This window comes from Micromonospora humida (assembly GCF_016901255.1).
GTDB classification, from domain to species: Bacteria; Actinomycetota; Actinomycetes; order Mycobacteriales; family Micromonosporaceae; genus Micromonospora; species Micromonospora wenchangensis.
The window spans coordinates 288358-340924 of record NZ_JAFEUC010000008.1; the positions used below are offsets into that span (position 1 = coordinate 288358).

The following is a 52567-nucleotide window of genomic DNA, read 5'->3' on the forward strand; positions in this document are numbered from 1 at the left end:
GCCATGGCGTACGCGGACTACGGGATGCTCTTCCCGAACGGGTGAGTTGACCCTGCCGGGTGGGTGGCGCGGCGCCACCCACCCGGAGGCCGACCGGGCCCGGGGGAGCGGACAGCCCGGTCGGCGGGCGGCCTGATTCCCACGGTCAGGCCGGGGGTGGGTCGACCGTCCGGCCGACGCAGCGGAGCGGCCGGCCCACCCCGCCATCCCCCCTTTCCGCCCCGGCGGGAAAGCGGTGAAAAAAGAGCGCGCGCGGGATAACGCGACGCCCTATGACGGAGTACCGTGTTGATCGGAGAGGCCGCTCCCCCCGTGGCGGCCTCTCCTTCAACGTCTGTGCCCCGGCGCCCCGGCGCCCCGGCGCCCCGGCGCCCCGCGCCCCGCGCCCCACGTCGGCAACGGGCGGTCCCGGCTCACCCGGGTTGCACCGGGTGCCGCAGCCCCGGATGACCGGCCGGCAGCGACCGGCGGATCACCACCCAGCTCACCGTCAGCGCCGCCGCCACCAGCGGCCAGGTCAACGCCACCCGGGCCACGGTCAACGCGACCACCTGCCCGCCCAGCCACAGCGGCAGGAACACCGCCACCCGCAGCACGTAGGTGGCCGCCCACACCCAGCTGCCCCGCCCGTAGGCCCGCAACAGCGCCGGGTCGCGCCGCCACCGCCCCCGCTGCCGCAGCGCCGCCCCGACGACCACGCCGAGCAGCGGCCGGCGTACCACGATGCTCACCATCCAGACCAGCGCGCTGGCGAGGTTCGAGAAGACCTGCACCGCGAAGAAGTCGGCCGCCCGGCCGGTGCGCAGCGCCACCACGGCGGCCAGGCACACGGCCAGCAGCCCGATCAGCACCGCCCGGGGGCGGTCCCCGCGCCGCCACCGCCACAGCGCCACCGCCGTGCCGGCCAGCACCGCCACCGCCACCCCGCCGACGACCGACCGTCCGGTCGCCAGCCAGCCGACGGTGAACGCCACCGGCGGCAGGGTCGCGTCGATCGCGCCACCGCGCCCACCGAGCAGACCGGCCAACGACTCCACCGGGTCCGGTGGCCTGGCGTCCGCGGGCTGCCCGGGCGCCGGCTGCGGGGCCGGCCCGTGCGGTGTCGGCGGGGTGCCGTCCGGCGGCTGCCGGGTCGGTCGTCCGTGTTGTGGTGTGCCGGTCACCGTCACCTCCCGTGGTCCCGTGTCAAGGTATCCGGACCGTCCCGGTGGGCCCACGCGCGACGTGCCGCGCGTGCCGCTACGGTGTGCGGGTGCGTGCGACGGCAAGGGGTTGGACCGCGGTCTGGTTGGTCGTGCTGGCATTGGCCCAGACGGCGGCCTTTCTGCTGGTGTGGCGGTTCGCCGTGCACACCGGGACCGGGCAGTGGCTCGACACCGTCGCGTTGACCGGCAACCGGATCGGCCAGGACCGCATCGACGGTCTGGTCAACCGGATCCTCAACGCCATGTCGGTGGTCTCCCTGCTGGCGGCCATGGTGGTGATCTTCTTCATCGCCCTGATCCGGGGCCGCAAGGCGCTCGCCATCTCGGCCACCCTGTTGATCGCCGGGGCGAACGTCACCACCCAGGTGCTCAAGTACGTCATCGACCGGCCCGCGCTCGGCATCGACCCGCAACGCGACGCGGTCGGCAACAGCCTGCCCAGTGGACACACAACCATCGCCGCCTCGGTGGCGCTGGCGCTGATCCTGGTGCTGCCGGCGAAGGTGCGCGTGCTCGGGGCGTTCCTCGGCGCCGCGTACGCCGCGGTCGCCGGGGTGGCCACCCTCTCCGCCGGCTGGCACCGGCCCAGCGACGCGGTCGCCGCCTTCCTGGTGGTCGGGGTGTGGGCGGCGCTGGCCGGCCTGCTGCTGCTGGTGTTCCAGCACGAGCAGGCGCAGGTCGCTCCCGACGACGCCCACAAGGTGGCCGCCAGTGTGCTCGGCATCGGTGGCCTGCTCGCCGTCCTCGGCTGCGGGTTGGCCCTGTCCGGCCTGCTCGACCAGCAGCAGACGCCGGTGGACGAGCTGACCCGCCGCACCCTGTTCATCGGGTACGCCGGCAGCGCCGCCGGGATCGCCGGCACCATGGGGGTGGTGGCGGCGCTGGTGCTGCTTTCCGTGCACCGCCTGGTACCCCGTTGGAAGGGCTGACCGGAGGCCGGGGTCGGCACCTGGTGCCCCTGGCCGGTACGGCGTTCCGTGCCGAGTGCGTCCGGCTGGCCGTGGTCCTGGCCACGCTGACCGACGCGGACCTGGACCGGCCCACCCCGTGCCCGCCCTGGGCGGTCCGGGACCTCGTCGCCCACGTCCGCACGGGTGCCGGACGCCTGGTCGACATGCTCGCCGCGCCCGCGCCGCCGCGCGCCGAGGTGGACGCCGCCGGCTACTTCGGCCCGGCGAAGTTCACCCCGCAGGTCGACGCCGACCGGATCGCCGACGCCCGACGGGCGGCCCGCGGTCCTGCCACCCCGACCGGGTCCACGGAGGCGGCGGCGACCGCGGCGGCCTTCACCGCCGCCTGGCGGGCGACCGACGCGGCGGTGCGGACGCAGCCGGCTGACCGGGTCGTCCGCACCCGCCACGGTGACCCGATGACGGTGCACGAGTTCCTGGTGACCCGCGTGGTGGAGGTCGGCGTGCACGGGCTCGACCTGGCGGTGGCGCTGCACCGCGGGCCGTGGCTCACCCCCGCCGCCGCGCGGGTCGTCGCCGACCTGTTCACCGGGGGACGTCCGGTTCCGGACGGGCTCGGCTGGGACCGCCTCACCCTGGTCCGCAAGACCACCGGCCGCGCCCCGCTCACTCCCGCCGAGCGGCGGATCATCACCGCGCACCCCTGGCCCCACCTGTCCCTCACCACCCAGCGCTGACCCCCCAACCCCACCCCCCCACCGCGCCCGGTGATCAAGAGGTTTGCGCGCGGTGATCGAGAGGTTCGCGTCAGCTTGATGATCAGACTTGACGCAAACCTCTTGATCACCGGACTCAGGCGGGCGGGCTGATCACGGGGCGGGGGGTGGGGCGGGGGTTAGAGGGGTGGGGTGGCCGGTTCCGGGGGGTGACCCCGGGCCCGGCGGGCGTCGGCTGCGGCGACCCCGCCGAGCACCAGCGCGGCCACCGTGGCGGAGACCAGCGGCACCACGTGCAGCAGCAGCGGGAAGAGCACGACCAGCAGCGCCGCCGCGAGCCACCGCGACGGCGACACGCGGCCGAAGACCTCGTACTCGAAGCGGGCGCGGGCGAGCAGGAACAGCACCGGACCGCCCACCAGCAGCACCACCCACGCCGCCTCCGGGGAGGTGAGCGGATGCTCGATGGTCAGCTCGTACCCGATCGCCGTGCCGACCAGCCCCACCACCATCGCCAGGTGGGTGTCCGCCGCCGAGCGGCCGGTGTCCGACGGGTGCCGGGACCGCACCACCGCCTCGGCGAGCACCTGCCCGGCCCGCTGCACGTAGATCCGCCACAGCAGCACCGAGGTCACCAGCGCCACCGCGAACGCGCCGGTCCGGGCCGGATCGAACGGGCCCGTGCTGTACGCCAGCCCTCCCACCAGGATCGTCTCGCCCAACGCGACCAGGAAGAACTGCTGGTACCGCTCGGCCAGGTGCTCCCCGGCGACGTCCCAGCGGCTCGCCCTCGACCGGCCCAGCCCCGGCACCGGCCACCCGAACCGGGCGGCCAGGTACTCCACGACCAGCGCCAACGCCCAGAGCAGCCCCCGGGGGGTGGGCGACAGGAACGCCCCGGTCAGCCAGAGCACCCCGGTCGCGCCGAAGGTGATCAGCATGCGCAGCTTGAGCCGCCGGTACTCGTGGCTGCCGAGGGCCAGCAGCAGCAGACCCGGGCGGGACACCTGCGTCACCACGTACGCCACCGCGAACGCCAGGCCGGTGGAGGTGAATGCGCGGGGGATCGCCACCCCCATCACCATGCTGCCGACCAGGGCGGTGATCACCACGAGCTGGAGCCAGCTGTGGTGCGGGTCGTACCGGCTGGTCGTCCACGCGGTGCCCTGCCAGACGGCCCAGAGCGCGAGCAGCAGCAGCAGCGTCTTGACGCCCCCGGTGACCGGGGACCAGCCGGTGGTGCCGCCGGGTTCCAGGGCCAGGTCCTCGAAGGCGCGGAACGAGATCCGGGTGAGCGCGAAGACGTACACCAGGTCGAAGAAGAGTTCCAGGAACGTGGCCCGCTGGGCCGTTCCGGTACGCCGCAGCGGGGCGGCCCCGTCGCCGCCCGTCATGCTCGTCGGCAGTCGCCGTCGGCCCGGCCCACCAGGGGTTCGTAACATCCCGGGCGGCACCGGCGGCGGGTATCGCCGAATCCACCCCGGTTCCGGCCTTGTTCCGGCCGGGGCGAGCGGGCACGATCGACCGGATGACGAACCGATGGGGCTTCACCGTGCCGCTGACCGGCGTCCCGCTCGCCGAGCACGCCGCCGGCTACGCGGCCCTGGCGGAGGCGGGTTTCACCGACCTGTGGTCGTCGGAGGTCAACGGCACCGACGCGTTCACCCCGCTGGCGCTGGCCGCCGCCTGGCAACCCGGGCTGCGGCTGGGCACCGCGATCACCCCCGTCTTCACCCGGGGGCCGGGCCTGCTGGCGATGAGCGCGGCGGCGCTGGCCGAGGCCGCCCCGGGCCGGTTCGCCCTCGGCATCGGCGCGTCGTCCCCGGTGGTGGTGGGGGACTGGAACGGCGTGCCGTACACCGAGCCGTTCCGGCGCACCCGCGACCTGCTGCGGTTCCTGCGGCCGGCGCTGCGGGGCGAGACGGTCGACGGGGCGTTCGACACGTTCCGGGTGCGTCGGTTCACCCTGGAACGCCCGCCGGCCAGCCCACCACCGGTGCTGCTGGCTGCCCTGCGCCCGGGGATGCTGCGGCTGGCCGCCGCCGAGGCCGACGGGGTGATCCTCAACTGGCTGGCCGCCGACGACGTCGCGCAGGCCCTCGCCGAGCTGACCGGGCGCGGCCCCGGCTTCGAGGTGGTCGCCCGGATCTTCGTCTGCCCCACCGAGGACGCCGGCTACGCCCGTACCCTCGGCCGGCGGCTGATCACCAGCTACCTCACCGTCCCCGCGTACGCCGAGTTCCACCGCTGGCTGGGGCGGGAGGACGTGCTCGGCCCGGTCTGGGCGGCCTGGGCGGCAGGTGACCGGCGGGCCGCCGCCGCGGCCGTGCCCGACGAGGTGGTCGACGCGCTGATCCTGCACGGCTCGCCCGAGCGCTGCCGCGACCAGGTCCGCCGCTACGCCGACGCGGGCGTGGACGTGCCGGTGCTGGCCCTGCTGCCCACCCCGGAGGTGGCCGCCGGTGGGGCCGCCGCGCTCGGCGAGCTGATCAGCCGGCTGGGCCCGCCGTCGGCGGTGGACGCCGGACGGCCGGCGGAACGGGGCTGAGATGAACCTGACCGACCGGGTGGTGGTGATCACCGGGGGAGCGGGTGGCATCGGCGCGGCGCTGGCCCGCCGGTTCGCCGCCGAGGGGGCCGCCGCCGTCGTCCTGGCCGATCTCGACGCCCACGCGACGGCCGCCGTCGCCGAGTCGGTCGGCCCGGTCGCCCGGGGGGTCGCCGTCGACGCCGCCGACGAGGGCCAGGTCCGCGACCTGGTCGCCGACACCGAGCGACGGTACGGCCGGATCGACCTGTTCTGCGCCAACGCGGGGGTGGCCACCGGCTCCGGCATCGACGCCCCCGACGCCGACTGGGACCGTGCCTGGCGGGTCAACGTGCTCGCCCACGTGTACGCCGCCCGCGCCGTGCTGCCCGGCATGCTGGCCCGGGGCGGCGGCCACCTGATGCACACCTGCTCGGCGGCCGGGGTGCTCACCGCGGTCGGCGACGCCCCGTACACCGCCACCAAACACGCGGCGGTCGGGCTGGCCGAGTGGCTGGCGATCACCTACCGGGACCAGGGCATCCGGGTCAGCGCGCTGTGCCCGCAGGGGGTGGACACCCCGATGCTCGCCGACGGGCTGGCCACCGGCCACCTGGCCGCCCGGGTGATCGCCGCCTCCGGCCCGGTGCTCACCGGCGACCAGGTCGCCGACGCCGCGGTCGCCGGGCTCGCCGAGGAGCGTTTCCTCATCCTGCCCCACCCCGAGGTCGCCGGGTACGCGCTGCGCCGCGCCGAGGACCCGGACGGCTGGCAGGCCGGCCTGCGCAAACTGGTCCGCCGACTACGCGCCGCCGGTCCACCCCCCGCGTAACCGGCCCCGTCCCGGCACTCCACAGTGCTCCGGTTCCGCGCCGTGGGCCGGTCAGCGGGGCCAGCGCAGCGGGCCGGGATGGACCGACCAGAGCAGCCGCCGCCAGCCGGGGCGGGCCGCCCGCAGCGCCGTCGCGTAGGCGACGGCGATGTCCCCGGCCCGGTCGGCCTGGGCGTCGGTCAGCGTGCCGGGGGCGAAGGCCGCCTGGTTGAGCAGCCCGGCCAACTCGGTCAGCCCCGGGTCCCCGGCGCGGGCGGTGTCCGGGACGGGAGGGGAACCCGCGGCGCGGGCGGTGTCCTCGGCGAGGGCGTGCCCGGCCCGGTCGGCGACCTCGGTGGCGGACAGGTCCCCGCCGACCGGCCGTCCCGACAGCCGCAGCGCGTCGGTGGTGTGCCGCCACGCGCCGCCGACCCGGGTCCCCGGGTCACCCCGGCCCAACCGGGCGCGGGTCTGCGCCCGACGACGCCAGGCCAGCACCCCGAGGGCCACCCCGGGCAGCAGCAACCCGCCGGCACCGGCACCCAGCAGTAACGGCGTCCGCCCGCCGCGCTCCCCGGTGGTGGTCCGGCCCGGTGCGGCCACCGCCGGCGGGGTGGCCGACGGGGTTGCGGTCGGCTCGGGCACCTCCGACGGCGGCGGGCTCGGCGGGGCCGGCCGGAAGTCGTCCTCCACCGGCCGGGGCGCGGTGTCCGGGCGGGGCCGGGGGTCGAACGGCACCCACCCCACCCCGGCGAAGAGCACCTCCGGCCAGGCGTACGCGTCGGCGGCCCGCACCGGCCCGTCACCCCGGGCGGTGAACCCCACCACCACCCGGGTCGGCAGGCCGGTCAACCGGCCCAGCACCGCGAAGGCGGCGGCGAACTGCTCCGAGGTGCCCCGCTGGCCGCCGCCACCGCGCGGCCCGAACAGGAAGAACTCCAGGTTCGGGTACGCGTGCCCGCTCGGCGCGTCCGCCACCAGCCGGTAGTGCTCGGCGAGGAACTGCTCCACCGCCGCCGCCCGCGCGTACGGGGCGCCGTTCTCCTCGGCCAGGTGGGTGGCGAGCCGGCGCAACCGTTCCGGCGTCCCGTCGGGTACCCGCAGTACCCGGGCCACCTGCGCCCCGGCGGGTACATCGGCGGTGGCGAGCAGGTTCGCGTCCAGCCGTTCCCGCGCCGAGGTGACCGTGTACGTCAACCCCGGGGTCAGCCCCTCCGGCCGGATCAACGTGCCGCTCTGCGGGTCGTACGCCACCCGGGCCCCGTCGACGGTGCGGGGGGTGGCCACCGCGGGCAGCAGCCGGCCGGTCAACCCGGCCACGGTGATCTCCTGCCGGACGGTGTCCGCCGCCTGCGGGTCACCGCCGGGCAGGACCCGACCGGCGGTGCGGTAGGTCGCCCCGACCCGCCAGGTCACCCCGTCGTAGTCGCTGAGCACGGCCAGCCGGATCGTGGTCGGCCCGTCGCCCGGGGCCCGCGTCGACACGTCCAGCAGCTCCTGCTGCGGCTCCAACGCCCAGCCGGAGATCCGGATCAGCGGGTTCTCGTCCAACGACTCCACCCGGGGCGGCGGCACGTAGCGGCGCGGGTCGACCGGCCGGTCGTCGATCCGGCCGGCGAGGGCCGGCCCGAGCAGCGCCGCCGACCCGACCACCACCGCCACCCCGGCGGCGGAGACCACCGTCGCCCGGACCCGCACCGGGCCGCGAACGGCCGGCGGCAGCCCGGCGACCGGGTCGTCACCCGGCGTCCGGCCGGCGGCCAGGGCGAGCGCGACCAGCCCGGCGAAGACCACCGACGCCCCGACCGCCGGTGGGGCGTTCGGGCCGACGACGTAGACGGCACCGGCGTACGACGCGGTGGCCGGGAGGAAACCGAGCAGTACCCGGCCGGCCCGCAGCGCCACCTCGGCACCGGCCAGCCCGGCCAACCAGGCGGCCACCACCGGCACCAGCACCGTGTCCGGGGCTGGTTCGACCGGGATCATCGCGGTGAGCAGCCGGGGCACCGCGTTGGCGGCGGCGTCGGCCGCCACGTCCAGGAAGCCGCCCGGCAGGTCGGCGTGTGCGGCGGCGAGCCGCACCGACCAGGCCGTCGCGCCGAGCATGGCGGCCACCGACAGCGGCGCCACCTGCCAGGACGGCAACCGGCGGGCGGCCACGCTGACCAGCACCGCCCCCAGGGCCGCGCCGCACACCAGGCGGGTCAGCAGGTCACCGGCGTACACCCGGTCGAGCGCCACGCCGGCCAGGGCGATGGCGGCGACGAGCGTCGCCGGCACCACGGCCGCCCGCAGCACCCGCACGACGGCCCGGCCCGGCCCACCGCCGGCCGGGCCACCCGCCCGCGCCCGGTCCGGTCGGGCGGCATCAGGCCTTTCGGTCACCGTCACCATCGGCCGGTCGCGTCCCACGCGGCGGCGAACGCCGCGCCGTCGACCGCGTCGAGCACCACCGGCCCGGCCGCCGTCGGCGTCGGCCCGACCGCCCCCAACACCCCCACCACCACCGACGGGTACGCCCCACGCAGCGCGCCGACCCGCCCCACGTCGTCGCGGCCACCGGGGCCGGTGAGGAAGACCAGCGTGTCGCCCGGCCGGTCGGCGCGCAGCCGGGTCAGGGTCGCGTCCAGCGCCGCACCGTCGCGGTCCCCCGTCGTCGCGCCGACGGGCTGCCGGCCCGGCAAGTCGGTCAGGGTCACCGCGGCGAGCCGGTCCAGCGGCGGGTCGGCCGTCCGGTCGTCGGCCGGACACACCAGCAGCAGCACCACCGGCAGGTCCTGCCGGAACGCGGCCACCACCAGCGACGCCGCCGCCTCGCAGGCCGCCTCGAACGACGCGGCCACCCCGCCGGACCGGTCCGGGTGGGCGGCGGCCCGGTTGTCCAGCAGTACCACGATCCGGGGCAGGCTGGTGTCCACGTTCTCCCGCACCATCAGCTCACCCACCCGGGCACTGGTCCGCCAGTGCACCCGACGCAGCTCGTCGCCGACCACGTACTCCCGCAACGCGTCGAAGGTGATCGACCCGTGCGGCACCCCGTCGACCCGCCCGTCGAGGCTGCGTCCCGCCCCGGTCGGCACCGCCGTCAACGGGTGCACCCGGGGATGCACCCGGACCACCGCCGTCGGCCCGTACGCGCGGGTCGCGGCGTACAGGCCCAGCGGGTCGCGGCGGGTCACCCGCAGCGGCCCCACCGGCAGCACCCCGCGTCGACGGGTCGGCACGTCGTAGGAGAGGCCGGTGTCCCGGCCGGGACGCAGCCGCACCACCGGCACCGGCACCGGCCGGCCCGCGCACCGGTCCTCGGCCAGCAGGCTGCCCACCCGCAGCCGCCCGGCGTTGCGGACGGTCAGCGCCATCCGGGCCGGCTCGCCCACCGCCACCCGGTCCGGGTCGGCGGTGCGGGACACCACCAGCCGGGGCGTGCGGGCCGCCACCAGCACCGCCTGCCCGACCGCCACCGCGCCCGCCGCCCCCAGCACGGCCAACTCCGGGTACGCGAACCGCAACCCCGCGCCGAGCAACGCGGTCGCGGCGACGAGCAGCCCGGTACCCCGGGCGGTGAGCCCCACGCCCGGCCCGCTCAGCCGTGCGTCGGGGTCGACTGGCCCGACGGCAGCGGCACCGGCACCGACGCCACCGCCTGCCGCAGCACGTCGGCGGCGGTCACCCCGCGCACCTGCGCGTCGGCGGTGAGCAGCAGCCGGTGGGCGAAGACCGGTTCGACGAGCGCCTTCAGGTCCTCCGGCATGATCCAACCCCGGCCGTCGATCAACGCGTACGCGCAGGCCGCCCGGGTCAACGCGATCACCCCACGGGGGCTGACCCCCACCCGGACCTGCGGATGCGCCCGGGTGGCCGTGGCCAGCCGGACGGCGTACCCGTAGAGGGGTTCGGCGATGTGCACCCGGCGGGCCATCCGGACCATCTCCCCGACGGTGGCCGTGTCGGTGACCGGTTGCAGCGAGTCGGGGGAGCGGACCGTCGCCCCGCGCAGCACCTCCACCTCGACCGCCTCGTCCGGGTACCCCACCGACAGCTTCACCAGGAACCGGTCCAGCTGCGCCTCGGGCAGCCGGTACGTGCCGTCCATCTCCACCGGGTTCTGCGTGGCGACCACCAGGAACGGCTGCGGCACCGGGTGCCGGACCCCGTCCACCGTGACCGTCCGCTCCTCCATCACCTCCAGCAGCGCCGACTGGGTCTTCGGGGAGGCCCGGTTGATCTCGTCGGCGATGACGATGTTGGCGAACACCGGCCCCGGATGGAACTCGAAGCCCCGGCTGGCCTGGTTGAAGATCGTCACCCCGGAGACGTCCGAGGGGAGCAGGTCCGGGGTGAACTGGATCCGCCGCCACTGGCCCTGCACGGTCGCCGCCACCGCCCGTGCCAGGGTGGTCTTACCCACCCCCGGCACGTCCTCCAGCAGCACGTGCCCCTGGGCGAACAGGGCGGTCAACGCCAACCGCACCACCTCCGGCTTGCCCAGCACGACCGCGTTGACGTTCCCGGCCAGCCGGGCGGCCAGGGCGGCGAAACCCTGGACCTCCGACTGGCTCAGCGGTGCGGGGGTGTCGTTCACGACGGCGGGATGCTCCTCGGCTGCGGCGGCGCTGGTCAGCAGGTGGGCAGCACGGCGATGTCGTCACCGCCGGCCAGGTTGAGCCAGGCCCAGGGGATGTAGTTGCGTCCCTCGTAGTCGACCCGGACCCACCAGGTGGACTGCTTCTGGTCGTTGTAGATCCACGAGTCGACGTTCTCGCCCTGCCGCCGACAGTACGCCCGCAGCCGGGTGCCCGGCTTCGCCCAACCGACCTGTTTGTCGTTGTCCTGCCGGGGCACCGAGAACACCTCGTTGCCGTTGCGACCGTCCACATCGCGGTCGCAGTAGGTGCGCTGGTCGCCGTCCGGCCCGTTGACGCAGGTCGCCACCCCGTACAGCGGATCGGTGCCCTGCGCCCGGGTGGCGGTGCCCCGACCGGCGGCGTTGACGGCCGTCACCGTCACCGTGTAGGCGGTGCCCGGGGTCAGACCGGTCACCCGCAGGCTGGCGCAGCTACCCGTGGCGCTCTTCCCGCCGGTGGCGGCGGTGCAGGTCGACTCCCCACCCCCGGCGTCCACGGTGAACGTCACCGTCACCGACGTCGCGTCCGCCGACGACCCGGTCAGCGTCACCCGGGGCGCGGCCACCGTCCGGGCGGTGACGCTCGCCTCCGGCCCCGACCCGGCCTCGTTGACCGCCCGCACCCGCACCAGCACGTTCTGCCCGTCGCCCAGCCCGGTGACCGTCGTCGCGGTGCCGGTCACCTCGCTGGTCCGCCCGCCCACGTCCACCTGGTAGCGGCTCACCGGGCGGCCGTTCGCCGCCGCCGCCGACCACTGCACCGCGACCGTGCCCGCCCGGTCGGCCACCGTCGCCGCCCGCAGGCCCGCCGGCTGCCCCGGAGCGGCGAACGGCACCACCGGCTCACTCAGCGGGGAGGCCACCGAGGCGGCCCCCCGGTCGCTGACCGCGACCACCGTGAACGCGTACTGGGTGCCGTAGGTCAACTCACCGGCCGGCACCACCAGCTCGGTGCGACGCGACTCGCCGACCGGGGCGTTCGCCCCGGCCGAGGTGGCGGTCACCGCGTACCGGGCGATCCGGTTGCCCTGCCCGTCGGCCGCCGGCCAGCGCACCAGCACCGTGCCGTCGGGGCGGGCCTGCGCGCTGACCCCGGCCGGTGGGGCCGGCACCGCCGAGGTCGGGGTCACCGGGTTGCTGCGCCGCGCCGGACCGTCGCCCCTGCCGTTCACCGCGTACACCGTGAACGTGTACGTCGACCCGTTGGTCAGCCCGGTGACCTCCAGCGACCGCTGGTTCGCCCCCACCTCGTGCCGACTCCCCGCGCCCTGCACCACGTACCGCAGCACGGCCGCACCGTTCGCGGCGGCCGGTCGCCAGGCGACCCGGGCCCGCGCGTCCCCGGCGGTGGCGGTGACCTGACCCGGTGCGCCGGGCTTACCCACCCGGGGCTTCGGCGGCGGAGGCGGCGGGGGCGGGTCCGGCGGCGGGTCCCCGCCCAACACGTCGTTGGCGTACTTGTCGACGGTGCGCACCCGGTGCGCGTCGTCGACCACCCGGGCGGTGGCCGAACCCGGGGCGTTGATGAACAGGTGGTTCTCCCGCACCTCCAGCTCCAGCGGGCCGGTCGTGCGGCCCGGCCGGATCGTCTCCACCAACTGCCCGGCCCCGTCGAACGCGTAGATCGTGCCGGTGACCCCGTCGGCGCAGTAGAACCGGCCGGCCCAGGCCACGGCCGGCCCGACCCGGTCGCCGCTGCCCGGCACGACGAACCGGGTGACCACCCGGCCGTCGTCGACGGCGAGCACCCGCCGTTCCCCGCCGATCGTCACCGGCACCACCGGGCCGCTGGTCCGCGCCGGCACCGCGCCACCCGCGGCGGCCTCCAGCACCGCACGCCGGGTCTGTCCGCCCCGGACCGTCACCAGCGTGCCCGTGGTGCGGTCCAGCACCGCCACCCCGTCGTCCAGGGTGGACAGCGTCAACTCGTGACTCGGCTCGGCCACCGGATGCGTCTGCACCCGTCGGGGACCCCCGACGTCGGTCGTCCCCGACGCCGGCCCGGACGGCAGCGCGGCGGCGGTGACCGCCGCGACGGTGCCCTCCGACGGCACCGCGATCCACAACCGGCCCCGACCGTCGAACGCGCCGGCCGTGATGCCCGGCGGGAACAGCACCGGGTCACCCACCGGCACCAGCGAACGGGGATCGAGCTGACGCACCACGCCGCGCACCGCGTCCACCACGAAGGCGGCGTCGTCGTGCAGCACCACGTTGACCCCGAGACCGGGCGTGGTGGGGGTGGTCGCGGTGATCTGGAGGGTCGCCAGGTCCAGCGCGCTCACCTGGCCGGTCTCCAGGTCGCGCAGGATGAGCAGCCGGTCGGTCTGGGTGACCTGCACCGGATGCTGCCGGGCCCCGGGAACCTCCTTGCGGGTGTCCACCCTGGCGGTGATCCCGTTGACCCGGGCCAACTCGCCCCGGGTGCTGCTCCACAGCCAACTGCTGGCATCGAAGCTGGCCAGCGCCTCCTCGGCGGCACCCCGACCCAGCAGGGTGAGGCCCAACGCCGCCACCAGCGCGGTCACCGTGCCGACCGTGACCAGCCCACCCCGCAACCGGGACCGTCGGCGGGACGCGCCGTCCCCGGCGCTCGCGGCATCGTCGATGCTGGCCACAGCGGGTCGACCTCCGTCCGGTGGCCTCAGACGGCGTGCCGGGTGCCGGACGCCCTCGCCTGAACCGTGGCACATCATAGGGGTCGATCCGGGACGAGGAAACCCGGACCGTTCCGCCGCGGACACCCAGCGTGCCGGTTCGGTGGGGTGTCCTGCCGTCGCGGCGCAGGCCGGAGCGCTCGGTCAGTCGTCCCGCCCGGCCGCCCCTGGCCGGCCGTCGCGCTCAGCTGCTCGGCGACGGCCGGACCCGGTCGGTGCAGACCTGGCCGGAGGTGGCGAACGAGTCCGTCGAGTAGACCGCCAGCACGGTGAAGCAGTAGTCCACCTCGGCGTTCAGCCCGTTGACCGTGAAACTCGTCTGTCCCGGGTCGACGGTCGCCATCACCCCGAGCGCCCGACCCGTGCGTCCACCCGCGACCATGAACGGCACCGAGCCGCCGCTCGGGTCGGACCAGGTGACCGTGATGGTGGCCTCGTCGTCCCGCAACTTCAGGTCGGCCGGGGGCGGACCGGCCGTCTGCCGGGGGGCGGTGCCGGTCGACCGCTGCGGCCCGTCCGCGTCCCGCCCCAGGGTCAGCGCCCCGACCGTGCCCCCGGCGACCAGCACCAGGATCACCCCCGCCACCACGGCCACCGTCCGGCCCCGGCGGCGCGCACGCCCGTCCTGCACCGGGTACGACGGCGCAAGCTCCGGATATCCCGCCCCCTCCACCACCGGCGGTACGCCCCGGTCGGTGCCACGCTCCCCGCCCCCTGGGCCGGCTGCCCCGGGGACCGGTCCGGGCCCCACCGCTGCCTGTGGCGCGGCCTCCGTGGGTGCCCGCAGCGCGGGCTCGTGGGCGGCGGTGGGTGCCCTGAACTCGTGGGTCCTGTCCGGTGCCGGTGATCCGACGCCCGGTCCCGGTGCCGGCGGGTGCCCCGCATCCGGCGGTGACCCGGGGGCCCGCCCCGGATCCGAGGGCCATCCCGGGGTCCGGCCCGCCGTCGGTGGCCATCCGGAGTCCTGCGCCACCACCGGCGGTGATCCGGCGGTCCGTCCCGGGTACGGCGGCGGGCCGGTGGTCTGTTCGGTGGCTGCCGGCGGCTCGGTCATCGGTACCAGCGGCATGATGATCGACCGACCCGGTGCGACGTCGCCCCACGTCGGGTCGTCGGCGGGAGCCTCGTCGTCCCCGCCCGCGTCGCCGACCGTTCCGGTGGGGCCGGCGGTCCACGCCGGGACGGGCGGGTTCCCGGGGTCCCCGCCAGGTGGGGCGTCGAGCGGTGCAATGGTCACCGCCAGATGCCCGGTCGGCTGGTCGACATCTCCGGAGGCTGCGGGCGTCGGTGGCGGGACGGCTGTCTGCCCTGTCGTCGGTGCTGCTGCCGCCGGGATCGTCGTAGCCGCCGGCGGTGCGGCTGCCGACGGGGCGCTCGGAGGCAGCTCCGGCGGGACGGCGGACGACGGGGGCGCCGCTGGTACCGCCTGCGGTGGTGCGGGGTACGCCTGCGACGCTGCGGAGGCCGTCGGGCGATCGGCGGGTGCGGCCAGGGCGGGCGGCGGAGCGGATTCGAAGGCGGACCCGGCCGTGGACGCGGGACCAGCGGTGTCCCCGGACGCTGGGGCGGGAACCGGGTCGGCCGTACCGCCAGGTGCCGTGGTGGGTGCCGGGTCGGCGGCGGTATCGCCGGACGTCGCCCCGGGTACCGCGTCGGCCGGGTCGGCGGAGGACGCTGCGGGTGCCGTGCCGCCGGATGCGGTAGCCGCCGGGGTTCGGGCGGGGTCCGGCTGCTGGTCCTCCAGCAGGGGGCCGATCTGCTGGACCCGTACCGTCGGCCGGTCCCAGCCCGGCGCGGGTGGGGTCGCAGCCGGGCCCGGTGCGGGCGGGACTGCGGGAATCGCCGCCGTACCGGGCACGGCCGGTGGTGCGGGAGTCGGCGCGTCGGCGGGTGCCGTGCCCGGTGCGGCACCGTCAGCGGGCGGGGCGGCGGTGGGGAGGGGGTGTACCGGACCGGCCTCACCCGGCGCGGGCGCAAGGGCGGTCGGCTGCCCGTGCCGGATGGGCGCGCCGTCCGCCGGCCCGCTCGGCTGGCCGGGACCGGCGGGCGGCACGGTGGGGATCGGCACCGGACGCCCGTGCTGGGCCGGCGGACCGGACGGCACCCCGGCCGACGGTGCGGGGTGCGGTGCGGCCGGGGGAGCAGCCGACCGGCCGGGTGCTCCCGGCGGGACGGCATCGTCCGGCGAAACCGGCGAGACAGCGGAGGGCTGCTGGAGGTGGGGCGGCGCCCAGGGCGAGGTGGGTGGTGCGCCACCGGAGACCGGAGCGGGTGACGCCGGGTGCCGCTGCGCCGGGGCGGCATCCGGTGCCGGTGCAGCGGCGGGCGGTGGGCCCGGCGATGACGCCGGCGGCCCGGAGTGCGGTGCGGTGGAGGCCGGACGGGGCCGGGGCGCGCCGGGCCGGTGGGTGGGCTGGACGCCGTACATCTGCCGGGGCAGTGGCACCCGGGGCTCGACGTCCGCAGCCGGGCCGGCCGGTGCGGGGCGGGCCGGTGCGGGGCCCGGTCGTGGTGCCGACGGGCGAACCGGCTGGCCCGGAGGGGGCGCATGGGCGGCCGGCACCGGTGGGCCGGGTGCGGCGGGGGCGGGAGGCGCGGAGACAGGGTGGGGCGACGGCGGGCCCGACCCGGGCCGGGGCGTCGGAAGGGGGCGGTGCCCCCGGTGGGGGGCCGTCGGGGCGTGGTCGGGCGGGGTCTGCGGGGGAGTCGGCAACGGGGGAGCAGTCGCGGCGCCGGGGGACGGCGACGGTGGCTGGCCGTCGGGGATCCCGAGGTACTGACGGGCGGCGCGTACGGCGGGATGCTGCTCGCCGAGCGCGGCGGGCCCGGCGGTGGCCACCCGGGTGTAGTTGCGGCGGGCCTCGTGCCGGTTGCCCAGTTCCTCGGCGACCCCGGCCAGGTCGAAGGCCAGGGCCAGCATCAACGGGTCGGCCGGGTTCCACCGCCGCTCACCGGCCGCGTACGCCTCCTCCAGCACCCGCCGGGCAGCGGCCGGATCGTCGGCCTCCCGGTGCAGCCTCGCGAGCAGGTGCGCGGTGCCCATGATCTCCGGGTGGTCCTCACCGTACGCGGGACGGGCCGAGGCGATCGTGTCGGTGAGCAACCGGCGGGCCGCCGACAGATCACCGGCGGAACGCAGGGCGAGAGCCCGATGCTGGACTGCGGCGAGGGGTGAGGGTACGGACACGCAAGCAATGCTGCCGCCTGAGCGGGTCCGGACGCTACCCGCCCGCTCCAGCCGCGTCCTGACCTGCGATGATCCGGCTCCCGCCAGTAGGGCGGGCGGCGATGTGCATGATCCATACGGGCCGTGTACAGTAATGCCCCGTGCGGCCCACCAGGGCGGCTGACCGGGGGTGAGAGCCGCCGGAGCCGACACGGTAGGCTGGACGGGCAGGTCCGGGTGGCGGAATGGCAGACGCGCTAGCTTGAGGTGCTAGTGCCCGTATAGGGCGTGGGGGTTCAAGTCCCCCCTCGGACACGAGTACGTTTCATCTGTGCACCGTATGACGTAGTGGTGGTCAAGTATGCTTGACCACCGCCGAAGCCTCTACGACACAGCCGCCGGCGCTGCCCCTCGTGGTAGGTCCCCCGGAGCGAGAGCTGCGACAACACACGCCAGCTCGGCTGTCATCCCCGCTGTGGCCCTGCCTGGTCAGCAGATCAGCGCACGTGGTGCTCCTGGTTCTCCTGTCGCAGCGATGAGGCGATCTCCGCTACCGCTTCCAACCCTCGCAGCCACTCGCAGTCGCCTGGCTGTCTACGGGCTGGTCACGCTGAACGCGCACGGCCGGATCGCCGATCGGTCGGCGATGAGGGTGCTCCAGTGGGTGCCCGGACTGCGATTGAGCATCAGAGAGCGCCACGGGTTGATTGTGGTATCCGCAGATCCGCAAGGCGTCTTCAAGGTGGCCAAGGAAGGTCATGTCCGGCTGCCGGCGGTGGTTCGCCAGTGGTGCGGCCTCGCCGCCGGTGACCGCGTGTTGATCGTGGCGGAACCGGCCAGCGGACGGCTGGTAGTTCACCCGCCGGCGAAGCTCGACGAGCTGATCGCCCATGCTCACGATGCGGTTTTCGGGGGCGGACATGAGTGACGCTGCGGCGAATCGTGCTGAGTTGGACGCGGCGCGGCTGCTGCTCGCTCGGATGGGCATCTCGCCTGCTGATCTGTTGGGTGCTGCGGTGGCTCGTCCTCCGTCGCCGACCTTTGCCGAGTATGTTCCGGTGGTGGCGGCTGCGGTCACCGCGGGTACGCGGCGTGCCTACGGGTCCTATTGGAACCGGGTGGTGAAGCACTGGGGGACGCGGAGGCTGGACGAGCCGACACCCTCGGAGGTTGAGCAGTTGGCGGAGTACGTCAAGACGCATGTGGTGGCTCGGCGGAATGCCCGTGGCGGTCGCAGCGCGGCGGAGCATCTGATTGCGGCCCTTCGGTGTCTGTACAAGAGGGCGGTCGCTGACGGCTTTATCGCGGCGTCGGACAATCCTGCGTTGAAGGTGGCGAAGCCGCGACGGTTGCCGAGCACACGGCGGGCGGTGGCGGACGCCCGGCTGGCCGAGATCAACGAGGTTGCAGGTAGCACAGGCGACGATCCGGCGCTCGACACCCTGCTCTTGCGGTTGCATACCGAGACGGCGTGCCGGCGCGGCGGGGCGCTGGCGCTTCGCCCGGCTGACCTGGATCCGGAGCAGTGTTTGATTCTGCTTCGGGAGAAGGGAGACTCGATGCGTTGGCAGCCGGTTTCTCCCACGCTGATGAGGTATCTACAGCGGCATGCGGAGGAGCGGGGTGCGACGGAGACGGGGCCGCTGCTGCGCTACCGCAACGGTCAGCCTCTCACGTATCGGCGGTATGACCATCTGTGGGTACGCATCGGCGAGCACCTGCCGTGGGTGTACGTGCAGCAGATCAGCACTCACTGGCTGCGTCACACCACCTTGACCTGGGTGGAACGGAACTTCGGCTACGCCATCGCACGCGCCTACGCCGGTCACTCGGAAGGCGGTGGTGATGCCGGTACCACAGCCACCTATGTGCGGGCGACGTTGCAAGAGATCGCCGCCGCCCTGTCGGCGCTTACCAACGAGCCACATCCTCTGAGCTAGCCGTCGGGTGGGACCTGGTCCTACGAGGCTGGGTCCCACCGATGCCACGGTTACCGTGGCCACGTCCGCGCCCAGGCAGCAGCGGAGACCGACCGGGACGGCTGGTGAAACACCCACACCGTCACGAGCGGGCCCGCCACGTGTACCGGCTGCAACGGAGACCGGTCCGAACGGCCGGTAAAACCTGCGGTCCAGGGGCACTGCCGGGGTGTTCCACGGCCAGCTGCAACGGAGACCGACCGGGGCGGCCGGTGAAACGTGCGGGTCCGCATCCAGCAGTACGGGTGGATGGACCCGCTGCAACGGAGACCGACCGGGACGGCCGGTGAAACGCTTCCTGCGCGGCTACGAGGAGCCGGGCCTGTACGAGCTACAACGGAGACCGACCGGGGCGGCCGGTGAAACATGTGCCGCCCATCCACGATGTTGCCGAGTGGATCTACACGCTGCAACGGAGACCGACCGGGACGGCCGGTGAAACCGGATCGCGAACCCTCGCGCCGAGCGGTCCGTCTACACGCTGCTGCAACGGAGACCGACCGGGACGGCCGGTGAAACGCCAGGGGGCGCACCGCCAGAGCGAACGCCGTCCGGTGGCTGCAACGGAGACCGACCGGGACGGCCGGTGAAACCGCAGGACCCGCAGCACGCCGGTGACGGATACGGACCCGCTGCAACGGAGACTGACCGGGACGGCCGGTGAAACCGTGGGCATCGGGTCCGGCTTCGCCATCGCCTGCGCCGGGCTGCAACGGAGACCGACCGGGACGGCCGGTGAAACACTTCTGCACCGACTCCATCCCGGCGCTGATCCCAGCGATGCTGCAACGGAGACCGACCGGGACGGCCGGTGAAACTCCAGACCGAGACTGCCGATCGCCACCAGCGCGGTGAGCTGCAACGGAGACCGACCGGGACAGCCGGTGAAACCGTCTCCGGCAGCTGCCACAGCGCCGCCGGATCCATCGTGCTGCAACGGAGACCGACCGGGACGGCCGGTGAAACCCACCCCAGGCCCTGCGCATGTCGTCGTGGCCGTAGCTGCAACGGAGACCGACCGGGACGGCCGGTGAAACCGTGGGCATCGGGTCCGGCTTCGCCATCGCCTGCGCCGGGCTGCAACGGAGACCGACCGGGACGGCCGGTGTAAACCAGCACCTCCAGCGCGATAAGCGTCAACGCGCCGACGGCGCTGCAACGGAGACCGACCGGGACGGCCGGTGAAACATGCTGCACTGGCGGTGACCTGCTCTTTTGCGTCCGAAAGCTGCAACGGAGACCGACCGGGACGGCCGGTGAAACTCGCAGCGCGGCCGACCGCCGTGGGCGATGACGGCGAGCTGCAACGGAGACCGACCGGGACGGCCGGTGAAACGGCATCGCCCACGCCGGCAAGAACCCCGAGAACCGGGGCTGCAACGGAGACCGACCGGGACGGCCGGTGAAACCACACCCGACGACTCGGCTTCCTTCGCCAGTCGCTTGCTGCAACGGAGACCGACCGGGACGGCCGGTGAAACACCGAGTGGACGCGGTTCGAGCGGGACGCCACCGACAAGCTGCAACGGAGACCGACCGGGACGGCCGGTGAAACAGTTCGGCCGCTTCTGGGAGCGGCACCCGCACGGGCGGCTGCAACGGAGACCGACCGGGACGGCCGGTGAAACGATCCTCCAGTTCCCCGAGGGCCTCACCGTGGTGCCGCTGCAACGGAGACCGACCGGGACGGCCGGTGAAACCAGCAGCATCCGCGGCCCGTGCCATCCGCCCCGGGCGTCGCTGTAACGGAGACCGACCGGGACGGCCGGTGAAACTGCCGTTCGGGACCTGAGCAACGCGCCGGGACAGGAGCGACCGCTGCAACGGAGACCGACCGGGACGGCCGGTGAAACTTGGGCGACAGGGTGCGGAATGCGGCCCGCTGCTCGGCGCTGCAACGGAGACCGACCGGGACGGCCGGTGAAACGCCGTTGATGTCCGAATTTCACCGCCGTCGTGCAGCGCTGCAACGGAGACCGACCGGGACGGCCGGTGAAACTCCTGCGCGTGGCGGATCATGCCCACGAGCGCGATCACGCTGCAACGGAGACCGACCGGGACGGCCGGTGAAACCTTGGCGATGTGGTCGAGGACGGTGGTGACGGAGATGCTGCAACGGAGACCGACCGGGACGGCCGGTGAAACGAAGCGAGCGATCTCGGCGGCGACGTTCCACCTCAAGCTGCAACGGAGACCGACCGGGACGGCCGGTGAAACTATCGACTGCGGCCCCACCCGAGCCGGCGGTCTCCTTGCTGCAACGGAGACCGACCGGGACGGCCGGTGAAACACGATCGGCGGCGGCGTGCTGCTGATGCCGAACGCGACGCTGCAACGGAGACCGACCGGGACGGCCGGTGAAACCCTTGTCGAGCAGCAGCTATAGGTTGATGCCGATCAGTGTCGGGTCAAGCGAGCGTCCGTTTTGTTCGTTCTGGGCAGTTGTTTGGTTGGGAACCTTGCGCTGGGGCGGTGATTGCTGGGGGTTCCGAACCAGGCTGTGTCGCAGTTGTTTGAGTTGTTAAGTTTCGGTTCCCTTTAGAGGGCGTGCTGCTCGTCGTCGGGACTGGTGCTCAGGGTGGCGGTGCTTGCGTTCGTTCCGAGTCGGCCTCGTTCTGGTGGCTGAGTCTCGCGGGATGATCGTTGCGGGTGGCTGGGGTCAGCGTAGCTGTGGATGCGCTCCTGTTCGTTGTGGGTTTGGGGTTGTTGTGAGGGTGCCTCTGCCTCGGCCCTGGCTTCGATGTGGATGTGTGAAAGCGGGGGTGTTGGAGTTTCGCCGTCTGGGTCTGGTTGCCGACAGTGTCGTACCTGGGGTGTAGGACCTGATTCGACAAGGCTGCGTCTTTGATCGCTTGGTCGTCGGTGTCGGTGGTCGGTTCGTTGAGGAGTGGTTGTGGCGTCGTTTGATGCGTTCTTCAAGGCGGCGACCGGCGAGTTTCCGTATGGGTATCAGGCACGGTTGGCCCGTGATGGGTTGCCGGCTGTGGTGCGGGCGCCGACGGGCACGGGGAAGACCGGGATCATCTTGGCGTGGTTGTGGCGGCGGTTGGAGGGGCCTGATCCTGTGGGGACGCCTCGGCGGTTGATCTTTGCGTTGCCTCAGCGCTCCTTGGTGGAGCAGGTGGCTCGGGAGGCTGTGGGGTGGTTGGAGAACCTGGGGTTGTCCGATCGGGTTGCGGTGCATGTGGTGATGGGTGGGGCGGGGGATTCTCAACGGCGGTGGCGGTTGGACATGTTTCGTCCGGCGATTGTCGTCGGGACGGTGGATTCGCTGGTGAGTAAGGCGTTGAACAGGGGATACGGGATCTCTCGGGCGATGTATCCGATTGATTTCGCGTTGGTGGGCAACGGTGCCCACTGGGTTGTCGACGAAATCCAGTTGTGTCCGGAGTCGACGACGACGCTGCGGCAGTTGGCCGGTTTCACCCGTGGTGGGGGTGCGGGGTCGTGGGTGACGGCCGAGCCGACGGGGTTGACGTGTATGTCGGCCACGGTGTCGGTTGGCCTGCTGGACACGGTGGACAATCCTGCTCCGGCTGAGGGTGATGTGGTGCGGATCGAGGCGGAGGATCGGGTCGGGAAGTTAGCTGTTCGGCTGGGTGCGCGGCGTAGGGTCGGGAGGCTCCCGGTCGAGCCGGGCGACTACCGGGCGGTGGCGTCGGAGGTGCTGCGGCGGCACCGCCCAGGCACTCTCACCCTCGTGGTGGTGAACACGGTAGCCGCAGCTCGTGGTGTTCACGCTGCTCTGCGGGCGGCACCGGTGCCGCACACGTTGCTTCATTCCCGGTTCCGGGGTGTCGAGCGTGAGAGTCTCGCGGTGCAGATCAGTGCCGTCCCTGCGGGCGCTGGTCACATCGTTGTCGCGACGCAGGTCGTCGAAGCAGGGCTTGATCTTGACGCGGCGGTGTTGTTCACCGAGGCCGCGCCGTGGCCGTCGGTCGTGCAGCGCGCCGGGCGGTGTAATCGTCGAGGGCTGCTCGATGATGCTGAGTTGTGGTGGTTACCGCCCGTTCGGCATCTGCCGTACGAGGAAGCGGATGTGCGGGCGACGGTGGCGGAGTTGACGGTTCTGGAGGGTGTGGCGGTGACGGGTGAGGACCTGCTTGATCGGGAGGTGTTCACCACCGAACCGGAGATCACTGTCCTGCGTAGGGCGGACTTTCTCGCCTTGTTCGACACCGCGCCGGACCTTACCGGTGCTGATCTGGATGTGGGGCCGTATGTGCGTGACGCCGACGACCTTGACGTTCAACTCGCCTGGGTGGACTGGACGCCGGTGGACGCCACGGGCCGGCCGGGCCCGGGAATGAAGGCGCCGGAGGCGAAGTGGCGTTGCCGGGTGCCCCTGGGGGAGTTACGGGTCTTCGCGAAACGCGCCGTGGTGTGGCGGTTCACGCAGGCGGTGGGGCAGTGGACCCGGGTGACTGATCGGCAGCCGGCCCGGCCGGGGGAGGTGCTGGTCGTCGCAGCCAGCACGGGGGGTTATGACCCCGAGACCGGGTTCGACCCGTCGGTACGGAGGCCGGTGCCAGGTTGCCCGTCGCTGGATCCGATCCCGGACCGGGTACCGGTGTTTGATCAGGCCGGTGGTGCCGAGGAGGCGTTTCGGCAGGACGACGCGAGCGTCGCGCAAGGGCAGTGGCTGAGCCTGGAGCAGCACAGTGTCGATGTGCGGGAGCATGTGGAGGCGCTCGTCGGGGCGATCGGTCCGGTGCTGCCGGTGTCGGTGCTGCGCGCGGTCGCGGTCGCCGCCTACGCCCACGACGCCGGGAAGGCGCATCCGATGTGGCAGGATGCCCTGTGCGCGTTGGCGGTGCCCGGGGACCGTGACCGGGTGGACGCGGGCCGGCCGTGGGCGAAGTCTGGTGGCAGCGGCCGACTGGTGTATCCGGACGGGACCAGTGATTTCCGGCATGAGTTGGTGTCGCTGCTGCTGCTCGATGGCCCGCTGCGGGGTCTCCTCGCCGACGTCGAGGACCCGGACCTGGTGCGGTACCTGGTTCTCGCCCATCACGGGAAGCTGCGGGTCCAGGTACGCGGGCCGGACGACACCGACGACGATCGGCTCCTCGGCCTCAAGCAGCACGAGGTGGTGCTGACCTCGGAGTTGCTGGGGCAACCGGCGGGCACGTTGACCGTCGACCTGGACCAGTTCGGGCTCGGTGGGGCCCGCTCGTGGACCCGCACCGCCCTCGGTCTGCGCGACCGGTACGGGCCGTTCGTGTTGGCGTACCTGGAGACCCTGGTCCGCATCGCGGACTGGCGGGCCAGCGCCAACCTGGAGAAAGCCTCGTGACTCGTCATCTGATGCCGGGACTGCGCCCGGTCCCGCTGAGCGCCTACCTGGCGGGTCTGGGCTTGTTCCGCGTCGTCGCGGAGCAGGCCGATCCCGAGGCGACCGCCCGGTGGACGGCGGAGGGGCTGGTCCTGGCCACGACGGTGCCGGACCTCACCGGCTGGTTGGTCGACGAGTACGTGCCGACACCGGTGCTGAGCCCGTGGAACGAGGGGAGTGGTTTCGGGGCCAAGGACAAGACCCCGAAGCAGGCCCTCGACGCCCTGGCCGCCCACCCCTCGCCTCGTCTTGCCCCGATGCGGGCGGCGTTGGTCACCGCGACGAGAGTGGGACAGCAGTCCCGGTCGTCGGGCTGGACGAAGGAACGCACGATCCGCCAGTTCCGCAACCACGCCCCCGACGCGCTGCTGCCCTGGATCGACGCCACGGTCATCCTCGTCGGGAACCAGAGCTACTTCCCGCCGCTGCTCGGCACCGGCGGCAACGACGGCCGCCTGGAGTTCTCCACCACCTTCCACCAACGGCTCCTTGAGGTGCTGCCGGTGAAGCCGGCGGACGTTGCGCGGTCTGTCGCCCATGCCCGCGATCTGATTACCGGTCAGCAGAGCGCGCCGTTGAGTCGGGCGACCGGTGGCCAGTTCGACCCGCTGTCCACCGGCGGACCGAACTCCTCACCGTTCGGTGTCGCCGATGCGATCGTGAATCCGTGGGCGTTCGTCCTGATGGTCGAGGGGGCGCTGTTCTTCGCGTCCACCGCCGTGCGTCGACACCAGCATCAGGTGGGGCGGGCTGCGATTCCTTTCACCGTCGCGTCCACCGCCGATGGCACGACCAGCGGCGCGGCGGGGGAGGAGTCCCGGGGGGAGATCTGGGCACCGTTGTGGGAGCGGCCGTTCAGCCTGCCGGAGGTGACGCAGCTCTTCGCCGACGCCCGGGCGGCGTGGCGGGGGCGACCCGCCCGCCGAGCGGTGGAGTTCTACGCCGCCACGAGAAGCCTCGGCGTCGCCCGGGGTGTTACCGCGTTCACCCGCTACGGGCTGCACCAACGCAACGGGCTGTCCTACTTCGCGGTGCCGCTGGACCGGGTCACGGTGCAGACCCGACCAGAGGTGCGGCTCGTCGCCCGACTGGAGGACTGGGTGTCCTGGGTCCGCCGCGACGCCCACACCGGCACCGTGCAGGACACGCTGCGCCGCTTCGACACCGCGCATCTCGCCTACGTCCGCGACGACGGGACGTTGCCGTTGGCCCGGCTCCTCGCCGCGGTGACCGACCTCGAACAGGCCGTCGGCCGCAGTAGCCGCACCCGCGAGAAGGTGCCCGTGCGGACGCCCCCGTCGGCGGGCGAGTTCCTGACCGTCCTCGCCCGGGCGAACTGCCCGGAGATACGGGTCGCGGTGGGTGTCGCCTCTACCGCCACCCTCGGAGGCCGAGGCGAGGCGCGGAGCATGCGTCACCTCCTGCTGCCGGTCGACCCCGACCTGCGCTGGCGCGACGCACCCCTCGTCGCCGGGTTCGGACTGCGGCCCCTGCGGCACGTTCTCGCCGACGTGCTGTCGTGGCGCTGCCGCACCGCCCCCGATGAGCAGGACACCACGACTTTCCGCGGATCGCCGACCTTCCGACGGGGGATACGGGTTCCGGATCGCGACCTGCACGCCTTCGCCGTCCTCGGGCAGCTCGACGAGAAAGCCCTGGACCTGTGGCTGCGCGCCTGTCTCGCCCTGCGGTGGGACGGCGTCGACCATGAGTGGACCGACCCCGATGAGGCGTTCACCCCCATCCCCACCCTCGGGCTCCTGCACCCGCTCGCCAACGGCCTCGCACCGGGGCGCCGGGTCGACAAGGACGTGCCTCGCTGGGCGTTGGGCCCGGACTGGGCAGCACGGCTCGCCGCCGGCCACACCGTGGCCGTGCACGCCGACGCCGCTCGCCGCCTGCGCCAGGCCGGCTGGCTGGCCGTGCCCGCACCAGCGCGAATCCTCGTTGACGGGCATGCCCTCGCGGCGGCGTTGGTCCCTCGGTGCCGCAACCCCCAACGCCTCCTCAAACGGTATCTCGGCATCCCGACCCGCCCCGACGAACCCACCGTCGCCCCGCATGCCCCAGACCTGATCAAGGAGATGTCGTGACCACCTACCGCACCGTGCTCAAGGCCACGCTGCAACCGGTCATCGGATCCCGCTTCCAACCGACCGGTTTCCCCGACCTCGGCGCCGCGGAGTTCGACTCCGCGCAGGGACGGGCACTGCTCGTGGAGTCCACCCAGTCGATGGCAAACCGGCTGGAGTCGACCACGTGGGACGAGGCGAACGCCGACCAACACGGCGACCTCGCCGGCCTGCCCTACGTGCGGGTGGTCGACGCCGAGGGCACCTTCCTGTCCTCCAGCCGCCTGGAGGCACACCGCCTCGCCTCCGCGTACGTCATGAACGGGGAAGTCGACGGCGTCAACGGCGAGCAGTGGATGCGCGACCGGCTCGGACTCACCGCCGGCCGGCCGTTGGACCACCGTGCGGTCGCCCGCGCCTGCTTCGCCCTCGACCCGGTAGCCCTGATCCACGGCGTCTTCTTCGCCCGCAAGGGCTGGCCCTGGCAACCGCGTATTGCCCGCGCCGTTACCAGCTTCATCGAGGCCTACGACGTCCGCCCGGCTGTCAGCGGCGGCGTGAAACGCGACGTCGTGATCAACGAGGCGAAAGACGGCGCCACCGCCGAGGGATACGGGACCGTGCCCCACCACCGGATCGAGTACACCGCCGGGCAGATCACCGCCTACTTCTCCATCGACCACGCCCAACTGCGCTCCTACGGGCTCTCCGAATCCGGCACCGCCCTGCTGCACGCGCTGATCGACTTCGAGATCGGCACCCTCCTCGACAGCGGACTGCGGCTACGCACCGCCTGCGACCTCGACGTCGTCGAGATCGACGGAGAACGCCCCGACACCACAGAGGCCGCCCGTCGCATCGCGAAACTCGTCGAGGAATGCGGTGACCAACTCGGCCCGATCACCACGGCCGTCTGGACCGGACGGGGCAAAGGATGACCGCCACCCTCGCCATCCGCTTCCCCCTCGGCCGCTACCACGCCACCCCCTGGGACCGCAGCGTCAACGAAGGCGCCGTGGAATGGCCCCCATCGCCGTGGCGGCTCCTGCGCGCGCTCGTCGCGACCTGGTACACCCGCTGGCCCGACCTGCCCGCACCCACCCTCGACGAACTCCTCGACACCCTCACCGGCCTGCCCTCCTACCGCACCCCACCCACCCGGCCCGGCCACACCCGGCACTACCTCCCCGACACCCACCACACCACGGGCGCCACCGGGCACACCGCCCTCACCCTCGACCCCTACCTCGCGGTACCCACCGACCAGGACCTCCTCATCCAATGGCCGGCGAACCTCACCGACGAACAGCGCAACATCCTCGCCAAACTCGCTGAGCTGATTCCCTACCTCGGCCGCGCCGACTCCATCTGCGAAGCCCGACTCCTCGACACCGACGAGCCACCAGACCACACCTGGTGGCAACCCGGTACAGGCGGAACCCACACCGCACGGCTCCTCGCCCCCACCCCACCGATCCGCCGCGCCATCCTCGAAACCACCACCCTCGACGTACGCAAAGGGCGCCGCACCCTACCCCCCGAAACCCGGTGGATCGACTACACCACCACACCCGCGAACCTGCCCCCCACCGGCCCGACCCGGCAACTCGACAGCGCGATCACCGCGATCCGCTTCGCCGTGACCTCCCGCGTCCCCCTCAAGGCCACCCACGGCGTCACCCTCGCCGACGAGATCCACCGAATCGCCGCGACCAAACTCGACGGCCCACGCCCCGGCCTGTTCGGCCAACGCGGCGCGGCAACACACCACCAACACGCCCACTGGATCCCCATCCCCACCGGACCAGAACCCGCCGCCACCGTCACCGGCTTCCTCGTCTGGGTACCCGGCGGCCTCATGCTCGACGAGGTCGCCCACCTCATCGGCATCCGCACAGCCTCCGGACGCCGCGGCGACTACCAGGTCAAAGGCCTCCCAGACGTCCACCTGCTGCTGCAGGCGACCGGCACACCGACCCAGGTCGCACCCGAACTCTGCGGCCCAGCCAAGCGGTGGCGCAGCCTCACCCCCTACCTACCCGTCCGGCACCCCAAGCGACAAACCCTCGACGAATACATCGCCACCGACGTCCACACCGAGCTCCACTACCGCAACCTCCCGACAGCGACCGTCACCCGCCTCAACCCAGACGAAGGTCTCTCCGACCGCTGGGCACGCACCTACCGCCGATACCGGCTCCCACCAGAGAAGCTCAACAACGCCCGACCCGGCCTCGGCGTGAGACTGCAGTTCGACCACGAGCAGGAAGGGCCACTGACACTCGGCCAACTGAGCCACTTCGGATACGGGGTCTTCGTACCGGAGCCAGACTAGACACGAGGGCTGCTCCGGTAAACCGGAGCACACGTCGCAGGGGCATGGCATACCGGTCGCTGATACTCGATTGCTATTCCGGGTCAGCCGTGGCGATGGCTTTAAGTGCGTCCACGAGGCCGATCGGTTCCAGCCCGAGTAGTCGCAACATATAGGGCGGGAGAAGGGCGGAGAACAGGTGGTAGAGCCCGTCGGGTTCAATTTTCTGCAACCACGTCAACTGCTGTGCTTGCCAGAGCAGCATTACTGCGGTGCAGGCCGTGCCGTGCGGCGTGGGTCTTTGGTGAACGGCGCTTTGGATCTCCATGCGCATGAGGCCGAAGGCAGTCGCCATCATCCACTGCAGGACAGCGTCACCCACCGTGCCGGTCGCGAGCTCGGCTTGGACCGTGTCGCAGAGGTCGAGCGCCCAAGCGCGACGTTCGACGGCTGCCATCCAACCGGCATGCAGCCGCTCCAGCGTCGACTCCTCGACGACACGGCGTAGCTCGGCTCGGACGTCTCCGGTCGGCAAGAGCGTGTTCCCGGCGTCGTCGGCCAGTTCGGTGGCCTGTACCCCGTCGGGAAACTCAAGCATCGAGGCGCTCGGCACGGCCGCGCCGGCAGGGCTCATCGACCGCACGAGCGCGGCCATACCGGTTCCGTTTAGTTCGGAGCCGTCGAGTGCCACGGTCGTGGCCATCAGTTGGAAGTCGGCAGGGCTGAAAGGCTCTGCGAGTCCGCGTCCCTTGTCGAAGGACAGCAGCTCAGCGGGGGCGAAGGAGAGTCCGGCGGCCTTGATTCGAGCGTCGATGCGGCGTATCCGCTGGGGAATCAGCGCGGTCGTGTCCCGGCCCGGAAGTCGCACCGCCGCGTCCTGCGCCAGATCGCCAGCGTCTTTACCTCCCGCGACGGGTTCCGGCAGGGCGGGGGAGACAGCGGAGAGGAAGGCGGCTCGGACGGTCGGCTCAGGTACCGCGTGCCCGTCGCCGAACGCGCGCAGCGCTATGTCGTAAGTGCGCTGGCCACGGCGAGCGTGGGAGCCGAGCCAGGTGACCAAGTCGGCTGCTCCGGGCGCGGGCTGCGAGGAACTCCCGCCGAAGCCCTGTCTGATGGGCGTGTTCGCGGGAAGTAGACCCACACGACGCCAGTGCTCGAGCTGCGTATCGGTCACGACGACTTCCCGTTTCCGGGCGTAGTCGATCAACGCCTGGTCTGCGGGGCTTGGTGGCTTCCGGGGCACGCGATCGAAGATACGCGACTGAGCGCCCACGGCCCCGCAAACTCATCCGGTTTCGGGACTGCAGGAGGTGTTCTCCTGATCGTGCCGCAGCCACCACGGTCGCGGTGATCCCGGACGAAGGAGAGCCCAATCCATGTCTCGCCGCAGAACGCCAACCCGCAAGAAGTGGCCCCGCCGGCATCTGCCTTCTGCTAACCCGAGCACGCGCCGAGTCCCAGGCCGCCGGACCAGGGTTTCGAGCGGCTTTGGCCTCGTGGCGGCGGCCCTGGCCGGTCTACTCGCCGCTCACAGCTCATCGTGGGCCACCGGCATCGAGACGGCGCTGGCCGTCGCCGCCGCCTGTGCCGCGTTCGCCGCGCGCCCGCCTCGCTGAACCGCCGCGCGCTTACCTACCCGGCGCGTGATCCGAAGGTGTCACACCCTGCTGATTCACTGTCGGCAGACCCGCGAAGGAGAAGTGTGCTCGATTGGATCAAAAGCCTCGCTCCGGTTGAGCGGCGTGACGGCGCGCCCGGGACATTTGCCGAACAGCCGTGCCTTGTCACCCGGAGCCGAACAGCGGTGCCGACCGTCGCCGAATACCGCCAGCGCCGGGCCGGTCGCCGACGGCAGACCGTCACCCGCCGTAGTCGAGGGCCACGGATGCTGCTCGACGTTGTCCAGGCTTGGCGCTGTGGTCCAGTATCCTGAGCGGCCGGTCCGCACGAACAGGTCGTTCCTGGAAGGAGCGTGGGCGGTGAGTCTGATCGCTGGTCGGTATGCGGAGATTGCGAACACCCGTCGTGTTGGTGGTCAGGCGGAGGTCTTCAAGGCCGCCGACTTGCATCAGGGCGGTAGGCACGTGGCCGTGAAGCTGGTTCCTGCCACTTCCGATGAGATTTACCGCATCTACTTCGAGCGGGAGACCGCAGCGCACCACAAGTTGGACCATCCGAACATTGTGTCGCTGCTGGACAGCGGCACCGACCACGACGCGGGTGTGTACTACGTTGTGCTCAGCTGGGTGCCGGTGTCCCTCAAGGACTGGCTGGCAGCTGTGCCCGAGACTCCGGGCTGGGACGATGTTGCTGAAGTTGTCGCTCTGCCGATGGCGTCGGCGTTGGCCCACGCACACTCGATGGCGGTGCTGCACCGCGACATCAAGCCCAGTAACGTGCTGTGGGACGGTGAGAAGCCGGTGCTCGCCGATTTCGCCCTGAGCAAGATCAAGGATCAACTCGCGGGCGCAACCGATGCGACGGTTGCCGGGATGACCAGCGCGCCGTGGGCGCCACCGGACCTGGCCTCGCGTGGCTCGACCAGGTTCGACGTCTACAGCCTGGCCGCGACGCTGCTGCAATGCGTCACCGGATGGGAGCTTACTGACCTCCCGGACATCACCCGAGCGCTCAACGAGGCCGACCTGCCGCCCGCTGTTCTTGCGCTGCTGCGACGGTCCCTGGAGGTTGATGCTACGAGGCGACCGGCTGACGGACAGCAGTTCTACCTCGAGCTGCAGGCCATCCAGGCGGCGCGCAGCGAACACTGGCACGACCAGAAGGTGCTGTCGTTCGAACTGTCCGGCACGGCGCGCCGATCACTGGAGGAGGCCGGTGACGGCCGCTCCGCCGAAACCGTGATCACGGGGCTGCTCGGCGCGGCCACCTACGTACTGCCCCGGTTGAAGAGCCTCGGCGCCGGGCGCACGGTGCTCAACGCCGACGAGTTCCGTCTGATAGGTGACCAGGTTGAGTTGGTGCTGGTCTTCAAGAACCGACATCAGCTGCTCTGTACCCGCGCGGCGATCAAGGATTTCGACGAGCTAGAACGCTGGCGCCAGAACGATGACGCGATCGTGCTGGACGGCCGCGACTTCACCTGGACGGCACTGCGGCCGACTAACCTGCAGAGAGCCGCCGCATCCGCTGACGAGCTGCACCTGCTGCTCGAAAAGGCTGTCCAGGATGCCGGTGATCGCCACAGCGACACTTTCAAGCAGGTACGGCTGACCAATTGGTCACAGCTGATCGAGGCCAAGGAAGCTCTGGAGAAACGCCTTGAGGAACCCATCAGCTACACGCGGGTCAGCCGCGACGGTGCTCAGTTCGACGTGGAGACGACGACCCCGCTGACCGGTGCGTTCCTGGACCAGGAGCGCATGGCCCGCCCCGTTGACGAGCCCGCGGTTCGGGGCGTTGCGGTGACGATCGCCGAGGTCGACGGCACAGACATCACGGTGCGGGCGACCCGGCCCGGCTTCGATCTGCCTGCCCATGGTGTGCTGGTGCGCGACCGTACCCCGTCGCAGGCCGCGATCCGCCGGCAGAAGACCGCGCTCGCCGCTCTGCGCGACGGCAGCTCCGCCCGCCCGCACCTACGTGAGCTGGTGCTGGACCCGTCAGTGGCGAGCGCGCCGGAGCCGGTGGCGTTCGAGCCGCTGCGCCCGGACTTCGACGACGACAAAAAGCTCGCCGTCGCGCACGCGCTTGGCTCGCCGGACCTGTTCCTCGTCCAAGGCCCGCCCGGCACGGGCAAAACCTCGTTCATCGCCGAACTCGTTCACCAGCACCTTGCCGCACGGCCCGGCGACAAGATTCTGCTGGTCAGTCAGATGCACGTCGCCATCGACAACGCGATCACCCGGCTGTACCGCTCCGGCGTCACCTCGGTCGTGCGTCTGTCGAGCCGCGACGATAACGTCGACCCGGACGCCGCCCACCTGCTGCTCTCGAACAAGCTGCGCGCGTGGGCAGACGAGATCCGCGCTCGCGCCCGCACCGGCATGGCCGCATTGGCCGATCGCGAGGGTGTGCACATCGACCATCTGTCCCTGGCACTTCGTGCTGAGGAAGCCCTGGCCACCCTGCGGCAGAAGACCGAGACCGCCGAGCTGCTTGGCCCGCTTGATGACGACGACCGGCTCGACAACGAAGACCTGCCCGAGGAACGTGCCGAGCTGCTGGCGGACTATCTGCGCATCGTCGAGCGCGCCGACACCGCTGCCGCTGAAGTCCGCACCGCAGCCACCGCCCTCAAGGTCGCGGTACCGGACGGGCTCGGGGAACCGGAGCTGGAGAAGCTCGTCGCCGGCCTGCTGGACGGCCCCGGCGCCGGGCCGCGACTTCGGGAACTGCTGCGGACCCAAGGCGACTGGCTGGCCAGCCTCAATGATCCGCAGACCGCTGAACCGATGTTCCTGCCTACTCAGAGCGTGGTCGCCGGGACCTGCATGGGCTTCTTGGTCAACCCTCACATCCAGAATATGCAGTTCGATCTGTGCATTATCGACGAGGCGTCCCGGGCCACCGCCCCTGAACTGCTGGTGCCGATGACTCGGGCCAAGCGGTGGGTGATGGTGGGCGACACTAAGCAACTCCCGCCCATGGTAGAGGAGGTGTTCGAGCATCGTGACCTGGTGGAGACCTTCGACTTGGACAAGATGTTCCTCACCTCGTCGCTGTTCGACATCCTGCTCAGCGAGGCACCGCTGGCATGCACGGCCAGTCTGGTCACCCAGCACCGCATGGCCGAACCGATCGGCGAGCTGATTTCGTAGGTCTTCTACGCAGGCACCCTCGTGCACGACCCCGTGCCCGTCCTGGCGCCCGACTCTGTTGACGACAGCGAGCGGCTGGTCTGGTTCTCCACCAGCCGACGCACCAACCGCCGCGAGGACGCCCGCCACGCTGGCAGCGCGAGCACATCGAACAAGCTTGAGGCGGCGAAGGTCGCCGACCTAGTCGCACGTCTCAACACCCACGTCCAAGCCGGCAAGTACGTTCGCACCGACGGCGGCAAGCTGGAAGTGCTGATTCTCACCGGATACCGCCGGCAATGCACCGAGATCGAACGCGCGCTCCGGCGCCTCACCCTGCGGCACGTCGCCGTGCAGGTCAAGACCGTGGACGCGGTGCAAGGACGCGAAGCCGACGTGGTCATCTTCTCTGTCACGCGAAGCAACGTCACCGGCGAACTCGGCTTCCTCGCGGACCAATATCAGGGCCGCGTAAACGTCGCCCTGTCCCGCGCCCGGGAGTTGCTCTGGATCGTTGGCGACTCCGAGTTCTGCAGCAGCAAACAAGGCCCCCTCAACCGGGTACTCACCCACATCACGACCACCGGCGGAAGGGTGCAGTACCTGTGAGCCGCGACATCTTCGCCGACGCCGCACGCCGCCACGCCCACGCCCTGCCGGGACACACCCTGCTCGCTGCGGAGCCGTGCGCCATCCCCGCCTCCGTGCTGACCGTCGACGTTCTGGTCGAGCAGTCCGAAGACCTTGAAGCCAGCCAGAAGTACACCCTGCGCGCCTTGCTCGGCGGCATCGACACCGTCGAAGACCTGCAACTGTTCCTCGGCCTCAACGACGGCGACACCGGCCGCGCCGTCGCCGGGCTCCTCCTCGCCGAGTACATCACCTATCAGCCACCCGCTGACGGAGGTCTGCGGCGCCTGCAGCTGTTGCCCGCCGGGCAGGAAGCCGCCCGCGACGCCCAGCTACGCCGCCCGATGCCCACCACGATCCCGGTCGTCTACGACCGTCTTGCCGGCACCGTGACCGACTGGCGACGTAACTCTCTGCGCCGCTCCAACCAGGCGAAAGCCGATCCCGGGCGCCTCCTGCTGCCACCGGCGAGCAGTTTGCCGGTCCGCGCCATCGACCTCAGCATCGTCGCGCTCACCAGCACCCTGGACCCGCGCAGCCGCGACGGGGCACGCCTGCTCGGGATCAGCGGCGTCACCGAGAACCGCAACTTCTACCACGACGCCATCCTGCTCGTCTTCACCGACGACGAGACCCGCCAGATACGCCTTGGCGTCGACGTTGACGGCAAGTGGAGCGAACCGCACACCGCCGCGCTGGAGAGCATCGGCGCCGTCGAACGCCTGCGGCTGTCGGCCGCACCGGTCGAACACCCGCACGCACCCGTCACTGACCCCGGCGAGCGGCTGAATAGAGCAGAGGTCCTCGCCCTTCAATCGGCCGGCGACAGTCCGGACGGCGGCGGTGCGAGAGCCGCGTTGAACCGGGCGGTGATCCGCTGGCTGGGCGTGTACGAACACCCGGCCTGGCTCGACGACGCACTCACCACCTCGCAGCGCCGGCTGCTCATCAGCAGCCCACAGATCCGCACGGCCGTCGCGTCCAGCCGGTGGATCCATGTCCTGGAGAAGCTGGCCCGCACCGTCGACGTGACGATCGTGTGGGGCCCCGGCGGCAACGGCGGAACCGATCAGGAAGCCCTCGACGCCCTGCACGCCGCCGCCCTCCGCGCCAACCGCCTCGCCGTCGTACGGGTCGCTACCAGCTCGGCGAAAATGCTCATCAGCGACAGCTACTACATCACCACCAACTTCAACTGGCTGTCATTCCGCGGCGAGCCGTCACGCATCTACCGCCCAGACGACGGCGAACTCGTCCAGGACCGTGCACTCACCGACTGCGCCTACGACACCTACCTGACCGAGGCATGCGCCCAAGCGGTCGAAGTTGTCGGCACCCTTCCCAGCAAATACCGTGCCGAGACCGGGCCCGGCTCTGACACCACCCAGACGAACCAACACCTCACACCGAGCAGCGGCATCGAACGGAAGGCCGGTCGGCCGACGGCTCCATCGAAGGCAGAACGACGCCGGGCAGCACTCAGCAAGCTCGCAGCAGGCCAGACCGTTGAAGGACCAGTGAAGAGCCTGACGCCCTTCGGCGCCTTCGTCACCCTGGGCGAGATCGACGGCTTGATCCACATCTCGCAGATGGCAGACCACCGGGTCGAGCACCCGTCCGAGGTCGTCAATGTAGGTGAGACGGTCACCGTGCAGATCCTCAACGTCGATATCGCGCGCGAGCGGGTATCCCTGTCGTTGAAGGCGGCGACCTCCGCCGGCTCAGAACCGAGCCGGCCCGGGACCTGAGCCGCCAGCCTCGTCCTCGAAGGCACGTTGATGCAGCCCTGCCCAGCTGCGGGCTGCCGTCCGGCTTACACGGAAGCCCACCGGCAACGGCGCAGCCTGGTAGTCAGTAGTGGGCTGAATCAGCTCCCCAGGCTACCTGAAACGCCGCTCGTCATACCGGCCTCTTTCCGCGTCGCGGTTACCTTGCGGGGGTCGTGAACTCCTCCGGTCGAGTCCGAAGGGGGAGAGCGGGCGGCGCCGGCAGGCGTGCGTGGGGGTGATGACGGTGGCCCACTTCGCCCTGCGGGTGGACTGGCCCCGAAGGCGAGATGGACTGTTATCGCCGTCGCTGACAGGTTCTGAGCTGGCGAAGGCCCAGGCGACTGCGGCTACTCGCAGGCGATCCCGTCGCCGTCGCGGTCCAGTTTCCGTGAGTACCCGGGGTCGCCGCGCCGGATCGGGGCCGCGCCCGCCGCGCGTACCGCCGTGCAGTTGGCGTAGTACACGTCGCCGTTGGTGTCGTCGTAACCGCCCAGGTCGCCGTTGCCGCCGCCCGGCTCGCATGCTTCCCCGTCGCCGTCGCGGTCCAACCCGGGCCGGTAGCCGGGCTCGCCCTCGAACAACGGGGCGTCACCGGCTGCCCTGACCGCGTCACAGTTCTTGTAGTACAGGGCAGGTTTCGGCTTGCTGGTCTTCTTCGGGGTGGGGCTCGGAGTGGGGGTTGGCGTGTCGTCGGGGGTGGGGGTGACGGTGGCGAGTGCATCGCCGAGTTTCCGCGCCTCTACCGTTGCGGACGCCGTCGGTGCCGATGCGGGCTTCGTCTCATTGTTGTCGCCGAATGCGCCGGCAAGGCCGCTGCCGCAGCAGCACACGCCGAATAGTCCGGCGAGAGTGATGCCGATGGTTTGTTTGGTGGTGAGTGCTTTCGTCATCGGCCGAGTGTGCTGGCGGTGAGCCAGGCCGCGGGATGGTCCTTTCAGGCGGGCGTCTGTCGAGTAGGCGACTGCGGGTTCGGCGGCGGCAGCGGGATTTGCCGTACCACCTATGGGCCCGTCCCGAAAGCTTGGCGATCTTTGCGCTTGCGGCATCGGGCCGCAGAAAATTGGCGGGATGGCGTGGCTTTTCGGCTCGGCCTTCGGGTGCGGGTTGGTGAATGCCTGGCCCGACCAGTGGAGCCGGGTCCCTCAGTTGGCCACACTCTCTGTCACCAAGCCGACGTCGCTCCCATCGCGCCCTTACGACCGGCCAGCATCAACCGGGTATCCGACCAAGGAGTGATCGTGACCATGCCGCAGTACCCCGGCAGCCCGCAGGACACCAGCCCGCAGCAGCAGTGGGTCAGCCCCCACGGGCCGCAGCACGACTACCCGGACGCCGGGACCACCACCGGCTGGGCCCCCGTGTCGGCGGGGAAGACGGGGAATCCGATCCTCCTTGCCGCGACCGTCGCCCTGGCCGTGTTCGTCGTCCTCGGCTTCGGCGGTTACGCCGTGTACGACCAGTTCATCCGCGAGGACTCGGGGGTGGCCGCGTGCAAGGCGATGGCCGCTGGGAAGAAGATGGACGGCAGCCCCAAGACCACGGGCGGTGACACCACCGTCGACAAGAAGATGACCGAGGCCGAGTACCGGAAGGCACGGGCGATCTTCGAGGACTCGCGGTACGAGAAGCTACGCGAGCACGGAACGGCGATCGTGGACGTGGCGTGGCAGATGCAGGGGCTGGACGACGACAGCGGGATGGCAGGACTGGCATTCATGGGTCCGCTGGGAACGCACCTGTCGGGGTTGCAGTCGGCCTGCGCCGACCAGGGAGTCATCGTCGACTTGAACGTGAAGTGACGGCGTGCGGAAACGGGCAGCTGCCGCTTCACGACCATCTCCAAAACCCTGCAGCAACGCCTGAACCGTCGACGGTAGAAGTGATCCGTCGCGCTGTCGCCCGACGGTCGCCGGGCGGCCAGCCGGGGCATGAGGCTACGCCGTAGCGGCCACCGGGAGTCCGTCAGGGAGTATCGAGGCCAGGGCACTGGCTCTAGCCTCGATGGTCTTCCGAGTTGAGCAGCGCGGATGTTACTCGTTCCAGCTCACGCCCCAGTACGCGGTAACCTTCCGTAGGTCCCCGCCGTACCGGCTCGCGCCTTCCCGCTTCCAGCCGCAGTCAACGAGGCGTACCGACACGGCCCGCTGCTGGGGGTAGCCGAACACGATTGCGTGCTCGACAGTCTGGCCGAGCAGGCACATCTCATCCTGCGGCTGATCGGTCGGCAGACCGTTCAGATACGCGGACAGGTCATCGACCCGCTGCGTGGCCTTCCTGCTGGCGTCTAGCCGTAGCGGGGTGTCGCTGTCGTACCGGTAGGTGCAGAGAAACGCCTCGGTAGCCCCCGTCGGTACGAGATCAGCTTTGCCTCCAGACGGCGAGGAGTTCGCATCCCAGGCATCAGGGCAGCGCGCCGGACCAGCCTCGGTGTTGTCGACGGACGCTGCCTGGACCTGCGCCCGTACCGGTTCCTCGCTACTCGGAAGCAGCACGAAGGCCGCGCCGAGGCCACCTGCGGTCAAGATTCCTATGCCTGCCATGGCGCGTCGCCAAGTGCGCGCAAGCCCTGCATTGCCGACCATCGGTGCCACCGACGACCACCCTTCACCGATAGCTACACCGCTGACATCATAGGTGATCCTGGTCTAAATCCGGGGAGCAGCAGACCGGGGCCGCCCTGTGCCCCGGTCTGCCAAGGGCAAGCTTCAGGAAGTCGACGAGTTGGTGTTGGGGTAGGCCCCATACACCCGGATGACGTCCGCCCAGTCCTGGAAGTACAAGGTCGTGCCACCGCCTCCGGACACGATGCCCTTCGCCCGCACGCCGGTACCGTCGAGCGTGAAGACGGGACCACCGCTGTCTCCGCCGCGTGCTGCGGTAGATCCGCTCGTCTGCGTGCTCTTGATCAGGCCGTAGATGGTGTAGTCGCAGTCACCGTCGGAGTCGGGCGTGTTGCAGCTGACTCGGATGTCGGTCGAACTCTGCTGCTTGATGCCGCAGACCGTGCCGCTCGTCATGCCGGACTGGCATACCAGCTCGTTGGCAGCCCAGTACCCCCAACTGCGGACCGCCTTGGTCGTTGACGTGGTGGCCGAGCCGTCGAAGATCAGGTACCAACCGGGTGCGTTGATCAACAGGAGGTCGGAGCGCCAGTCGTCGTCGTACACCGGGCCCATCTCGTCGAAGGCCGCGCCGTACTTGCCCTGGTACGCGTCGTCCGGCGGAGTAGCGCAGTGTCCAGCGCTAAGGACGTAGCTGCGTCCGCCGGAATGTACGCCGAAGCCGGTCGTGCAGTTCATTCGGTGGTCGAGCCCTCGCCAGGATTCCCAGCGACCGCCTCCGTTCCACGGTGAATTGTCATCGAGCCGGCTGGAGAGAAGGTCGAGCGGCTCGGTTGCGTCGGTCACCTGTACAGGTACGTCCACCTGGGCCTCCGCGAGGATCTGCTCGACGGATGCCTGGTCCGAGTTGTCGGACCGGATCATGCGGGCTGGTTCGCCACGAGTTGCCTCCGGGCCACGCGAGATCTTAAGACCGCTGCCGTCGGGGGCGTAGCTGATCGACTGGATGTCACTGCCGCTGTGCCGGTCGATGGCGGAGTGGATCTTGTTGCCCGCAGCATGCAGCTCTGCCTCGGAGTTGGCCGCAGCCTTGACCGTGACTGGACCGAAGGTTCGACCAGTGTCGAGTGCGGCCGACATGCCGGGCGTCAGCGCCCCTTTCCAGTACAGGGTCAGGCCGTCGCCCTCGTACGCCACGCCAGCGAATCCAGAATTCGGGTTCTGCATCTGGGCGTCCCAGATCGCGGTGAGCGCGGGTTGAAGTCCGTTCTGTCGCCGCATCTCCGCCAGAAGCGCGGGGTCGAGGTTGTCCGTGGACTGTGGATCGTCGCTGGTCGTACTGGGGTTGGTAGGCGCGGCGCTGGCCACCATGGGTCCGGCCAGCAGAGCCGGCACTACGACAAGGGCCGCGATTGCTGCCGCTAGCGGAGCCCGACGTGGCACGGACAGACGGAAGGAGCTGACAGTCGGCATTCTGGTCCTCTGAGCGTCGATAGTGTCAGCGCAGAGTATCGATCCGGTGACTGAGACGATGTCCCGCGTCTCATACTACCTTGATCATAATCTTCTATAGACGAAACGTAACGAATCGGGCGCTGCCTGGATCGGGCCGGCCAGGGACGTGAGGCTGCGCCGTAGCGGCCACCGGGAGTCCGTTTGGGAGCATCGAGGCCAGGGCGTTAGCTCTGGCCGCCAGGACGGCTGCGACAAGATCCTCTCCCGGCTACTGCCAGCCGGCACCAACTGGCGGTGTACGTACGCGACGATGACGGGCAGGTCCGCCACTGGCGCACCTACACCGGAAACGAAAAGGCGATCGCATGAAGGTGACCTGGACCTACGACCGGGGCAACCAGCGCGACAACCACGAGGTCGAACTCAGCGACCCCGCCGCCCTGGAGGCGCTCCTGCGCGAGATCCAACAGGCCGGCGAACCCGTCGTGCTGACCATCTTCAGCGACACCGCCGACGACCCCGACGACCTGCCACCCGGCATGCAGATCGGCCTCGGTCACCCCACCCACGCCTTCGCGGTACACATCGCCGACGACGGCAGCTACCTCACCGACCCCACCGCAGAAACCCCGGCCGCAGGGCTCCGATTCGACTTCGGCGGAGTACCCACGGAATACCCGGCCGAGCACCTGCAACATCGGCCGGAGACGGCTATCCAACTGGCTGTCGCCTTCCTCAGGACCGGCGGCGAACCACCCCGCCTGGCTGCCGCCGAGTGATCGCCCGCGCGTAATGGTCACTTTCTCACCTGGGGCAGTCCGCGATGGCGGAGGCACGTGGTGGCACGGTGTCTGTACCGGCACCGGAGAGAGGATCACCCGTTGACGCTGCTGCTGCGCGACTACCACGGCCATGCCTTCGAGCTGGCCGACGCCGAGGACGCGGGGCGTCGCTTCGATGAGCAGATCGAGACGATCATGCCGCACGGGGGCTGCGGACAGACCCTCACCGTCGGCACCCACGACCAGCCCGCCCTCCGCATCGACATCGATATCAATGCGGACCGGGCGGCGGTGCATTGGCTGCCTGACGGCAGCTACGCCGCCGAGATTCAACCCGACGTACCCATCACTGTGTATGAGTCGCCAGACACCGGCCTGGTGAGCGTTCCTGCTGTCCTGACGCGGATGACGCCAGCCGCAGTCCGGACTGCGGTCGTCGAGTACGTTGCTACCGGGCTGCGTCCAAGCGGTGTGCACTGGCTACACAAGGAGTAGCTACCTGCAAACCCCTAAATTGTGTGGTTTTTGACCTTCCTGCTTTTTATGCACGGAAGCACTCATTGCACCGTACGAGTTCATTCAGGCCACGCTCGAACACATCGAGGAGATCGTCGACATCCATGGACGGCATTCCATTCAGCTCAGCCGTATTGTCCGACGGATGGAGGAGCTTCCGCCTGATCTCGGGCAACGGTGAGGCGACGATCGCTCGACCCACCTTGGCTTCCTCCAAGCTGAAGTGGCCCTGCAGAACCACAATGCAAACCGCGAACATCCCGGTGATCAGAGCTGCCGTTACGGCGGCGATGGCTCCGATGCGTGCGGCATAGCGAGTAGCCCCGGCGGTTAGTCGTGCAGCCTCATAGGTGGCCACGCCAGGGCTGTCCATCGGATGACTCGCCGACGCATTATGCATGAATCTGCCCCGATGCTCCTCCACCACGCCACTATAGGGTGCCTGGATAGACCAGAAGCGTCGTGGATCGCCTCTCGCCCGTGCCGGGTTGTGGACCCGTTAGAGCCGAACTGATGCCGCATCATACTCCGCCGGCTAGCGGCAGCGGCCTGACCAGCAGGTCCATGGAGGGAAACCGGGCAGCGAGGACTTGGCCACCTGCCGCCATCCTGTCCGCCGGTAGATCCTTCGAGCCGTCGAAGTGGGGGGCGAGGTTCGCGTACCGCTCCGTACGATGAGCGACCAGCCAGCGCATCAGCCACGCCGGCATTTGCTAAGCCCTGCGCGACCTCAGCCAACTCCCGTTCACCGGCGCAGCTTCCAGACGTCCTCGAGATGGCTCGATACTCCATCCTGGACTGACTGCACCGGTTCGGCCTCAGCAAGTGAAGGTCAAGCGGTTCAAGGGCGCCGGTCATCGGGGAAGTTCCCTGGCACCCACTTCGGTCGCTGCGACCAATACTTCATCGTCGATGCATGAGGTCTGGATCGGTGGATTGTGCTGGCACGATCCACCGACCCGGCGGAACCGACAGCCGTGACGGCCGGACCGTCATGATTCGGACAGCGGGACGGCGGTCCGCGTTCGTAACCTGTTCGGATGCATCCGGACGACCCCACCCGACCGCAGCAGGCCGCACACTCGCACCGGCCTTACCTACAGGTCGGCACCGCCCCCCAGCATCCGCAGCTGGGAATGCCGCACCTGCAGTCCGTACTGCCGTTCACACCGATCAACATCCAGGGGCACCGCACCATCCCGTCGCTTGCTGGGGGGAAGGGGTACGTGCTGAGCGATACCGGTTTCGGCGACGACCCATGAGCTGCCAGTACATAGGTGGGTTGAAGACGGGCGGGGTGGCGAAGGGAGGAACGGCGTGGGTGTGGTGGAGACAGCGCTGCTGCGGACGGCAGGCGCGGTGGTGTCACCAGCGGTGCGGCGGTGGTTGGGACGCCGTCGTGACAAGCGCGAACGCGAGACGCCGCTGATCGAGCTGATCGGCGCGGGGATCGCCGACGACCTGGGCGTACGCCGGGCAGGCCGGCGGTTGGAGGACATCACCGACACCGTCTACGAACGACTCCAGTTGCTGGTCCGACGGGGTGAAAAGGCGCTACCGGACAACGATATTCTGGCCACTTTGGACGCGGTCACCGACACCTTGCGGGCCGCTGACCTGTCCGACGCTGCGGTGTTCGCCGACGATGTCGATCCTGCCCTGCTGGCTACCCGGCTTCGCCGGCAACTACCCGATGTGCCCGACCGGGCCGGGCTGAGCGAGGCTGCGGCCCATCTGTACGGGAGGCTCCTCGACGAGTGCTGCATCTGCCTGACCCAACTGGTCGTGCAGCTCGGTCCGTTCCAGGCACGTGCCACCGTCCAGGTTCTGGAACGCCTGACCGTAGTTGCCGATGGCCTCGCCGAAGTCCTGGCCCGGCTGCCGGTGACCAGCCTCGACGCCCCGACCGGCACGAGTCATGACCTCCAGTTTCGGAGCCGGTACCTGGCGCACCTGCTTGCCGTACTGGATTATCTGGAGCTGTTCGGTGTCGACGTGCACCGCTACCGCCTGCGAACCCCGCTGAGCATCGCTTACATCAGTCTCACGGTCACCGGCTCCAGCATTCGCGGCTCTCGTCGAGGAGGGTTCCGCTGGAGCCCCGGTCAGCTCCGCGCTGACGGGGGCGCGGAAAGCGCATCGGTCCGTGCTGAGCAGGCTCTCGGCGACGCTGCCCGGGTCTTGCTGCGCGGTGATGCCGGTTCCGGCAAGACCACCCTGATGCAGTGGATCGCGGTCACCGCTGCTCGGCATGGGTTCACCGGTGAACTCGATAGTTGGAACGGGCGGACTCCGTTCCTGATCCGGCTGCGCGATCATGTCACCCAGCCACTGCCGGCCCCGGAGCGCTTCCTCGACCTGATCGCCGCCGTCGTCGCCGGACTCATGCCCGCCGGGTGGGTCCATCGTCAACTCGATGCGGGAGCCATCCTGTGTATCGACGGTGTCGACGAGGTGCCCGAAGCCCAACGCCGAGCGGTCCGGGACTGGCTACGCGGTTTGCTCACCACCTATCCCGACCTGCGAGTCGTCGTCACTTCCCGGCCGGCCGCCGCATCCGCCCGCTGGCTCAACGACGAGGGGTTCACCTCGGTCTTCCTGGAACGTATGGGACCACCCGACGTCAAGGCCCTCATCCGGCACTGGCACGAGGCTGTCCGCAGGGCCGGGGACCTGCCTTGTCAACCACAACAGCTTCCCGGCTATGAGCGACGGTTGCTGGCCCAACTCGACGGCAGTGCTCACCTGCAGAACCTGGCTGGCAGTCCCCTGCTGTGCGCGATGCTGTGCGCACTCAACCTTGACCGCGACAGCAACCTGCCCCGCAACCGGATGGACATCTACCAGGCCGCCATCGACATGCTGCTACACCGCCGCGACTCCCAACGTGGAGTTGCCAGCGAACTGCCCGACCTCACCAGCCGCGACCAGGCCCAACTCTTGCAAGAAGTCGCCTGGTGGATGACCCAGAACAGCCGCATCGAACTAACCCGTGACGAAGCTGAACAGCGGTTTGCGTATCGGCTGGCGGGGATCCGGCACATCACGGCGCCGGCGACCGCAGTCCTCAACCACATGATCCAACGCAGCGGCGTCCTCTGCGAACCGGTCCCCGACCGCATCGACTTTGTCCACCGAACCTTTCAGGAGTATCTGGCCGCACGAGAGGCCGCAGACCAGGGGCATACCGGGGCCCTCCTTGAGCATGCCCACCTCGACACCTGGCGCGAGACCATCATCCTGGTCGCCGGCCACGCCAATGCACCCGTTCGCACCCAACTCTTGGCCGGTCTACTCACCCTTGCCGCCGAGCATCCGAAGAAGGCCCGAAGGCTGCGGCTGCTCGCCGCAGCGTGCTTGGAGACCGCCCCCGCGGTCGCGCCGGAGACCCTTGCGGAGATCCGGTCGTATATACGCGGGATGCTGCCTCGGTCCGTCGGCGAAGCTCGTTCTCTGGCTGCAGTCGGAGAACCGCTGCTCTCCGAGCTACCCGCCGACCTAAGCTCCCTGAGCGACGCTCAGGCTAGAGCTGTTATCCAGGCGGCTGCCCTAGTCAATGGACCCGGTGCGCTGGCTGTCCTCAATCGGTACTGCACTGACCCCCGTCCTCGCGTTCAGCAGCAACTAATCGATGTCTGGGAGTACTTCGACCCATGCGACTACGCCGAACAAGTTCTCGCCGACGCGTCTCTGGTAAACGGTGATGCAATGATCCGAAGTGCAACCCTGCTTCCAGCGCTTCATCGGCTTCGGCGCCTTACCAGGACTCGATTCTGGATCAACCAAAAAGCCGACCTTAGCCTGCTGGATGATGTGCCCCATCTGGCGGAGCTATATCTGCCCTCAGGGTTTACAGGAAGCTTCGACCACCTCGCGAGGCACGCCGAACTGGAGGTGATTCGGCTTGGCATGGGCGGCAAACAACTGGATCTGGACGTCTTCAAAAGTCTGCCCAACCTTACTCGACTTTACCTTGCCGACCTTGCAACCGGTCAAAAACTGACCATCCTGGCCGAACTCGGGCTGACCGACCTCTGCATACCCGGCATAATGGTCCCCGGCGAATTACTCGCAAATTGCCTGGCGTTGACAGACCTGTTTCTCTCGTCTCCAGCTTCTTGGGATTCGGACTTCCTTGCCACGCTGACCAAGCTGTCATCGTTGGCCCTAACGGGCTCTGTGGAGCCGGTTGGTGGTCTTCAGCGTCTCGTGGGCAGCCTCAACCAGTCGATTCTCGCTCGGCTGACCCTCTGGGATTGCCGATGGGTGTCGAGCCTTGAGCCGCTTATGCAATTCCCGCTACTTAACTATATTGACATTGAGGGGGCATCGGTGACCGACTTGACGCCGTTGTCTGTTCTGGCGCGGCTGCAGTCACTCTACATTGGCAATACTGAGCACGTCCTTGACCTCGCGCCGCTCAGCAAGTTGCCGCGCTTAAGAGATCTATGGGTAGGCGCTCCCGCGCCCGGGATGGACTTTACGCCACTGCATGGAAAATGTGTCACCGTGCATTTATCGAAAAAGATAAAACTGGACAGGGTGGCAATTCCTCCCGGGCTGCGGGTCAAGCGCTTCTGAAGGTCAGGAGTATTCTCGGCGAGCGGTAGCGAGCGTGTGGACCTCATTGAGGTAAGCGAAGGTTCAGTCTCGTGGGGAAGCTGTTCGCCTAGGAGGGCAGCCCCGGAGGGTTGATCAATTCGGCAGCCACCCATGCCGCAGTGTGGGCCCCGGTCTGGGGCGGCTCTGCCTGGGCTACGCATTGGTGAAGGGGACTGCTGCTCGATCCGACGCCTTGGTGACGCCTGCCGAGCAACCCATTAGCGCGCTTTAGGCCACGAAGGTCGCCGGTACTTGCTCAGCGTAATTCCCCGTGGCACGGGGAAGGGTAGGGCGCGGGGGCGTCCGTAGGGTGGGGGTGTGAGCGATGTGACTTATGCCCGCCTTGGTGCGGAGGCTGCTGGCGGGTTGATGGATGAGCTGTGTGAGGTCTACGCGGATGCGTACGGGCAGGTGCCTGGCGAGGATGCGACGGTCAAGGTCGACGCGTTCCGGGGGCGGGCCACGGGGGCGTTGGGTGCGCGGAACTACGAATTGGTGACCGCGCGGGTGGGGGATGGGCTGGTGGGGTTCGTCTTCGGGTACAGCCTGCGGCAGGACCGGGACTGGTTCGCGGGGCTTCAGCCGGCTCCGGAGGAGGGGTTCACCGACGAGCGGGGTGGCGAACGTACGGTGGTCCTGGCCGAGATCGAGGTACGCAAGGCGTGGCAGGGCCAGGGGATCGGGCGCGGCCTGCACGATGCGTTCCTGAGGGGACGGCGCGAGGAACGCGCCACGCTTTCGGCCAACCCTGCCGCGACCGCCACTCATGCGCTCTATGAGGGGTGGGGCTGGCAGCGGGTCGGTACCGTTCCCGGGCGGCCAGGCGCTTACTACCGGGAATACGTCAAGTTCGTGCGTCCTCTGCGTTAGATGGCTGGCTGTGCGCGGTAGGCGCTGATCGCCTGGTCAAGTTCTCGTACCGCTCGCGTTCGCTTCCACGGGTTCAGTCCGTTGCGTAGCTGCTGCACTCGTTGTTCGATGCGGAGTGTCCCGTTCACCGAGGTCAGCTCTAGAACATCGGCGATGGTTTGGCAGGCCAGGCCGATGTTCTTCTGACGTGCAAACGCTTCCGCCCGGTACAGCAACCGGAATGAGCGGTTGTGCAGGTTTCCTTGATCGCTTAGGTTGAGCGCTCGCTCGGTCGCGGCAAGCACCTCTTCAGATCCCTGGAACTTGAGTGCGTTCTGAGCGTTGGTGCTCCAGTAGAAGGACTCGTCGTAGAAGTACCACCAGGACTGGCTGGGGCTCTGGTCGGCTAGCGCTGCTTGCAGCGCGGCGTACTCGCGGTCGAGGGCTTGTTTGGATTGGTGGTTTTGGTTGTCGGCGGTGAGGGCGCGGACGGCTACGTCGGCGGCGTAGGCGCGGGCGTAGGGGCTGCCGGTTTGGTCGGCCCAGGCGGATGCGGCGGCGGCGTGGTCGATGCCGATGCGGGGTTTGCCTTGCCAGGTGGCGAGGTGGCTCATGGTGCAGAGGATGTAGGTGACGAGTTCGACTGCGCGGGCGTCGTGGGCGGCGGCGCGTGCGTCGTCGTAGAGGCGTTGGGCGGAGTGGTAGTCGCCGGTGTTGAAGCAGAGCCAGCCGGCGAGTTGGGTGAGTTCGGCGTAGGTGGCGATGGCGCGGTCGCGGTGTGGGCCGTTAGGGGCGGCTTTGGCCTGCTGTTCGGCGATGCGCCGGTAGGCCAGGGCGGTGGGCAGGGTGGCGGCAGCGCCGAGGACGTCGCCCTGCTTACGCAGGTTGGGGATCATGGCTTCGCAGTGCGCGAGGGTGGCCGGCTCGAACCGTGCGGGATCGGTGAGCGTGGGTGCGGCGGTGGCGCTGTCGGTGAAGCCTGCGAGGTCGGTCAGTGGTGCTGTTGCGGCGATGGCGAGTGCGGCGGTGAGTTTGCCGAGGAGATCGCGTCGGGTCTGGGGGTGGGGTACTCGTTGCATCCACATGGTGATGACCTGCGCCAACTCTGCGAAGTTGACCTCCTCGGGTCGGCGATACAGGCCGGCGGTTTCCGCTTGTGGCGGGGTGTCCGCGTCGGCGCCGGGGCGTCGACCGAGCAGGTCACGAAGCAGGATCTCTGCCTCGCTCGGCACCATGATTTCACCTTGCAGGCCGGGTTTCACCCCCTCGGGCGTGACGGGGGTCGATGCGGTGGCGGAGTCGAGGTGGCGGAAGCTCGGTAGGTCGGCCAGGAGGTCGGCGACGCTGCATTCGTAGAGTTCGGCGAGGCGGGCCAGGTTGTCCTGGGAGGGGGAGTAGCCGCCCTTGCCGGGCCAGATCTCCCAGTACGAGAAGCTCTTGAACGACTTGGGTTCGTTGGGCCAGCGCTGGTTCCATTCCTCGGCGGCCTTCGCCTGGCTCCATCCGCGAACGACGCGCAGCGCGACGCGGGGATTGAGGCGGAACCTGTCGCGGAAGACCTCGGCGGTCTCGACCCATGTTTTCCCCGCTGACCGGAGTTCGGCGGCGAGGCGCGTTTGTTGCTGCCGCAGGCTCTCGGGATTCCCGTCGGTCATGTGCGGCCCTTCCCCGTCAGCCGTGTCCATCGATGGTGCCGCCCCACCGTACGCAATTCGGGCCGTCTATGTAACTTCCCCGCGACACGGGGAATTGCGGGGAAGGAAACCTCCCAATGATCACAGGTGGCGGCGTCGGGGCCGCGTCAATGATCGTGGATGCCGTCGCCGGGTGACCGCGTTTCCGCGCCTTCCATGGATTGCGAAGGGGGTGGACCTGAGGTGCCCGGGACGGTGTTGTCCGATGTCGGTGTCGAGAGGGGTGGACGTGACGATCCACCGGAGGAAGTGGTTCATGTCCGCGCCTGATCTTGAGCAGTCGCTGACCCCTGCTATCGCTGATCATGAGCGGGCGGCGGCGTACTTCTGGTCGTTCATGGTGGATCGGAGTGTGCGGTTTCTGCCGGAGCGGCTTGCGCCGGTGTTCTTCTCGACGTTGGTGGAGGCGATCGCGCACGGTGCTGATCCTGCTGCTTATCGGGCTGGTCTGGTGGTGTTGGGCCGGTTGTACCGGCGGTTCGACCTGTATCCGTATCACGGGACGGTGATCGCGGCGGCCGTGGTCGACACGGTGCGGCGGTTCGCGGGGGAGTCGTGGGGGCCGGAGCTGGTCCGGGTGTGGGAGCAGGGTTGTTTCCGGGTGTTGCGTCTGGCCGAGCAGTGCGCCGAGATGCTGGGTGATGGCCCGCGGGTGACGTTCGGTGTGGTGGAGTCGGTGGTGTCGGCGTCCGGGTGCGTCGCGGTGGTGACGGTGCGTCCGGCGCGGCGGCTGCACTACCTGGCGGGTGACGCTGTGCCGGTGTGTTCGCCTCGGTTGCCGGGTCGGTGGCGGTGGTTGTCTCCGGCGAACGCGCCGCGTCCGGACGGGACGGTGGAGTTCCACGTCAGTGTCGTTCCTGGTGGTGTCGTCTCGCCCGTGCTGGTGAGGCAGGTGACGGCGGGGGATCTGCTGTGGTTGGGGCCGCCGTGTGAGGTGGGCTTGTCGTTGGCGGCGGCCGGTGACGCCGATCTGTTGCTCGTTGCTGCGGGTACGGGGCTTGCGCCGTTGCGGGCGTTGGTGGAGCAGGTTGCGGCCTCGCCGGGCGGGCGGCGGGTGACGTTGGTGGTGGGTGTTCGCAGGTTGGGGGGTCTGTATGACGCGGCGGCGTTGGACGAGTTGCAGCGGGAGCATGGTGAGTGGTTGACGGTGGTGGTGGTGCTCTCGGGCGACGGTGGTGTCGATCCGGTTGCTCGGGGGAGCTTGCTGGGGTCGGTGCTGCACCACTACGAGGCGGGGCAGGCGGTGTTGGTGTGTGGTCCGCCGGAGTTCGTTCGGGAAGCGCGGACGTGGCTGCCGATCGGCGGTGTCGAGCCTGACGACCTGCATGCGGCGGTGACGTTCCAGCGGGGGTTCGACGTGGATGCGTGGGCGTCGCGACAACGTCACACCGACACCGCGGTCGCCGAGACGTCCGAGGACAGCGGCGCTGACGGTGGGTCGGGGGTGGCGTCGTGACGCGCACGGAGGTGGTACGTCGCGCCTCGGCTGCGGACCTCGACGCGCTGTCGGTGCTCGTCGCGGAGGCGTTGTCGGTCGGCGCGGTGGGCGGCTGGCTGGTGCCGGATGCCGCCGACCGTCCGCTGGTGCTGCGCGGGTATGCGCGGCTGCTGATGTCATGGGGGCTGGAGCACGGGCAGGTCGACACGACCGGGGACCGGTCGGCGGTGGCGGTGTGGCTGCGACGGCCGGAGGTGCCCGTGCCGGCGGCAGCGTGGATGTACGACCTGCACCAGGCCCTCGGCCCGCACGCGTCCCGGCTCGCACTCTGGCACGCCTACCTCGACGCTGTGGTCCCGCACGTCCCCCACGCGTACCTGGCGCACCTCGCCGCGCGTCCCGGGCGCGACGACACCGTGCGGGCGTTGCTGGCCGCCCGCCACCGGGTTTTCGACGCCGAGGGTCTTCCGGCGTATGCGGAGGTGTCGGGTGGTCGTCCGAGGGAGAGCCTGCTGGCCGCGCTGGGGTACGAGCCGAGGTCACCGATCCTGCTGGAGCCGGACGGCCCCGCGCTGTGGCGGATGTGGCGGCCCGGCCCCGGCAGCGGCCGGTCGTGTGGCGGGCTTCCTCCACGGGCCCGGTTGCGGCGTGGGGTGACCCCGTTGCGTGGCCGGCTCGTCCCGGCACCGCCGCGTTCTCCCTGACCGTTCTTTCTGACCGCGCCCGGTTGGGCGTCACCCCTGATCAGTAGCTGGCGGAGGCCGTGTGGCCCGCCAGTCACCCCCGTGCACCCACTTTCCGAAGAAAGGGCTTGTCTCATGTTGACGGTTGTCGAGCGTCCGTTGGTTATGGTTCCGCCGCGTAGGCGTGCGGCGGGGTGGTGGTTGCCGCCCTGGCTGACTCCCACCCGCACCCGCCCCACCGCCCCCGCCAGTGCGGACGACGCGGGCACCGAACCGCAGGTGCACCTGTGGGGGTACGCGCTCCGCCGGGAGTGGCCGGACGGCACGCACGACCTGTTCGGGTTCACCCCGCGTGCGGATGTGGCGTTGCGGCGGCTCGACCGCGACCGCAGCTACTGGCGCACCGGCCCGGTACGCCCCACCGCGGTGTATCTGGTGCCGGTGCACGCCGCCGACGTCACCACCCATCCGGTACGGGACTGCCGCAGGCCGTCGTGCCCGGACGCCCCGCAGCGGGGGCAGCGATGAGCATCCACGAGCAGGTGGCTCTCGCCCGCCGGACGATGACCCCGACCGGCCTGTCGATCTTCGGTGCTGCGGCGTCCGCGCCGATGGTGGTCCTCGCCGGTGGTCTGGTCACCACCTACGCCACGACCCGGGTGACCCCCCTACCCCTGACCTTCCTCCTGGTCACCGCAGTGGTGGCGTTGCTGATGGTCGGCTACACCGCGCTGGCCCGGCAGGTCGGTCACCCGGCGGCCTACTACGGCATCCTCGCCCACGGTGTCAGCCGTGGTTGGGGTGTCGCCGCCGGCCTGGTCGCCCTGGTCGCGTACACGGCGATCCAGACCAGCCTGTACGGCCTGTTCGGGGCGACCCTCGCCGCCCAGCTCGGCGGCACCTGGTGGGTGTGGGCCGGAATCGCCTGGGCCGTCGTCGGCGCGCTCGGAGTACGGGCGATCGCCCTGTCGACCTGGGTCCTCGGCGGGGTCCTCACGGTGTCGCTGCTGATCGTCGGTCTGTTCGTCGCCGCCGGCCTCGGCGCGCCCGCCGACGGTGCCGTGTCGTGGGAGGGGTTCGACGCCTCCGGCCTGGCGGTCGGGGGGATCGGTGGGGCGGTGGCATTGTGCGTAGCCGCATTCATGGGCGTCGACGCCCCCGGCTCGTTCGTCGAGGAAGCCGTCGACCGCCGGTCGATCGGCCGCGCCACCATCACCGCCGTTCTCGTCCTGGGTGGCGTGTATGCCGCCGCCGCGTGGGCGATGGGCGTCGCCGTCGGCCCTGACACCGTCGCCTCCCGCGCCGCCGACCCGTCCTCCGGCCTACCGTTCACGATCCTCGAACCCGCAGGCCATGCGTGGGTGGGTGTTGCCGGGGTGGTGCTGGTGTTCGCGATCGTCACGTCGATGTTGGCGTTCCACAACGTCATCGCCCGGTACGTGTTCGCCATGGCCCGTGAGGGTGTCCTGCCCACCGGTCTCGCCCGCACCGACAGCACGACCCGCGTCAGCGCCCCACGCGGCGGATCCCTCGCCCAGACGTCGGTGGCGGCCCTGGTCGTGGGGGCGTTCGCGGTCGCCGGGGTCGACCCGGTCGCGGTCATGTTCACCTGGCTGTCCACCCTCGGCGCACTCGGCCTGCTCTGCCTCCTCCTCGCCGCCTCGATCGCCGCGCTGACCGCCCCACCCGCCGTACGAGGTCAACGGGCCGGAATCTGGCAGTGGAAGGTCGCGCCAGCATTGGGGGTGCTCGGCGGGTCAGTAGTCCTGGTGGCGATGGTCGGCAACGTCGGCTCGCTACTCGGAGCCGCACCAGGGTCGCCGTATCCGCTGCTGCTCCCGGCGATCCTCGCCGCCACCGCCACCGCAGGCGGCATGTGGGCCGCGCACCTGCGCCGCACTCGACCTGATGTCTACGCGGGCATCGGTCATGGCACCCCGAAGACGCATGCCGTGCCCGACGCCCTGCACATCTCCATCTGAATCCCGAGGAACACCCCGATCATGAAGACCTACACCGCCCAGACGCCAGCGGCACCGGGCTACCGCAGCAGCAGTGATCCGCTGGACCCGGCCTGGCGACCCGAACCACGGCCGACGCCACCACCGGGCCCCCGCCGGTCAGCAGACCACCAACCCCCACCGGCACCCCGCCTGATCCAACCGGCCCCGCCGGACTACCGGATGCCCGACGAGCGACCGTACCGCCGCGACGTCCCCGTCCACGCGGCCCCACCCGAGCACACCCCGTCACCCTCCCCGCAGCCGGGGGAACCCGACGGTGGGGTGTCGGTCGAGGCCCGCTGGTGGGCCGACCTGCGGCAGCAGATCGTCTACCGGGCGAAACGCCTGAACACCGGACACATGATCGAAGCCGACCAACGCTACGGACACCGCGACGCGCTCAGCCCACACGGGGTGATGCTGTTCTTCGTCTCCGACGCCCCCGCCCAACCCCACGGCTACCAGCTGCACACCGCCTACCGGCTGTGGCTGGCCTCCCCGGAATCCCAGC

At 70.5% G+C, this 52567-nt stretch carries 37 protein-coding genes, 1 tRNA gene, 2 pseudogenes and 1 CRISPR repeat array (1 of these 41 cut by a window edge); of the genes and pseudogenes, 26 read left to right on the top strand and 14 right to left on the bottom strand.

What is annotated here, in order from left to right:
* On the top strand, positions 1–45 hold the final stretch of the coding sequence (locus JQX11_RS18480; RefSeq protein ID WP_204926248.1) for a glycoside hydrolase family 48 protein. Its footprint begins 2853 nt before the window's first position; 45 of the gene's 2898 nt are visible here — the last part of the coding sequence; the start codon falls outside the window, past its left edge; its stop codon occupies positions 43–45.
* A 368-nt stretch (positions 46–413) separates the two neighbouring features.
* Here the strand turns inward: JQX11_RS18480 and JQX11_RS18485 are convergent, their stop codons facing one another.
* Complete coding sequence (locus tag JQX11_RS18485; RefSeq protein WP_204926249.1) at positions 414–1019, bottom strand: DUF3159 domain-containing protein; 606 nt, start codon at positions 1017–1019, stop codon at positions 414–416.
* Positions 1020–1246: 227 nt separating this feature from the next.
* On the opposite strand from JQX11_RS18485, the gene JQX11_RS18490 reads away from it, so the two are divergent.
* Together JQX11_RS18490 and JQX11_RS18495 are read left to right on the top strand one after the other, a co-directional pair.
* Positions 1247–2134, top strand: a complete 888-nt coding sequence (locus tag JQX11_RS18490) for a phosphatase PAP2 family protein (RefSeq protein WP_204926195.1) — start codon at positions 1247–1249, stop codon at positions 2132–2134.
* Positions 2122–2853 carry a maleylpyruvate isomerase N-terminal domain-containing protein gene (locus JQX11_RS18495; protein ID WP_232378088.1) on the top strand — a complete coding sequence of 244 codons (732 nt, stop codon included), beginning with the start codon at positions 2122–2124 and terminating at the stop codon, positions 2851–2853. The genes JQX11_RS18490 and JQX11_RS18495 overlap by 13 nt, the downstream gene beginning before the upstream one ends.
* 158 nt (positions 2854–3011) lie before the next feature.
* On the opposite strand, the gene JQX11_RS18500 is transcribed toward JQX11_RS18495, so the two are convergent.
* Positions 3012–4226 carry a low temperature requirement protein A gene (locus JQX11_RS18500; protein WP_204926196.1) on the bottom strand — a complete coding sequence of 405 codons (1215 nt, stop codon included), beginning with the start codon at positions 4224–4226 and terminating at the stop codon, positions 3012–3014.
* A 134-nt stretch (positions 4227–4360) separates the two neighbouring features.
* Between JQX11_RS18500 and JQX11_RS18505 the strand changes: the two genes are divergently transcribed.
* On the top strand, positions 4361–5380 hold the full coding sequence (locus tag JQX11_RS18505; RefSeq protein ID WP_204926197.1) for an LLM class F420-dependent oxidoreductase: 1020 nt from the start codon (positions 4361–4363) through the stop codon (positions 5378–5380).
* 1 nt (position 5381) lies between these two features.
* The gene (locus tag JQX11_RS18510; RefSeq protein ID WP_204926198.1) at positions 5382–6191 is read left to right on the top strand and encodes an SDR family oxidoreductase; all 810 of its coding nucleotides are present in this window, start codon (positions 5382–5384) and stop codon (positions 6189–6191) included.
* A 51-nt stretch (positions 6192–6242) separates the two neighbouring features.
* Here the strand turns inward: JQX11_RS18510 and JQX11_RS18515 are convergent, their stop codons facing one another.
* The 6 genes and pseudogenes from JQX11_RS18515 to JQX11_RS33695 all read right to left on the bottom strand — a co-directional run.
* Entirely contained in the window at positions 6243–8582 is a 2340-nt protein-coding gene (locus JQX11_RS18515) for a transglutaminase TgpA family protein (RefSeq protein ID WP_372444607.1), read from the bottom strand.
* Complete coding sequence (locus JQX11_RS18520; RefSeq protein WP_204926200.1) at positions 8558–9742, bottom strand: DUF58 domain-containing protein; 1185 nt, start codon at positions 9740–9742, stop codon at positions 8558–8560. The genes JQX11_RS18515 and JQX11_RS18520 overlap by 25 nt, the downstream gene beginning before the upstream one ends.
* Before the next feature lie 11 nt (positions 9743–9753).
* Entirely contained in the window at positions 9754–10752 is a 999-nt protein-coding gene (locus JQX11_RS18525) for an AAA family ATPase (RefSeq protein WP_204926201.1), read from the bottom strand.
* A 35-nt stretch (positions 10753–10787) separates the two neighbouring features.
* On the bottom strand, positions 10788–13412 hold the full coding sequence (locus JQX11_RS18530) for a fibronectin type III domain-containing protein (protein WP_372444608.1): 2625 nt from the start codon (positions 13410–13412) through the stop codon (positions 10788–10790).
* A gap of 223 nt (positions 13413–13635) precedes the next feature.
* On the bottom strand, positions 13636–14082 hold the full coding sequence (locus JQX11_RS18535) for a fibronectin type III domain-containing protein (RefSeq protein WP_232378160.1): 447 nt from the start codon (positions 14080–14082) through the stop codon (positions 13636–13638).
* Positions 14083–16152: 2070 nt separating this feature from the next.
* Positions 16153–16638, bottom strand: a pseudogene (locus tag JQX11_RS33695) (tetratricopeptide repeat protein); the annotation flags it as partial.
* 210 nt (positions 16639–16848) lie between these two features.
* Here JQX11_RS33695 and JQX11_RS18545 point away from each other — a divergent pair.
* From JQX11_RS18545 to csb2, 7 genes are all read left to right on the top strand, one after another.
* Positions 16849–16932 (top strand) — tRNA-Leu (locus JQX11_RS18545).
* A 364-nt stretch (positions 16933–17296) separates the two neighbouring features.
* Positions 17297–17545, top strand: coding sequence for an AbrB/MazE/SpoVT family DNA-binding domain-containing protein (locus JQX11_RS18550; RefSeq protein ID WP_232378089.1), 249 nt, complete (start codon positions 17297–17299; stop codon positions 17543–17545).
* Positions 17538–18557: a tyrosine-type recombinase/integrase gene (locus tag JQX11_RS18555; RefSeq protein WP_232378090.1), complete on the top strand. Its 1020-nt coding sequence runs from the start codon at positions 17538–17540 to the stop codon at positions 18555–18557. The genes JQX11_RS18550 and JQX11_RS18555 overlap by 8 nt, the downstream gene beginning before the upstream one ends.
* A 75-nt stretch (positions 18558–18632) precedes the next feature.
* A CRISPR array of direct repeats spans positions 18633–20960; the repeat unit is 36 nt; unit sequence GCTGCAACGGAGACCGACCGGGACGGCCGGTGAAAC.
* Between the two features lie 529 nt (positions 20961–21489).
* On the top strand, positions 21490–23892 hold the full coding sequence (gene cas3g, locus JQX11_RS18560; protein WP_204926204.1) for a type I-G CRISPR-associated helicase/endonuclease Cas3g: 2403 nt from the start codon (positions 21490–21492) through the stop codon (positions 23890–23892).
* Complete coding sequence (cas8g1, locus tag JQX11_RS18565) at positions 23889–26024, top strand: type I-G CRISPR-associated protein Cas8g1/Csx17 (RefSeq protein ID WP_204926205.1); 2136 nt, start codon at positions 23889–23891, stop codon at positions 26022–26024. Before cas3g ends, cas8g1 begins: the two co-directional genes overlap by 4 nt.
* On the top strand, positions 26021–26941 hold the full coding sequence (cas7g, locus tag JQX11_RS18570; protein WP_204926206.1) for a type I-G CRISPR-associated RAMP protein Csb1/Cas7g: 921 nt from the start codon (positions 26021–26023) through the stop codon (positions 26939–26941). Before cas8g1 ends, cas7g begins: the two co-directional genes overlap by 4 nt.
* On the top strand, positions 26938–28338 hold the full coding sequence (gene csb2, locus JQX11_RS18575; RefSeq protein ID WP_204926207.1) for a type I-G CRISPR-associated protein Csb2: 1401 nt from the start codon (positions 26938–26940) through the stop codon (positions 28336–28338). Before cas7g ends, csb2 begins: the two co-directional genes overlap by 4 nt.
* A 73-nt stretch (positions 28339–28411) precedes the next feature.
* On the opposite strand, the gene JQX11_RS18580 is transcribed toward csb2, so the two are convergent.
* Positions 28412–29491 (bottom strand): hypothetical protein, encoded by a 1080-nt coding sequence (locus JQX11_RS18580; protein ID WP_204926208.1) that lies wholly within the window; start codon positions 29489–29491, stop codon positions 28412–28414.
* An 805-nt stretch (positions 29492–30296) separates the two neighbouring features.
* On the opposite strand from JQX11_RS18580, the gene JQX11_RS18585 reads away from it, so the two are divergent.
* From JQX11_RS18585 to JQX11_RS33460, 3 genes are read left to right on the top strand one after another with little or no spacing between them, the layout of a single operon-like run.
* Complete coding sequence (locus JQX11_RS18585) at positions 30297–33095, top strand: AAA domain-containing protein (RefSeq protein ID WP_204926209.1); 2799 nt, start codon at positions 30297–30299, stop codon at positions 33093–33095.
* 33 nt (positions 33096–33128) lie between these two features.
* Positions 33129–33683 (top strand): AAA domain-containing protein, encoded by a 555-nt coding sequence (locus tag JQX11_RS18590; protein WP_204926210.1) that lies wholly within the window; start codon positions 33129–33131, stop codon positions 33681–33683.
* Positions 33680–35452: a S1 RNA-binding domain-containing protein gene (locus tag JQX11_RS33460; protein ID WP_204926211.1), complete on the top strand. Its 1773-nt coding sequence runs from the start codon at positions 33680–33682 to the stop codon at positions 35450–35452. The genes JQX11_RS18590 and JQX11_RS33460 overlap by 4 nt, the downstream gene beginning before the upstream one ends.
* A 368-nt stretch (positions 35453–35820) precedes the next feature.
* Here the strand turns inward: JQX11_RS33460 and JQX11_RS18600 are convergent, their stop codons facing one another.
* A complete protein-coding gene (locus tag JQX11_RS18600; protein ID WP_204926212.1) occupies positions 35821–36363 on the bottom strand; it encodes an excalibur calcium-binding domain-containing protein in 543 nt (180 codons plus the stop codon).
* Positions 36364–36711: 348 nt separating this feature from the next.
* Here JQX11_RS18600 and JQX11_RS18605 point away from each other — a divergent pair, with 348 nt between their 5' ends.
* Positions 36712–37272, top strand: a complete 561-nt coding sequence (locus tag JQX11_RS18605) for a hypothetical protein (protein WP_204926213.1) — start codon at positions 36712–36714, stop codon at positions 37270–37272.
* Positions 37273–37503: 231 nt separating this feature from the next.
* On the opposite strand, the gene JQX11_RS18610 is transcribed toward JQX11_RS18605, so the two are convergent.
* Positions 37504–38064, bottom strand: coding sequence for a hypothetical protein (locus JQX11_RS18610; RefSeq protein ID WP_204926214.1), 561 nt, complete (start codon positions 38062–38064; stop codon positions 37504–37506).
* Between the two features lie 114 nt (positions 38065–38178).
* Positions 38179–39429, bottom strand: coding sequence for a chymotrypsin family serine protease (locus JQX11_RS18615; RefSeq protein WP_307826237.1), 1251 nt, complete (start codon positions 39427–39429; stop codon positions 38179–38181).
* Positions 39430–39854: 425 nt separating this feature from the next.
* On the opposite strand from JQX11_RS18615, the gene JQX11_RS18620 reads away from it, so the two are divergent.
* Together JQX11_RS18620 and JQX11_RS18625 are read left to right on the top strand one after the other, a co-directional pair.
* The gene (locus JQX11_RS18620; RefSeq protein WP_204926216.1) at positions 39855–40268 is read left to right on the top strand and encodes an Imm1 family immunity protein; all 414 of its coding nucleotides are present in this window, start codon (positions 39855–39857) and stop codon (positions 40266–40268) included.
* 102 nt (positions 40269–40370) lie between these two features.
* Positions 40371–40766 carry an Imm1 family immunity protein gene (locus JQX11_RS18625; protein WP_204926217.1) on the top strand — a complete coding sequence of 132 codons (396 nt, stop codon included), beginning with the start codon at positions 40371–40373 and terminating at the stop codon, positions 40764–40766.
* A gap of 46 nt (positions 40767–40812) precedes the next feature.
* On the opposite strand, the gene JQX11_RS18630 is transcribed toward JQX11_RS18625, so the two are convergent.
* Positions 40813–41211 (bottom strand): hypothetical protein, encoded by a 399-nt coding sequence (locus JQX11_RS18630; protein WP_204926218.1) that lies wholly within the window; start codon positions 41209–41211, stop codon positions 40813–40815.
* Positions 41212–41827: 616 nt separating this feature from the next.
* On the opposite strand from JQX11_RS18630, the gene JQX11_RS18635 reads away from it, so the two are divergent.
* From JQX11_RS18635 to JQX11_RS18645, 3 genes are all read left to right on the top strand, one after another.
* Complete coding sequence (locus tag JQX11_RS18635; protein WP_204926219.1) at positions 41828–42049, top strand: hypothetical protein; 222 nt, start codon at positions 41828–41830, stop codon at positions 42047–42049.
* 55 nt (positions 42050–42104) lie between these two features.
* On the top strand, positions 42105–45368 hold the full coding sequence (locus tag JQX11_RS18640) for an NACHT domain-containing protein (RefSeq protein WP_204926220.1): 3264 nt from the start codon (positions 42105–42107) through the stop codon (positions 45366–45368).
* A 339-nt stretch (positions 45369–45707) separates the two neighbouring features.
* Positions 45708–46259, top strand: coding sequence for a GNAT family N-acetyltransferase (locus JQX11_RS18645; RefSeq protein WP_307826238.1), 552 nt, complete (start codon positions 45708–45710; stop codon positions 46257–46259).
* Here the strand turns inward: JQX11_RS18645 and JQX11_RS18650 are convergent.
* On the bottom strand, positions 46256–47893 hold the full coding sequence (locus JQX11_RS18650; protein ID WP_204926221.1) for a helix-turn-helix domain-containing protein: 1638 nt from the start codon (positions 47891–47893) through the stop codon (positions 46256–46258). The two genes, JQX11_RS18645 and JQX11_RS18650, sit on opposite strands and share 4 nt — an antisense overlap.
* A 244-nt stretch (positions 47894–48137) precedes the next feature.
* On the opposite strand from JQX11_RS18650, the gene JQX11_RS18655 reads away from it, so the two are divergent.
* The 5 genes and pseudogenes from JQX11_RS18655 to JQX11_RS32595 all read left to right on the top strand — a co-directional run.
* A complete protein-coding gene (locus JQX11_RS18655) occupies positions 48138–49388 on the top strand; it encodes an FAD-binding oxidoreductase (RefSeq protein WP_232378091.1) in 1251 nt (416 codons plus the stop codon).
* Complete coding sequence (locus JQX11_RS18660) at positions 49385–50074, top strand: N-acetyltransferase (protein WP_307826239.1); 690 nt, start codon at positions 49385–49387, stop codon at positions 50072–50074. The genes JQX11_RS18655 and JQX11_RS18660 overlap by 4 nt, the downstream gene beginning before the upstream one ends.
* Positions 50075–50254: 180 nt before the next feature.
* Entirely contained in the window at positions 50255–50581 is a 327-nt protein-coding gene (locus tag JQX11_RS18665; protein WP_204926222.1) for a hypothetical protein, read from the top strand.
* Positions 50578–52035, top strand: coding sequence for an APC family permease (locus JQX11_RS18670; RefSeq protein WP_204926223.1), 1458 nt, complete (start codon positions 50578–50580; stop codon positions 52033–52035). Before JQX11_RS18665 ends, JQX11_RS18670 begins: the two co-directional genes overlap by 4 nt.
* A 21-nt stretch (positions 52036–52056) precedes the next feature.
* Positions 52057–52567, top strand: a pseudogene (locus JQX11_RS32595) (hypothetical protein); the annotation flags it as partial.

What these genes read in the sequence shown, in the direction of transcription:
- JQX11_RS18500 (WP_204926196.1), bottom strand. Translation starts at nt 4,226, where the DNA reads ATGACGGGCGGCGACGGGGCCGCCCCGCTGCGGCGTACCGGAACGGCC.
- JQX11_RS18505 (WP_204926197.1), top strand. Translation starts at nt 4,361, where the DNA reads ATGACGAACCGATGGGGCTTCACCGTGCCGCTGACCGGCGTCCCGCTC.
- JQX11_RS18510 (WP_204926198.1), top strand. Translation starts at nt 5,382, where the DNA reads ATGAACCTGACCGACCGGGTGGTGGTGATCACCGGGGGAGCGGGTGGC.
- JQX11_RS18555 (WP_232378090.1), top strand. Translation starts at nt 17,538, where the DNA reads ATGAGTGACGCTGCGGCGAATCGTGCTGAGTTGGACGCGGCGCGGCTG.
- csb2 (WP_204926207.1), top strand. Translation starts at nt 26,938, where the DNA reads ATGACCGCCACCCTCGCCATCCGCTTCCCCCTCGGCCGCTACCACGCC.
- JQX11_RS18600 (WP_204926212.1), bottom strand. Translation starts at nt 36,363, where the DNA reads ATGACGAAAGCACTCACCACCAAACAAACCATCGGCATCACTCTCGCC.
- JQX11_RS18620 (WP_204926216.1), top strand. Translation starts at nt 39,855, where the DNA reads ATGAAGGTGACCTGGACCTACGACCGGGGCAACCAGCGCGACAACCAC.
- JQX11_RS18635 (WP_204926219.1), top strand. Translation starts at nt 41,828, where the DNA reads ATGCATCCGGACGACCCCACCCGACCGCAGCAGGCCGCACACTCGCAC.
- JQX11_RS18650 (WP_204926221.1), bottom strand. Translation starts at nt 47,893, where the DNA reads ATGACCGACGGGAATCCCGAGAGCCTGCGGCAGCAACAAACGCGCCTC.
- JQX11_RS18655 (WP_232378091.1), top strand. Translation starts at nt 48,138, where the DNA reads ATGTCGGTGTCGAGAGGGGTGGACGTGACGATCCACCGGAGGAAGTGG.
- JQX11_RS18670 (WP_204926223.1), top strand. Translation starts at nt 50,578, where the DNA reads ATGAGCATCCACGAGCAGGTGGCTCTCGCCCGCCGGACGATGACCCCG.